The organism is Marinobacter manganoxydans MnI7-9 (assembly GCF_000235625.1).
In the GTDB taxonomy this organism is placed as follows: Bacteria; Pseudomonadota; Gammaproteobacteria; order Pseudomonadales; family Oleiphilaceae; genus Marinobacter; species Marinobacter manganoxydans.
On record NZ_AGTR01000081.1, the window covers coordinates 1 to 57671 of the forward strand.

A 57671-nucleotide genomic window follows, 5' to 3' on the forward strand; every position below is an offset into this window, starting at 1 on the left:
TCCGGGGTCTCTGCACGAGCTTTGGCAACGCCGTCTGCGCCGTTGTCAGCTGTAAGCACCTCGTGCTTATGCTTTTCCAGGATCGTGGAGATTTTCTTAACCTCGGTAGGGGAATCGTCAACAATAAGAATGCGGGCCATGGTTTCCTCGATGGTTCTTGGGGGCAGCAGGTTTACTGTTCCGCCTGTGGAACATACTGGCGGATGGTATTGAGCAGCTCATCCTTACTGAACGGTTTGGTCAGATACTGGTCCGAGCCGACGATGCGGCCCTTGGCCTTGTCGAACAGACCGTCCTTGCTGGAGAGCATGATAACCGGCGTCTTTTTGAAGGAGGAATTGTTCTTGATAAGTGCGCAGGTCTGGTAGCCGTCCAGGCGGGGCATCATGATATCGACAAAAATGATGTCCGGCTGGGAATCGGCAATCTTGGCAAGAGCGTCAAAGCCGTCAGTCGCGGTGATGACCTCACAGCCGACCTTTTTCAGAAGGGTTTCTGCGGTGCGACGTATGGTTTTACTGTCGTCGATCACCATGATCTTCAAGTTCTCGAAGTTGTCATCCATTGTCCAACTGCCTTGCGCTCAGCGACTGTCGTTATTTTAAAACGGGGGTTTTAACACAAACCTTAAGGTTCTTCTATAAACCCCGCTCATTTATAGATTATCAATGGCCGGATAAAAAGTATTAGTTTGTGACCAAATGTACTACTGCCCGCAACGTCACGTAACTGACTGAGGATTTCTCCGGATGCATTTGCAGTTCGGGTACAATACCATCTGATTTCAAAGCATAGCACTTAATGTCTGGTCCGCTCTGCAGACCGGTTCGTGTTTTTAACCCTCAGGAGTGCAGGAACGCCCATGACCGTCAGACTCGGGATCGTGATGGATCCGATTGAAGATATCCACTTCAAGAAAGACAGCTCACTGGCCATGTTGCTGGCTGCCCAGAAACGCGGTTGGGAAATCGAGTACATGGAGCTCCCCGACCTGTACCTGGACGGTGGCCGTGCCATGGCGCACACCCGTGACCTGACGGTCCACATGGACCCCGAGAACTGGTACAGCTTTGGTCCGAGCCAGGACCGGGCGCTGGGCGATCTGGATGTCATCCTTATGCGCAAGGATCCGCCGGTGGACCGGGAGTTCCTGATGGCCACCTATATACTGGAATCGGCCGAGCAGCAGGGCGCGCTGGTGGTCAATCCGGCGTCCACCCTTCGCGACTGTAACGAGAAGCTGTTTGCCACCCAGTTCGAGGACCTGACACCACCGCTACTGGTCAGCCGTTCGGCAAGCCGGTTCCGCGAGTTCTATGCCAAACACGGCGACGTCATCATGAAACCGGTGGACGGCATGGGCGGGCATTCGATCTTCCGCATCCGGGAAAACGATTTCAACCTGGGGGTCATTATCGAAACCCTCACCAACTATGGCACCCATCAGGCCATGGCCCAGAAGTACATCCCGGAAATCAGCGATGGTGACAAGCGTATCCTGCTGATCGACGGTGAGCCGGTACCCTATTCCCTTGCGAGAATACCCTCCCACGGCGAGAATCGGGGCAACCTTGCCGCTGGCGGCCGGGGTGAAGGTCGCGAGCTGACCGCCCGGGATCGGGAAATCTGCGAACGCGTTGCACCGGTGATTAAAGAGAAAGGGCTCATTTTTGTCGGCCTGGATGTGATCGGCGACTATCTTACCGAAATCAATGTCACCAGCCCGACCTGTATCCGGGAACTCGATGCGGCCTTCGGGATCGATATTGGCGGCCTCTTGATGGAGGCGATTGCAAAACGCCTGGATCAGGCATAATCCGGTGTTGGCAACCGGGCAGGTTTAACGACAGGATCCGTATCAGGAATGGCAGTTCAGGTAAGCGACTTCGACCGGTTTTCCTTCACCCTCTTTATGGCGCTGGCGGTGCACGCCATTGTGGTGCTGGGAATTACCTTTGCGCCCGAACCGCCCCGTTCCTCGGCCCAGACCATGGAAATCACCCTGTCCCAGTTTGACGACGAGGACGCCCCGGAGAAAGCGGACTTTCTGGCCCAGACCAGCCAGAAGGGCAGCGGTACCCAGGAAGAGGTTCGGGAAATGACCACGCCTCAACCGGCAGAAGTCAGCCAGCCTGAGGTGGCTCAGGTTCAGCCCGAGCCGCAGGCCCAGACCGAACCCCAGCCGCGTCAGGAAAAACAGGTGGTGCAGACCGAGAGTGCGTCCGCTCAGAAGGTTCAACAGCCTGAGGAGCGTACCAGGCCGGAAGAGGAGCCTCTGCCGGTGCGGGAGAAACAGAGCCTGATGGAGCGCAGCCTCGAGATTGCCAGCCTGGAAGCCCGCTTCGATGCCCAGCAGCAGGCCTATGCCCGCAAACCCAGGGTAATGCGCGTTACCGCCGCGTCCACGCTCAAGTCCACCAACGCCTGGTATGTCCAGAACTGGGTGAGCAAGGTAACCCGGGTGGGCAATATCAATTACCCGACCGAGGCGCGCAATGCCGGAATCTATGGCACACTGAGAATGCTGGTGTCGCTGAAGAAAGACGGCACCATTAAAGAGGTGGCGATCCTGCAGTCTTCCGGCAGCACCGTCCTGGATGATGCTGCCATCCGTATAGTCAGGATGGCCTCGCCTTTTGCACCATTTCCGGACGAAATGCGGAAAGAGGTGGATGAACTTGAAATCATACGTACCTGGTCCTTCCAGCGTCGGGGGCTGACATCCGGATGACAGCATCAAAACACTCTCCCCATAGCTTGCGCCACCAGTTCCTGGTGGCATCGCCCTATCTCGCTGATCCCCGTTTCCATGGCGGCGTGATCTACATTTGCGAGCATTCCGACGACGGTGCCCTGGGGTTAATGATCAATCAGCCGCTGGACATCCACCTTGGTGAAATCCTGGAGCAACTGGACCTGCCAGGCGGCGAGCTGGATCTGCCGGTATTCAGCGGTGGTCCGGTGCAGCCGGAACGCGGCTTTGTGCTGCATCCCCCAGGCACTAGCTGGCAGAACACGGCGAAGGTCACCGACGATGTTCTGCTGACCACATCCCGCGACGTATTGGCAGGCATTGGTCGTGGCGAAGGTCCCGACGAGTACCTGGTGGCATTGGGCTATTCCGGCTGGAGCGAAGGGCAACTGGAAGAGGAGCTGGGCAGCAACGCCTGGCTCACCTGTCCGGCCAACACCGACATCCTGTTCCGTACTCCCTGGGAAGAACGCTACAAGGCGGTGCTGCAGCTGATCGGCATTGATCTCAATCAGCTCAGCGAATCGGTCGGTCATGCCTGAACCGGCCAGCCGTCGCGTCATGGCGTTCGATTTTGGCACCCGCCGTATTGGCGTAGCGGTCGGTCAGGAGTTGCTTGGATCCGGCCAACCGGTGGCTCTGATTCCTGCCCGAGACGGTATCCCCGATTGGCAACAGATTGAGTCCCTGCTCGAGGAGTGGCGTCCGGACCTGGTCGTGGTCGGTTTGCCCCTCAACATGGACGACACCGAAAACGATATGTGTGCCCGGGCGCGCAAATTCGGCAAGCGCCTGCATGGGCGCTACCACGTGCCGGTCGAGATGGTGGACGAGCGGCTCACCAGCTTCGAGGCCAAGGGTGAAGTGATGGCCGCCGGAGGCAGTCGTGATTTTGGTCGCCACGGAGTGGATGACCGGGCCGCGGTGCTGATCCTGGAAACCTTTTTTCAACAGTGAGGACCGAATGACGGCATTGCTTGATATTGATCAGTTGCTTGACCAGATGGAAACCGGGCTGCGTCAGGCGCTCGAGCAACGGGGCGTGCAATCCCCGGTCCTGATCGGTATACGGACCGGAGGCGTCTGGCTGGCCGACGTGCTGAGCAAACGCCTTGGCATCGAAGAGCCGTTCGGCGAACTGGACATCTCCTTCTACCGCGATGATTTCAGCCGCATCGGCCTGAATCCCCGGGTGAAACCCTCGAGTCTGCCCTTCGATACCGAAGGCCGTGACATCATCCTGATTGACGATGTCATCATGAGCGGCCGGACGATCCGCGCCGCCATGAATGAGATCTTCGATTATGGCCGTCCAGCCAGTATCATACTGGCCACCCTGATTGACCTCGGTGCCCGGGAACTGCCCATCCAGCCGGATGTGGCTGGCAAGACAATGGCGTTGGAATCCCATCAACGCGTCAAACTGCGTGGCCCCGACCCGCTCCGTATCGAGCTTCAGGAAGCCGGACAATAAACCTCCGAATCGGATAACAGGCGACCCATGACCGCGAACGACTCTTCCCCGCACCACTTGCAGCTGACCCGGGATGGTCAGTTGCGGCATTTCCTCACTCTCGACGGTCTGGATCGGGCGCTGCTGACCGACATCCTGGACACGGCGGACTCCTTTATCGAGGTCGGTGAGCGAACCATCAAGAAAGTGCCACTGCTTCGCGGGCGAACCGTGGTAAACCTGTTTTTCGAGTCCAGCACCCGAACCCGCAGTACCTTTGAGCTGGCGGCCAAGCGCCTCTCTGCGGATGTGCTCAACCTGGATATCAGCACCTCGGCCACCTCCAAAGGCGAATCCCTGTCTGACACGCTGCTCAACCTGGAAGCCATGGCCAGCGACATGTTCGTGGTCCGGCACTCCCAGAGTGGTGCGCCGCATTTTATTGCCGAGAGCGTGACGCCCGGCGTCGCCATCATCAACGCTGGTGATGGTCGCCACGCTCACCCGACGCAGGCCATGCTGGATATGCTGACGATTCGCCAGCACAAGGGGCGTTTCGAGGGCCTCAAAGTCGCTATCGTTGGCGACGTGCTGCACTCCCGAGTGGCCCGCTCCCAGATCCGGGCTCTCAACGAGCTGGGTGCGGAGGAAGTTCGCGTCATTGCCCCGGGAACCCTGCTTCCCAAAGACGTGGAAAGCCTCGGCTGCACGGTGGAATACGACATGACCCGCGGGATGAAGGATCTGGATGTGGTCATCATGCTGCGACTGCAGAAAGAGCGGATGGAAGGCGCATTGCTGCCCAGCGAGCGCGAGTTCTACCGGCTCTACGGCCTGAACCAGCAAAAACTGGCGTTGGCCCATCCGGAATGCATCGTTATGCACCCGGGGCCGATCAATCGGGGCGTTGAAATCGAATCGGCGGTTGCCGACGGACCACAGTCGGTCATTCTGAACCAGGTGACCAACGGCATCGCCATCCGGATGGCGGTCATGTCCATGGCCATGGGTGGCCAGGTTTCAGAACGGCAGCAGAAATTGAGTGAGAGGGGCCAGGCATGAGCAGTGTCAACACATCCGGAACCAGCCTGAAGATTACCGGAGGCCGACTGTTCGATGGTCAGGGCCCGGAGCAGCAGAATACCGCGCTGCTGATCCGGGATGGCCGTATTGCCGCGATGGGCGAAGCTGCCGCCCGGGCACAGGCCGACGAGACAATCAGTGCAGAGAACGCTGTCATAACGCCGGGGTTTGTCGATCTTTGCTGTAACCTCCGTGAGCCGGGCAATGGTCAGAAAGGCAATATTGCCTCGGAAACTCTCGCAGCGGCTCATGGCGGTTTCACGACGGTCTGCGCTTCGCCGGAAACCTCGCCGGTGAACGATTCCAGTGCCGTCACCCACCTGATCCGGGACGGCGCCGCCAGCCGGTCGCCGATCCGGGTGTTGCCCATTGGTGCCATCACCCGGGGTCTGGAGGGTGATTTGCTCAGCGACATGGCGGGCCTGGCCTCGGCGGGTTGTGTCGCTGTGGGTAATGGCTCCCGGGGCGTGCGCAACGCCCGCATCTTGCGCCGCTGCATGGCCTACGCCCAGACCTTTGGTTTGACGGTAATGTTCAGTCCCGAGAACCAGGCCCTGGCTGCCGACGGCTACGCCCACGATGGCCTGGTAACATCTCGCCTGGGCCTGCTCGGTATTCCGGAAGTGGCGGAAACCGCTGCGGTGATGGAAATGCTGTTGCTGGCGGAGGAGACCGGGGTACGGTTGCATCTGAGCCAGCTCTCCTGTGGTCGCAGTGTTGAAATGCTGGCTGAAGCCCGCCGCCGCGGCATTGCGGTAACCGCCGATGTGGCCATGCACCAGCTTGTGTTCACCGAGGAGGCCCTGGCCGGTTTCGACAGCCGCTTCCATGTTCGGCCTCCTCTGCGCGGCGAGGGTGATCGGAAGGGGTTGATAGCCGGTGTTCGGGACGGCGTGATTGATGCCATTGTCAGTCAGCATCAACCTCACGATACCGCCGCCAAGCAGGCGCCCATGGCAGCCACCGAGCCGGGACTGTCGAGCATTGAGAGTGTGCTGTCGCTGGGGCTGGAACTGGTGGAGATGAATGAGCTGGCACTGCCTGATCTGATTCGCGCGCTGACCAACGGTCCGGCTTCCGCGCTGGGCAGAACAGCCCGCCTTGCCGAGGGTGAAATCGCTGATGTCTGTGTGTTTGATCCTGATGCCTTCTGGACACCGAACTCGAAAACACTGGTTTCAGCCGGTCGCCATGCGCCGGTGACCGATCGCGAACTGCCGGGTGTCGTCCGGCTCACTCTCAGTGAGGGTCGAAAGGCCTGGCCAAAGCCGGCAATCTGAATCCGGCTCAGGCGACAAAGTGCGGCAGGGGTTGCGGAACCTCTGTCGACACCATCACAGAATCCTCCCTTTTTGCTGAAAAACCCTTGATGGCAGGCACCTGTGCCAACGTATTCTTGTAGCCGTCGCCCTATGGTCGACCAAGGAAAGCGTGGCCTGACCGGTTCATTTTCACAGACCGGCGCCCGACAATAATAATCAGGAGTCATCCCGTGAAATCAGCAAACCTCCCCCAGCGGGTAGCTTTGGCAACTGCCCTCTGTGCCAGTCTGGTATTCCCCTCGATGGGGCAGGCACAGGCGCAGGCGCAGAACGAGCCTCTGGAACGCAGCTTTTGCGTTTTTGACCCGGTTGGTGCCAATGGTCCCCTGTTTGCCATCACCAAAACCTTCCAGCCGGTTGCCCTGAAAAACGGCATCAAGCTGGACCTTCGCGCCTACACCGATGAGAAGGTGGCCGCCGAGGACTTCAAGGCGGGCCAGTGCGACGCCGTGCTGCTTACTGGCACCCGGGCCCGGGAATTCAACAAGTTCACGGGCAGCCTTGAAGCCATGGGCGCAGTGCCCGGCGAAGAGGAAATGCGGCTGCTGTACAACACCCTCAGCCAGCCCAAAGCCCGGCCGTTCCTGATTGATGGTCCCTACGAGGTTGCCGGTGTATTCCCCGGGGGCGCCATTTACCTCCACACCCGGGACCGCAACATCGATTCTGTTGAGAAACTGCAGGGCAAACGGATTGCAACCCTCGATTACGATCAGGCATCCGTGCGGATGGTTCGCCATGTGGGGGCATCTGTGGTGGGGTCCAATTCCGCCAACTTTGCCGGCAAGTTCAACAACGGTAGCGTGGACCTGGCCTATGCTCCGGCCGTCGCCTACACACCACTGGAACTTTACAAGGGCGTTCAGCCCAACGGTGCGGTGGTCAAATATGCCCTCGGGTATATGAATTTCCAGGTAATCATCCACCGTGACCGGTTCCCGGATTCCGCCGGCCAGATGGTGCGTGACCAGGCCATCAAACGCATAGACGAGGCCTACGAGATTATTGCCCAGGCAGAGGCTGAAATTCCGGAAGACGTCTGGATGCAGCTGCCCCAGGAAGACACCGCTGAATACGACAAGATGCTGCGCAAGGTGCGTCTCTCGTTGCTGGAGGACGGTGTATACGATGAGCGGGCTATCAAGTTGATGAAAGCGATTCGGTGCCGGGTAGATGCCACTCGCTCTGAGTGTGCTTCCGTCGCCGGAACCTGAACCAGGGGTAAAGCAGGCCCGCAGCTGCGGGCCTGTGCCTGACTAGCGGATTTCGTCTTTGAGCGCCTTGCCGGCCTTGAAGCCTACGGTTTTGCTGGCAGGGATGCGAATGGTCTCGCCGGTTTGCGGGTTTCGTCCATCACGCGCTTCGCGGCTGCGGATGTTGAAAGTGCCAAAGCCGATCAGGGTGACATCCTCGCCACGGGAGGCGGCGGCCGATACCTGGTCGGTAAATGCGGTAATCACTTCGCTGGCCTTTTCCCGGGTCAGCCCGGTGCGGTCGGCAATGGCCGCGGCGAGTTCAGGTTTGCGCATCGGATACTCCTTTTATTGTATTTCTGCGGGTTCGGTCTGTACTGGCCGGAATCACAACGACTCTCGGTTGCTCCAATCTATAGCGGCTCGCGGCCCATTGTGCAAACCAAGGGGTGGCATAGGTGTGTGTAAATTGGCGTCATTTGCGGCATCGGTCGCATAAAAACGGGGCCTCCTGCGCCACAATGCGTGCCTGGTTACAGACTGTAACAAACCGGTTTCTCCGCCAGAGTCCGGGCCGTGCGATTGCAGCAGGGCTGCATCAGAACAAAAAACGCAAAAGGTGAAGAAGGTATGACCCATTTCCGGAATCCCTCCCGCAAGTCGCCGTTTTCCGCGCGTCGAGTGCGTAACCTTGTGGCGGCTTTCACGGCCAGTTTGGTCCTTGGCGGCTGCAGCGCGGTGAATCACGTGATGTACAAGACCACCGGGGATGTGATGCAGGGCTTCTCCAGGGATCACACGGTGCCTTTTCTGATGGAAAGCAACGATCTGGCCATGGGGTGCGCCATGAGCGAGGCGACTGCGCCACTGCTGATGTCCTTCGGCCGCGTTACCAATGAGCCGGACCAGTTGGCGGTGATGCTCTACCTCAGTGCCGGCGGCTGCGCCGAAGAAGAGGCCAGGGAGCACGAGCTGGCCGCACTTGCCGCCCTGAATGCCATGAACGGCAATGAGGCCGAGGATGCCATGATCCAGCAGAAGCGCGCACATAGCGTTGCTGCCCGGCGCTATTACAAGGCCTGGCAGCACCACAATGCCCATTACGGCAATCCTGCCGATGGCGAATGCCCGGATTTTGATGACGACATGGACGAGTTCATCTACATGGCGGGTCTTCTTTCCGGCCTCCAGGCGCTTAATGCCCAGATTCAGTCCACCTCGTCCATTGGCGTACCGGCGAACGTTGGCTCCATTGCCGCCCGGGCCACAAGCTGCCTCGATAATGAAAAATGGTGGGGTGCGCCCATGGCATTGCGGGCAACGGTGTGGGCGATGATTCCGGGTGCCCAGCCCGAGGGTGAGAACGCGTTTGAACGGCTGGCCATCGCCGACGATCAGGGCGAGGTTGCGGGTGTGCGTTTGCCCCACGTGTTCCACGCCATCGCGGCCCTGAACAAGGGAGACGAAGCCATGGTCCGTTCGGTGATCCGGGATCATGCCGAATCGATCGAGACTACGCCGGCCAATGAGCAGTGGCGGTTCGTGGACGCCATGGCCACCGATATGATCGTCGCGGTTTCTGACCGTCTCTGGGTTGAGAACACCGGGCACCGTACACCCATGGGGCAGCTGGGCAGCTTCTGGGATGACCAGGCGGAAGCCGTTGAAACCATGGATCTGGACGATCTGCTGTAACCACTCCCTATCCAGAGTAATCAGTTATGTCGAAGGGCGGTTTTCATCGTAGCGGGCTGGAGTGGTTTTCATCGCTGCCCGCCTGTCTGTTATTGCTTGCAGTGGTCATTTTCTCCACGAGCAGCGACATCCACAACCAGATGCTTCGGGGCGGTGAACAGCTCTGGAGTGGCTATTACAAGTTGCGGATGGATCCGGTTCAGCCCACCTGCGACCCGACTCGGGATATCGACGCGGCGGTTGCTGAAGAAATGGCGGCGGATGCCGAGACGGATGACCCGATGGCCGCGTTGCTGGGGGCCGAGGAAAAAGACCCGGCTGACGTCCGGCTTGCCATCGAACGAGCGGTTGCTGACTGCCGCGAGGCCCACCAGAATTTCGAAAATCTCAGTGAACAGCTGACACCAGGGGTGAAAGCCTATCGGGCCATCGAACTTTTTATTGCTGACCTGATCGCCTTTGGCCTGGAGTCACAGCGTTTCATCCTCGTGATCCTTGTCATGCTGTGCGCGGTCACGGCGACCCTCACTCGTCATCATATCGCCATGCGTGCCATGGAAACCCGGCTGGATTACACGGTCTCCCATACTCTTCAAACCATCGCCAATGCCATGCTGCTGGGGTCGAGCGCAATCTTTCGCCAGTCCAGCCTTGGTTCAGACACGGCGGTCTCGTCCGAAGAGTTGTTGCTGCACAATTTCTGGATTATCGGTTTCGCCTGCCTCACGTTGGCCAGCCTCTACCGGCTGTTCCGGGTGCCTGATGATCTTGAGGAGGGCGGCAGCCTGAACAAGGCCTTCCTGGCCGTTCCGCTCTATACCGTGATGTGTCTGATCTCCGGCACCTATTTTGCGCTGATCGGACACGCGTCGGGGATTGGTATCTATCTCGGAAAGATGATGGAGCTGTCCGACATGTTCCTGAATGTCGGTCTGTATGTGTGGGTGGGCATGATGCTCAAGCAGACCCGCCTGGCCACCCTGGTGTTCAATGTCTTCCGGCCCTGGCGCATGCCACCGGAAATGCTGGCGGTTGTAGCGGTTCTGGTGGCGGCCGTGCCAACGGCCTACACCGGCGCTTCCGGCATTTTCGTGATCGCGGCCGGCGCAGTGATATACAGTGAGCTGCGTGCCGCCGGTGCCCGGCGGCATCTGGCCCTGGCGGCGACCGCTATGTCCGGTTCCCTGGGCGTGGTTTTGCGCCCCTGCCTGCTGGTGGTTGTCATTGCTTACCTGAACCGGGAAGTCACCACTGATGAGCTGTTTGGCTGGGGCATCTGGGTGTTCGTGCTGACCGCCACCATGTTCGCGATCGTGGCCCTCAGTGTGAACCGACAGAGTGAATTCAACCTGGCGCCCTCTGCTGAAGCCTTCCCGGCCATGACGCAGGCGCTCAAACCCCTGATTCCCTACGTTCTGGTCATCGCTGCCGTGGTGCTGTTTTACCGGCTGGCGCTGGACGTGAGCATGGATGAATTCTCGGCGCCAAGGCTGCTGCCGGTGATCATGCTGGCAATCCTTGTGTACGAGCATGTCAGCCTGAAAAACCGGTCAGGAAAAGCCTCGGGAGAGATCAATCATCAGGGCCTGGAGCGAAGTCTCCGCGGCGCCACAAACGATACGACGGCGGAAATTGGCGCGCTGCTGCTGTTGCTGGGGCTGTCGGTCAGCATCGGTGGTGTGATCGAGCGGGCCCACCTGATGGAGGCTTTCCCGCAGTCGTTCGACAGTGCCTGGTCGGCCATGCTGCTGATGGTGGTAATCCTGGTGATCCTGGGCATGATCATGGACGCATTCGGTGCCGTGATCCTGGTGACCGCCACGGTTGCCACGATTGCCTATTCCAGCGGAATTCATCCGATCCATTTCTGGATGGTGACCCTGGTGGCATTTGAACTCGGCTACCTGAGCCCGCCGGTAGCCCTGAACCATCTGCTGACCCGGCAGGTGGTTGGAGAGGCGGAAGTGCTGGCGGCGCAACAGGAAACGGGGACTTTTTATCAGCGCCATGAGCGTATCATTATGCCGCTGATTGCCATGGGGATTTCGCTGGTTCTGGTGGCCTTTGTGCCGCTTATTTTCTACGCCTGATTACAGGATATGGGGCGTCCGCTAGCGGTTGCCCCACATCTTCGACACCGCGTCATCCGAGCCCAACGTCCCGACCACCAAGGACACGCCACCAATACCGAAGAAAACAAGCACGGGAATCAAGGCGCCTGCCTTACCGGTGTAAACGAGCATAGCCGTTGACACCGTCGCCAGAACGAGGAACAGGACGCCCACCACATTCAGCACGGTGCGGTGCGAATCTTTGTAGCTGGGCCCAACCTTTCCAGATTCCAGTGGTTTGAGAATAAACGAAAAAAGCTGGCGTAGACGCTGTTTCATGAAGCCATTTCCTAGAGTGTGTTGGGCTATCATACAAAAAAAGCGCCGTGCTTTCGCAGGGCGCTTTCCTTACTTGCCGTAATCGACTCAGCTCAGCTTCGGACCGGCCTCGACGATCGAATCTGCCACGTCGAACTTCTTGAAGTTCTCGACGAACTGGGCGATCAGTTCCTGGGCCTTGCCATCGTAGTAGTCCGGGCTTACCCATGTGTTGCGCGGGTTCAGCAGCTCGGTGTCCACGCCCGGAACATGCTTGGGCACGTCCAGGTTCAGGGTTGGCAGGTGTTCGGTTTCCACGTCGTCCAGGTCGCCATTCTGGATTGAGGCGATGATGGCACGGGTGGTCGGAATGCTGAATCGCTGGCCTTCACCGTAAGGACCGCCGGTCCAGCCGGTGTTGACCAGGAAGACCTTGCTGCCAAACTCGTCCATCCGCTTCATCAGAAGCTCGGCGTAAACGCCGGCCGGACGGGGGAAGAAGGGCGCACCGAAGCAGGTTGAGAAGGTGGACTTCAGCTTCGAGGAGGAACCCATCTCGGTGGAGCCAACCAGAGCGGTATAGCCACTCAGGAAGTGGTAAGCGGCGCCTTCGCGGCTCAGGATGGACACGGGCGGCAGGACGCCGGTCATGTCGCAGGTCAGGAACACGATGTGAGATGGCTCACCGGCGCGGTTCTCGATCACGCGCTTTTCAACGTGCTCAAGCGGGTAGGCGCAGCGGGAATTTTCGGTGAGGGATACGTCGGTGTAATCCGGCTCACGGGTCTCAGGGTCGATGGTCACGTTCTCGACAATGGCACCGAAACGGATGGCGTCCCAGATGATCGGTTCATTTTTCCGGGTCAGGTCGATGCACTTCGCGTAGCAACCGCCTTCGATGTTGAATACGGTGCCCGGGCCCCAACCGTGCTCGTCGTCACCGATGAGGAAGCGGTGCGGATCGGCGGAGAGGGTAGTCTTGCCAGTGCCGGACAGACCGAAGAACAGGCAGGTTTCGCCGTCTTCACCGACGTTGGCCGAGCAGTGCATGGGCAGAACGTCTTTCTCCGGCAGCAGGAAATTCTGCACGGAGAACATGGCCTTTTTCATCTCGCCGGCGTAGTGCATGCCAGCCAGCAGAACCTTGCGCTTGGCAAAGTTGATCATCACGCAGCCGTTGCTGTTGGTGCCATCGCGCTCGGGATCGCACTCGAAGTTGGCGGCGTTCAGGATCTGCCATTCCTGCTTGTCGGCCGGGTTATAGCTGTCCGGACGGATAAACAGGTTGCGGCCGAACAGATTCTGCCAGGCGGTCTCGGTCGTCATTTTAACTGGCAGGTAGTGTTCCGGGTCGGAACCAACATGAACGTGAGACACGAACTGGTCTTTCTCGGCGATGTAGGCTTCAACACGATCCCAGAGGGCGTCGAATTTTTCAGCGTCGAAAGGACGGTTGATCGGACCCCAGTGGATATCGTCCGAGGTGCTGGGCTCCTCGACAATATAACGGTCCTTGGGAGACCGGCCCGTGCGCTCACCGGTTTTTACGACCAGGGAACCGTTGGATGCCAGCTGGCCTTCTTCACGCGCCAGTGCCACCTCAACCAGTCGTGCTGTACTCAGATCACTATAAGTGTTGCTCACTTCGACCTCGCCCTCGGGATGTCTTAGTGATTGCTCAGGCCGCTTCCTAAAATTGACGGAAATCTGAGCAATCGGGTCAATTCAGGCGCGCTATTATGCCAGAGACGCCGGTAAAAAACGACTGCCCGGGAAGCCTTGCTATCAGCGGGTTCCCGGCTAATCGAACGTGTTTCTAGTGTAGCGTATGACCGGTGAAAAGATGATCAATATCATTTCTATCGAAGCGATAGTGAGCATGACAGAACTGGCAGTCCATTTCGATAGAGCCCTCTTCCTCGAGGATGCTGTAACACTCCTCGCGGCCGATGGCTTCCAGGGCACCGAGGGTACGCTCCCGTGAGCAGCTGCACTGGAAGGCGACCGGTTCGGAGTCAAACAGGCGTACGGTCTCCTCATGGAACAGGCGGTGAAGCAGGGTTTCGCTGTCCAGCTCCAGTAATTCGGAGGCTTCCACGGTTCGGGCCAGATGGTTTACCCGGTCCCAGAGGTCTTCATCCTCCTCTGTGGCGCCCGGCAGGCGCTGTAGCATCAAGCCGGCGGCGCCGTTTTCGTCGGCAAACAGGAACAGGCTGGTGGGAATCTGCTCCGAGCGATCAAAGTATTCCTCAAGGCAGCCGGCGAGTGTCTCCTGATCCCGGGGTACAACGCCCTGATAACGGTTGCCGCGGTTGGGCGTGATGGTAATAGCCATCCGACCCTCGCCGAGCAGATCGTGGAAGCTGTCTTCGCTGACCGCATGCTCATCAAAGCGGGCCAGGCCGCGGATGTGTCTGTCGTGGCTGCACTCGGCCATTAATGTGCGCAGAGGCCCTTCCCCCTGGGCCTGTACCGACAATGTACCCTCAAACTTCAGGGTGCTGCTCATCAGGATGCTCGCCACCAGTGCTTCTCCGAGGAGTTCCCGGACCGTGTCCGGGTAGGGCGCCTGGCTGCCGATTTCCTGATAGCTGTCCGCTAGCTGAACCCAGGCTCCCCGCACCTGGCTGTGTTCAAAGATAAAGCGCTGGAACTGGTCGCGGGCTGCCATGTTGTGTCTCCTGAATGCTGAATGCCGGTCGTTGCACGTTTGACTGAGGGCGGGGATGTAATAAAGGGTTCAGAGGCCGTTCTGTTCGCGAAAGCGCTGAATGTCCCTTCGGTCTTTCTTTGAGGGGCGTCTGGCCGGAGGAAGCTGCGCTGCCTGCATGGTTTTACGCTGCCAGGCCATTTCCTCGCGTTTCTTAACGCTGTCTTCGGTTTCGTGGTAGAGCTTCTGGGCTTCGGGTGCACCACGGCGCCGGTCGCTGATGTCATCAACAATAATGATTTTTTCCTGCCAGCCCAGGCGCAACGTCAGCTTTGCGCCGGCTTCCACCAGCCTGCCGGGTTTGCATCTCTGGCTGTTGTAGTGGACCTTGCCACCCTCGATCGCTTCCTTGGCCAGGGAGCGGGTCTTGTAGAATCGGGCGGCCCAGAGCCATTTATCGAGTCTTACACGTTGGTCGTCAGCGGTTGATGCCGTCATGTCTCCTCACCTGATGGGCTAGTAGGCCAATTATAACCCTGTCATCGGCCGGATGGCAGGGGCGACCGCTGGCGAAGCGCGGGGAGAATTTCATCGAAGTGATGAATACAGGGTATTTCCGGGTGCTGTTCCCGGGCTTCCTGCTGGCTGTCCGGCGCCAATACGGCCAGACATTGGGCAATGCCGGCCGCCAGTGCACTTTCCAGCACCGGAAAACTGTCGTCGACCATCAGGGTGCTTTCGGCCTGGTAAGGCGTTACTCGCTGGAGGTCCTGCCAGAACGAGGGATCTTCCTTGGGCTTGCCCAACTGGTGGCTGGAAACAATGGCATCCACCCGTGTATCAAGGCCGGTTCGTTTTAGCTTCAGGGCCAGGGGGTCGGGGTGACAGTTGGTGACAATCACCGAGTGAAGCCCGGCTTGTCGGAGGGCATCGAGAAAATCCGTGACGTGGGGGCGATAACCGATCCGGTCGCCTACCTCTGCTTTCAGCCCCGTGATGTCGAGGGACAGCCGCTCGCTCCAGTAATCGGTGCAATACCAGTTCAGTGAGCCGCGCTCGGCCATGATCATCGGAATCAGGCGGTCTTTCGCTTCCTGGGGGTGGAGGTCGTAGTGCTCGGCGTACCTTGCCGGCAGATGCTCGAGCCAGAAGTGGTTATCGAAATGCAGATCCAGCAGTGTCCCGTCCATATCCAGGAACACCGTGTTAAGCGAGGACCAGTCAACCATAGAGAAAAACAGCCTGAAGAATTTGCTTCAGGCTGCCGGAGTTCGCTCGTCGGGGCAAGCCGTGATAGTACGGAGGCGTGCCCGATGGAGCCGGATCAGTTGCTGGTCTGGACCGTCTCGGGTTTCTTGCCGGTACGGGTGCAGCCCAGGCAGCGCACGAAGGTCGCCTTGGCCGGGCCCATTACCAGAACTTCCCCTGCTTCATCAGCGTTTCCGCCCAGCAGGGAGAAGGGCAGGGAGACCAGGTAGACAGCGCTGCCCACGATGGTGGTAGCCAGCAAGGCCGGGCGAACAAAAATCGCATCACCGGTCATCGCCAGTGCCGACGGGGTTTCGTCCACGGCCTGAGCGTGCCCGAGGGATGAGAATGCCAACAGGCAGGCCGCCACAGTGGCTACCAGGGTGCGGGAAATCTTGCGGGTCATCTTACTGTCTCCTGAGCTTTAGTGGCCCTGAAAGGGTAGTGCTTTAAAGAAAAGCAAACCCGGATCGTATCAACCGGATACCATCCTATTGTAAACCGTGGGCGTTAATCCTCTGTTAACTATGAATCATATTTGCGCATTTTCAAACGATTTTTCGTTGCAGAATGTGCGATCTGGTAAGCGTTCAGCGCTGGCAACGGGGACAGTAAACCGTTGAGCGATTGTTCATCCGGATTTCCTTCAGTGGTGCCCCGCATTCCTTGCAGGGCTGGCCGCCCCGGCCGTACACCAGCAGGGACTGGGCAAAATAGCCGGGCTTGCCATCACTGTTCACGAAGTCCCGAAGGGTGGTTCCGCCCATCAGAATGGCGGCGCTGAGCGTTTCCCGGATGGCTTCGGCCAGCCTGTGATAGCGGTCGAGGCTGATTCTCCCGGCCTTGCGCCGGGGATGAATGCCCGATTTGAACAGCGCTTCATTGGCATAGATGTTACCGGCACCCACGACCACCTGATTGTCCATGATGAACGATTTCACCGGTGTGTTTTTGCCGCGGGAGAGCCGGAACAGGTGCGCGCCATTGAATTCCGGGGCCAGGGGTTCCGGACCCAGGTGGGTGATCAGCGGGTGCTCTTCGGCGGAATCAGCCCACAGCCAGCAGCCGAACCGGCGTGGGTCGTTGAATCGAAGGATGACGCCAGACTGTAATGCCACGTCGATATGATCATGGGTCAGGGGAGGGGTATTGTCAGTGATGATGCGCAGGCTGCCGGACATGCCAAGGTGAACAATCACCGTGCCCCGGTCCATGTTCAGGAACAAATACTTGGCCCGGCGGTCTACACTTTTAATCACCTGACCTTCCAGTTTCTCGCCCAGATCGGCCGGAACAGGCCAGCGCAGACTGCCGTTGCGGACTGTCACTCGGGTTATTGTCTCGCCTTCGCAGTGGGGTGCTATACCCCGTCGGGTCGTTTCTACTTCGGGCAGTTCAGGCACGGGCGGGAATCTCCGGTGGAAAACGACTAAGTGTAATCAGTAACAATTTTGCATCCAAATGCTGTTGTTGTGGCTTACAGCTGTACGCTAAAGTGTGAAGGTTGGCCTCGCGCCAAAGATATTGATTTTGAGGATTTGCTATGTGGTTTAATGGTCTTCTTGACCTGTCGGTGATGCAGCTCATTCTGGTCACCCTCGGAATGACACACGTCACGATTGTCAGTGTAACGCTCTACCTGCATCGCCATTCGGCGCATAACTCGCTGGACCTGCATCCGGCCCTGAAACACTTCTTCCGGTTCTGGCTCTGGTTAACCACTGCGCAGAACACCAAGGAATGGACCGCCATCCATCGTAAACACCACGCCAAGTGCGAAACCGAGGAAGATCCCCACAGCCCGGTCGTCTTGGGTATTCGCAAGGTACTGTTCCAGGGCGCCGAACTCTATGCGGAATCGGCGACGCCCGAAACGCTCGAGCGCTATGGCCAGCGGACACCGGAAGACTGGGTGGAGCGCAATGTTTACAGCCGCTACAAGATGCTCGGCATCGCGTTGATGGCGGTAATCAACCTGGCCCTGTTTGGCGTTCACGGTATCTGGATCTGGGCGGTGCAGATGATGTGGATTCCAGTCTGGGCTGCCGGAGTGGTCAACGGTATCGGCCACTGGATGGGTTACCGGAACTACGAATGTGCCGATAACGCCCGCAATATCAGCCCACTGGGTTTTCTGATTGGCGGTGAAGAGTTGCACAACAACCACCATACCTATCCCAACTCCTCCAAGCTGTCTCGCCGCTGGTTCGAGGTGGATATCGGCTGGGGCTACATCCGCCTGTTCCAGTTGTTCGGACTGGCCAAGCCCAAGGGTTATCGACCCATTGCCCACCATGTGCCGGGTAAACTGGAGGTGGATGTGGAAACGGTTCAGGCCATAGCCAATAACCGGTTCGATATCATGCGCCAGTACCGTAAACGTGTCATGGAGCCGGTCCTGCGCCAGCAGAAGTCGCTGATGGACGATGAGATCCGTCCCCGTTACCGGAAGCTCAAGCAACTGCTCTCCCGTGAGATCACACTGATTCAGCCGAAGGAGAAGGAAACCCTCGAGTCTGTGCTGGAGCGCAATGCGGTGCTGCGCCAGATCTATGAGAAGAGCCACGAGCTGCAGGCGCTCTGGCGTCAGCGTGGGCTCAAACCCCAGGACAAGCTGAACGCGCTGATGGAGTGGTGCCGTGAGGCGGAAGCCAGCGGTATCCGCTATCTGGAAGAGTTCGCCGAGCACCTCCGGGCCTACTCGCTGCGCCCTTCGGCCTGATGCCGGGTTGAGAATCGACGTAAACCTGCTTCGGCGGGGAATCCGGGGCCAGATGAAAGCGTTCATCTGGCCCTTTTTTATTCTGGCCCGGAAACAACCCGGAACAGGGAGTAGGTGACCTGTCCCGCACTCTTTTGCCTGTGCAGCTGCCAGGAAACGGGCACAGAAGGCGTTGGCAGCTCGCTCTCGTGTTCCATGTAAACCCAGCCGCCGGGTTTGATCCACGCCTGTTGTTCCAGCAACGGAAACAGCTTTTCGAGCCAGCCCTGGCGAAACGGCGGATCCATGAACACGATATCGAATGGCGGCCGGTTTCTCTGGGCCAGATAGCTTTCGACGTCCGAACACACCACTTCGCCGTTGTCGGATTTCAACAACCGGAGGTTGTCCCGCAGTGCTTTGGCCAGAGCTGGCGTGTGGTCCACGAGGGTGGCCTGCCCGGCACCCCGGGAAAGAGCCTCTAGCCCAAGCGCGCCGGAGCCGGCGAACAAATCGAGGCAGTCACTGCCGGCAAGGTGGAAGGCAAGCCAGTTGAACAGGGTTTCCCGGGTGCGCGCGGGGGTGGGTCGAACGCCACCGGCGTCCGGAAAGCGCAGTTTCCGGCTGCGCCAGTCGCCGCCAATGATTCGCAGCTCACCGGTGCCGCTGCCTTTGCCAGCCGGAGCCGCCTCGCGACCGGCTGGGGATCTCGTCTGGTGAGACCTGCTTGCGGATTGTCTGCGCGCCATAGCCGCCGCTCCACGGAAATATTCGGTTCAGGATATGTGCCTGCATCTTACCGGAAACGTTTACGGTCGCGATAATCGGAGCGACCCTCACTTCACCGGGACAGTCTGCTAGAATACCGGCTTTCTTTGTCCCGCCCATTCAGACTGATGGATTGATTTTTATGACGGCAGAGTGGATTTCAATCGGCCTCCTGGCCCTTCTTGTGCTCGTATTTGTCCTGGATATCGTCGGCAACCGTAGCCGGGCACCACGCCCCAAGCCGGTGCCGCAGCGCAAGCCCGAGGTTTCCAAAGGGCCGGCACCAGAGCCGGAAGAGGGCGAGATTGAAGCGCCTGCCGCAGAGCCACAACCAGAGCCGGTGGCTGAGCCGGAACCGACCCCAGAGCCCGAGCCCGCGGAAGAACCGCAGAAAGCACCGGAACCGGAGCCTCAGGTCAGCGTTTTCGAGCGCATCAAAAAGGGGTTGGGCAAAACCCGGGCAAGCCTGACCGGTGGCTTGTCCGACATGTTCTCGCTTGGCAAGAAAATCGATGAGGAACTGCTGGAGGAAATCGAGACTACGCTGCTGATGGCAGACGTCGGCGTAACCGCCACTTCTGAAATCATCGACTCACTCACCGACAAACTTGAGCGCAATCAGCTCAAAGACGGCGAGGCCCTGCGTAAGGCTCTGAGGGATGAACTGCATGGTCTGCTGAAGGATGTCACCAAGCCACTGCAGATCGACTCCGGCAAGACGCCTTACGTGATTCTCATGGTGGGCGTAAATGGGGTGGGCAAGACCACCACCATCGGCAAGCTCACCAAGAAATTCCAGAACGAAGGAAAATCGGTCATGCTGGCCGCCGGCGATACCTTCCGTGCCGCTGCGGTTGAGCAGCTGCAGGTCTGGGGCGAGCGCAACAAGGTTCCGGTGGTGGCGCAACACACCGGCGCTGACAGTGCCTCGGTGATTTTCGATGCCATCCAGTCGGCCAAGTCCCGTGGTGTTGATGTGGTGATTGCCGATACTGCCGGCCGCCTGCAGAACAAGGACAACCTGATGCAGGAGCTGGAAAAGGTGGTCCGGGTTATGAAGAAGCTGGACGAATCCGCACCCCACGAGGTCATGCTGGTGCTGGATGCAGGCACCGGCCAGAACGCCCTGAGCCAGGCGCAGGTGTTCCAGCAGGCCGTCGGCGTCAGTGGCATTACGTTAACGAAACTGGACGGCACGGCCAAAGGCGGTATCGTGTTTGCCATCGCCCGTCAGTTGCAGTTGCCCATCCGGTTTATTGGTGTCGGCGAGCAGGTGGACGACCTGCGCAGTTTTGATGCCGAAACCTTTGTGGACGCCCTGTTTGACGAATAGCCCGGAATCCAGCCGCGCGGAAGCCGCCCATGATTGAGTTTCGCCAGGTCACCAAGCGTTACGACAGTGATCACACCGCTCTGCGACAGGTCAATTTTGGCCTGGAACGCGGCGAGCTGGCGTTCCTGACCGGCCATTCCGGCGCCGGCAAGAGTACCCTTCTGAAGCTGATCATGGTGATGGAGCGCCCCAGTGCCGGTGAAGTGGTGGTTGGGGGGCAGGTTCTGAACCGTTTGCCCCGACGCCAGATTCCCTACATTCGTCGTCACATTGGCGTGGTCTTCCAGAACCACCAACTGTTGTTTGATCGCACGGTGTTCGACAACGTCGCCATGCCACTGGAAGTCATGGGCGCCTCCCCCAGAGATACGGGTCGCCGCGTGCGCGCGGCCCTGGACAAGGTGGGTTTGCTGCAGAAGGAAAAAATGAACCCGATGCAGCTCTCTGGCGGGGAGCAGCAGCGCGTGGGTATTGCCCGGGCGGTGGTGAACAAACCCCCGGTGCTGCTGGCGGATGAGCCCACGGGTAACCTGGACCCGGCTCTGTCTGCGGACATCATGAATCTGTTCGGGCAGTTCAGCCAAGTGGGTGTGACCGTGTTGATCGCAACCCACGACATCGCCCTGATCAACGAGATGGGGCGTCGAACGCTGAAGCTGGATCATGGCCGTCTGGTGGCCGGCGGCACGCCAGTTCTCGGGGGAGGTGTCCATGGCCGCTGATCCCCGCAAGAAAGCACAGCCTACCCGCGGCGCCAACCAGGCTCGCGCGCCCTGGCGTGAGCAGGCAGAAAGTTATTTCATCCATCACCGCAAGGTCGCCAGGGACAGTGCCAACCGCCTTTTGCATACACCGGTGGCGAGTCTGATGACGTGGACGGTCATGGGGGTTGCCCTGGCGCTGCCAGTGGCATTGCTGTTGCTGCTGACCAGTCTTCAGGGAGTCAGCGCAGGCTGGGAGAGCAGCGCCCGGGTGACCGCCTATATCGAGTTGGATGTGCCTCTCGAACGAGCCCGAGTGCTGGGTAACGAGATTTCCGGAGACGGCCGGGTGGCAGGTGTTGAGCTGGTGGATCGCGACCAGGCGCTTGCGGAGTTCCGCGCTTCATCGGGCCTGGAAGATGCTCTGGACTATCTCGAGGATAATCCGCTGCCACATACCCTGCTGATTACCCCGGAAGAGGGCGCCCGGTCCACTGAGGGTGTTGAGGGGTTGGTGCGGTTTATCGAGGGCATGGAAGGCATAGAGCGGGTTCAGGTAGACCTGGGCTGGTTGCAGCGGCTGAACGCCATGACGGATCTTCTTGCCCGTGCTGTCTGGGCGTTGGCGATCCTGCTTGCGGCGGCGGTTGTGCTGGTGATCGGCAATACCGTACGGCTTTCAATCGAGAGCCGTCGGGACGAGATTCTGGTTGCGAAGCTGGTGGGCGGAACAGACAGCTTCGTTCGCAGGCCCTTTCTGTACACCGGCGCCTGGTTCGGGCTCGGTGGTGGGATTGTTGCCCTGATATTACTGCAATTGTCACTTTGGTGGCTCAGCGGGCCCATAGAGCGGCTGGCAGGCCTGTACAGGAGCGACTTTTCCCTGGATGGGCTGCACATTGATGGCGCCCTGGCGTTGATAATTGTTTCGATGCTGCTAGGCTGGCTAGGCGCTTGGGTGGCCGTGAAGCGTCATCTGGATGACATGGAGCCGGGTGATATTGCCGGAGGAGCATGATCCGAATAACGGGAAAACCGTATTGAAGAGACAGCTTCTATTGGCGTAAGTTGTTAGATAGTAAAGCCACGGTGAATTTCCCAGATAGTTGTTTTATAACGTTTTACTGGGAATTTCGGGAACTTTCAGGGTTCTTGGCGGTCTAAAGGGTAATTGATATATTTAGGGCCGTTGGGTTCGGAGGTTAGAGCATGGGTACGAGTTTACAACTGGTTGACAGATTGGTTCCGGGTCAGAATCTCGAGTCTTATATTCAGGCTGCGAGCCGCATCCCGGTGCTCACAGTTGACGAAGAGCGGGAGCTGGCTGAACGGCTCCATTACGAGGGCGATGTGGAAGCCGCCCGTCAGCTGGTTATGTCCCACCTGCGCTTCGTGATTCACATTGCCCGGAGCTATTCCGGCTATGGCCTCGCTCAGGCGGATTTGATCCAGGAAGGCAACGTTGGCCTGATGAAGGCGGTCAAGCGCTTCAATCCTGAGTACGGTGTGCGGCTGGTGTCTTTTGCGGTGCACTGGATCAAGGCAGAGATTCACGAGTTTATCCTGCGTAACTGGCGGATTGTTAAAGTGGCCACCACCAAGGCCCAGCGTAAGCTGTTCTTTAACCTTCGCAGCCAGAAGAAGAAGCTTGCGTGGCTCAGCCATGATGAGCTGAACGCTGTTGCCGAGGATCTGGGTGTCGAGCCCAGGGTTGTCCGCGAAATGGAAGGCCGGCTGGCGTCTCAGGATACCGCCTTTGACGGTCCTCAGGACGACGATGACGACAACGCCTATCAGGCGCCTGCGTACTATCTGGAAGACGCTCGCAGCAACCCGGCGACCCAGCTTGAGAACGCGGATTGGTCGGACGATTCCAATGGCCGGCTGATGCAGGCTCTGGGGCAATTGGATGAGCGCAGCCAGGATATTCTCCGGGAGCGCTGGTTGTCTGAAAGCAAGTCGACCCTGCACGAGCTGGCCGACAGGTACGGCGTCTCGGCCGAGCGTATACGGCAGCTAGAGAAGAATGCGATGAAGAAGATTCGCATGCAGATGTCAGAGGTGGCCTGAGTTATTGGCTAGCCACTGAGTACCTGAGTCGTAAAAAACGCCACCACCGGTTCCGGTTGGTGGCGTTTTTGTTTGTATAATCGGAAACTTTACCTTGGGGGCAGAAGCGATTGGGTGGGCCTTTCCAAAACACGCTGTGAATACGTCCATGTACGCTCGGCTCCGCCATCCATGGCTCCGCACGGTTTTGGAAAGGCCCACCCAATCCCTTCTCGAACCTTTGTGCAAAGGCCTGAAAAATGACTGATAAGCTCCCTAATATCGCATTTCTTGGCATCGGCCTGATGGGCGCGCCCATGACCCGTAACCTCCTGAACGCGGGCTTTCCGATGACCCTTTGGAACAGAACGGCCAGCAAGTGCGAGCCCTTTGCTTCTGAAGCAACCATTGCCAAATCCCCGGCGGAGGCGGTTGCCAATGCCGATGTGGTGATCACCATGCTGGAGAACAGCAATGTGGTGGAGCAGGTGCTGGTCGCCCAAGGCGCGATTGATGCCCTGAAGCCGGGCGCGCTGGTGATTGATATGAGCTCAATTCAACCTTCCGTGGCCCGGCGGCATGGCGAGTTGGTTGCAGAGCAGGGCGCTGGGTATGTGGATGCGCCGGTGTCCGGGGGGACTGTGGGCGCGGCTGAAGCCCGCCTGAGTATCATGGCGGGTGGCTCGGAAGCGGATGTGGATCGCGCCCGGCCGGTGTTCGAGGCGCTCGGCAAGTGCACGCGGATTGGTCCTGTTGGCGCGGGGCAACTGGCGAAGCTGGCCAATCAGGCTATTGTTGGTATCACCATTGGTGCTGTGTCCGAGGCGCTTTTGCTGGCGGCGAAAGGCGGTGCCGATCCTGCCGCTGTGCGGGAAGCGTTGCTGGGCGGGTTTGCCGGTAGCCGGATTCTGGAGCTCCATGGCCAGCGGATGATCGACCGGGAATTTGCACCCGGCGCGCCGGCTCGGATCCAGCTAAAGGACATGCGGATGATTCTGGATGAGGCCCGTGCGGAAGGGTTGACCCTGCCCCTGGCTCAACAGACGCACAATGAATACCTGTCGCTGGTGGCCAATGGCCACAGTGATGTCGACCACAGTGGCCTGTTGCTGGAGCTGGAGCATCTGAACGGTGCCCTGCTTGGCTCCCTTGGCCGCGGACCGAAGGAGTAAACACGCCATGCCCCGTTTTGCTGCCAATCTGTCCATGCTGTTCACGGAAGTGGACTTTCCCGAGCGCTTTGCCATGGCCCGGGCCGCGGGTTTTGAGGGCGTGGAATACCTGTTCCCCTATGCCTACCCCAAAGAGCGACTCGGCCAGATGCTGAGCGATAATCAGCTGACTCAGGTGCTGTTCAATCTGCCGCCCGGTAACTGGGACGCCGGTGAACGGGGCATCGCCTGCCTGCCGGACCGGGTTGAGGAGTTCCAGGCCGGCGTGGATCAGGCGATCGACTATGCCAAAGCCCTTGGCTGCCGGCAGCTGAACTGCCTTGCGGGGCTGAAGCCGGCGAACGTTTCCGATGACATTGCCTGGCAGACGTTGGTGAGTAATGTCGCCTGGGCAGCGGGCAGGCTGGCTGACGAGGGTATCACCCTGTGCCTGGAAGCCATTAACTCGCGCGTGGATATGCCAGGCTTCGTACTGGATACCTCCGGCAAGGTGCTCGCACTGATCGAGGAAATCGACGCGGACAACGTGCGCCTGCAGTACGACCTTTACCATATGCAAATCATGGAAGGGGATCTGGTGCGCTCCATGGAGTGTCTTTTGCCCTGGATCGGCCACATTCAGTTTGCGGACAACCCGGGGCGACATGAACCCGGCACGGGGGAGATTAACTTTTCGAATGTTTTTGCGGCCATCGATGCCATGGGATATGACGGCTGGGTAAGCGCGGAATACCGGCCTACCGGGGCAACCGGTGACAGTCTAGGCTGGTTTCCGGGGAAAGCCTGACCGTCGCCATTGGCGACACCCTCTTACAAGATCGTAACTGGCCGGGTTGCCAACTTCTTCGTACCCTTGTCGTTACTGTAATCCGCTATCGGGAGGAGAGCCGGTGAAAGCGCTGGTAATCGAAGACGATCAGGACGTTGCAAATTATCTTGTCAAAGGGCTGAAGGAATCCGACTTCGTGGTCGACCATGCAGCCGATGGCAAGGAAGGCATGATGATGGCGGCCAGCGAGGATTACGACATCATGATTGTAGATCGCATGCTGCCGGGAATGGACGGTCTGTCCATTATCAAAACCGTGCGTGCGACCGGAAACCAGGTGCCGGTTCTGATTCTCAGCGCCCTGGGTGATGTGGACGACCGCGTGGAAGGTTTGCGTGGCGGCGGCGATGACTACCTCACCAAGCCGTTTTCATTCACCGAATTGTTGGCCCGTATCGAATCCCTGGTGCGCAGAAATCGGCAGTCGGCGGAAACCGAGACCGTACTGCGGGTCGCCGATCTCGAAATGGATCTGCTTGCACGCACGGTAAAGCGGGCCGGCCAGAATATTGATGTCCAGCCGCGGGAGTTCCGTCTGCTGGAGTACCTGATGCGTAATGCCGGCCAGGTGGTCACCCGGACCATGTTGCTGGAGAAAGTCTGGGATTACCATTTCGATCCCCAGACCAACGTCATCGACGTACACATCAGCCGGCTGCGAGCCAAGATCGATAAGGAATTCGATACACCCTTACTGCAGACCATCCGGGGTGCAGGGTACATGTTACGTGAAACTGCTTAGCCAGCTCAGGACCTCGTCCTTCCAGCTAGCCCTGCTGTACATGGTGGTGTTTGCCACCTCGGTATTTCTGTTACTGGCCTTTATCTACTGGCGTACGGCGGGCTTCATGACCGCCCAGACCGACGAAACCATTGAAGCGGAAATCGCCGGTCTGGCGGAGCAGTATCGTGGCCGAGGCGTGAATGGCCTCATCACCATCATCCGTGAGCGTGTTGCCCGCGACCCCAACGCCAAATCTATCTATCTGCTGACCACCGACGACTTCCTGAAGCTGGCCGGCAATATAGAGACCTGGCCGGAAGGCAGCCGGTCAGAGAGCGGCTGGATCAACTTCACCCTGAACGAATCCGTCGGCTGGACCGGGGTTGAACGCCTCGCCCGTGCCCGGATCTTTGAGGTTCAGGGTGGTTTGCGCCTGCTGGTCGGACGGGATGTCGACGAACTCACCAACCTCAAGCGGGTGATTGAAACCGCCATCAACTGGGGCATGGGAATCACCCTTGCCCTTGCACTGCTTGGTGGTTTCCTGATGAGCCGCAGTACGACCCGGCGTATCGAGGTTATCAACAACACATCACGTCGGATCATGAACGGCCACCTTTCCCTGCGGATACCAACCCGTGGCACCGACGATGATTTCGACCAGCTGGCGGAAAACCTCAATCAGATGCTGGACCGGATTGTGTACCTGATGGAAGGCATCCGGCACGTTTCCGACAGTATCGCCCACGATTTGCGCACGCCCCTGACCCGACTCCGCAACCAGCTTGAAAACACGCTGATGTCGGTGGATAACGACGAGGCGAGGGAGCAGGCCGGCCGCGCCGTGGCGGAGGCCGATCAGCTGCTGGCCACCTTCAACGCATTGTTGCGCATCGCCCGCCTGGAAACCCGTGGTAATACCGCCGACATGAAACCTGTGCCGCTGGATGAGTTGGTCACCGATGCCTGTGAGCTCTATGAGGCCTTGGCTGAGGATAAGGACCAGTCGTTCGAGCAGGGCCTGGAAAGCGGAGTGATGATCGAGGGCGACCGCGACCTTCTGTTCCAGATGGTCAGCAACCTGATTGATAACGCTATCAAATATACGCCGGAGCATGGCGTTATAGGCGTATCTGTTCGGCGCGAGGGTGCCGATGCGGTGTTTGAAGTCCGGGACAGTGGAATCGGTATTCCCGATGCCGAGAAAGACCAGGTCTTCCAGCGGTTTTACCGGGTAGGCAAGAGCCGTTCTTTACCGGGTAATGGTCTGGGCCTGAGCCTTGTGAGCGCTGTTGCAGAGATTCACCAGGGCCAGATTGTCCTCAGTGATACCCATCCCGGGGAAGAACCGCCGGGGCTTACCGTGGCGGTGAAGATTCCCGCCTACACCGAAGCCCGCAAACGCATTCGCGCGGCCCAGGCGGAACAGCCGGCAGATTCAGCGGCCGGGGAAACCCGGGCCGCCTCTCAATCAACCGGCGTAAATACTCACTGACTGGCGCGAAACCGGTTGATCCTCGACAGCACCGGGGCAACCAATGCATCTCTGCGCGACTCGATTTCGTGAGTAATCCTTTCAACCTGGGAGCGGCGACGGTTCACGCGTACCTGAATGCTGTCCCATTCACCTTCCAGGTGCTTCTGCTCTACCGCCAGAAAAGCCGCAATGTTGTGGCGGTTGATCTTGCCGGTAATCCCGTACTGGTCCAGCCGGTAGCCTATGGCATCCACGCCATTAAGCGCCAAGTTCAGCAGGGTCTGAGTGTTCATATTGGTATCTCCGTGAATGGAAGCGGTAAAAATCTGTATGACGCTAACGCTATGCTCAGGACCTAGAGTGTGCAACCTAATTCCGACTTCGCGGGTCTTCATATTCCCTGACCAAAAGGTAATTCCTCGGCCACTCCGGTGTAATCCAGGCTGTGCATAATGGAAACTGTAGCTTTGGAAGCCTGCACGATTTGTTGCTTGCTTCTCCCTCCAGCACAGCGCTAGCCTTACCCCGTTTTTACGGGGTTTTTTTATGCCCTTCCCATTTCTGATTCCCATCTGGCAGAGGACGTTGCAAAACCAATGACCCAGGTTCCCGGTAATGGCGGCCCCCGCCCGCGATACATCACGCCGGAAGGCGAGCGGGCCTTGCGTGATGAATTGCAGTATCTCTGGAAGGTAAAGCGCCCGAAAGTCACCCAGGCCGTGCGTGAAGCCGCCGCCCTTGGCGATCGGTCCGAGAATGCCGAGTACATCTACGGCAAGAAGCAGTTACGGGAAATCGACCGGCGGGTGCGTTTCCTCAGCAAACGCCTGGAAGAGCTTACCGTGGTTGACCGTTTGCCGGATGACCGGGACAAGGTGTTTTTTGGCGCCTGGGTGACGGTGGAAGACGAGGACGGTGATGAGCAGACCTATCGGCTGGTCGGCGCGGACGAGTTTGATCTGAACAAAGGCTACCTCAGCATCAACTCACCGCTCGCCCGGGCCCTGATCGGCAAACGCCTTGACGACGAAGTGAGCGTTCGCACGCCGGAAGGTTGGAAGTCGGTCTTTGTCGTAGGAATTCGCTACGAGGCGCCATCCGACGACAAGTGAATGATGTCACAAAATTGGCGAGTGCCCGGGCAGGTTGTGTGATTTGTCGATAAACTGATCAAAATTTGTCACAACTGGTCGCAGACAGGATCGTCTGCCGGGGTAAATGCCATGGGTATGCGTGGAGAAGCGGGGAACGTTCAGAGCAGGGTAATCACGGTGCTTGTCTTGGCTGCGGCATTTTCTGCCGGTGCGGCCTTTGCGCAGAGCGATGCGCAGGACAGTGCTTTCCAGTACGAAGAACGCTCAACCATCCACACCATCCAGCTGAATTCCATGGAGGAAGAGACGCTGGCCAATACCGTTATCGAGGGTGGCCTTGCGGCACCGGCTGCGGGTGTACCGCTCAAACCCCGGGTTGAAGACGACTTCTACCTGGATCCCCTCGGGCTTCGACCCGGAGATAACCGCACGGACCTCGGCCGATCACAGATTCCGGTGGAGTTCCGGTTCAGCAATCCGAAATCCATTCCCGGGCAGACCCACAGCAACAACTACGTGATCCGCCCACCCGAGAACCGCACTTACGATGCGCTTAACATCAATATGAATGAGCGTTGAGACAGGCTATCAGGCTGCGGCGCAGCCGTTGTCTCCGGCGGGCGTTTTACCAAGTACATCTTCATAGAAAAATGCCAGGGCCTGACTGGCCTGATTGAAACGCGCCCGGGATACCCGCATGCGATCGTTCAGGTATTCCAGAAACAGCCGGCGGTCTTCATTGGCCAGCGCATCCGGATCTTTCATGTCGCTAAACAGCACGAACCGTGTGATCCAGTGCAGGTAGGTTTGCTCAGAGCGTTGATTGAGCTTTTGTTCGTGGATGGCGTCCTTGACCCGTGCCACCAAGCCTGGCTGGGACTGTTCCAGCGCTTCCGTGATGTCCATAAATAACTCTTCCTGGTGAATTGGTATTGTTATTTTGCGCGCATCTTATGACAGCTCATTTACGAGCGCAAAGCTTTATTCAGGAAGATTGACTCTGGTCATTTTTCGACCAGAGTCTGGGCTGGAACACCAGTTATTTCAGGGCTTCAAGCTTGTCTATGTACTTCTGCATGGCCTCATCGCTGGACATGCCCTTAGCCTTTTCCCAGGCATCAAACTTGGCGCGGCCGACAAAATCCATCATGCCCGGGCGCTTGCCGGACACATCTCCCTCGGTGGCCTGCTTATAGAGCGCATAGAACTCCAGTTTCATCTCGTTGGACGGTTTGAAGTCGCCCTCGGCAGTCTGGATGTAATTCACGGCTTCGTCGAAGCGGGTTTTCAGGTCACTCATGTTGATCTCCTTATGGTTTCGTGTTGATCCTGCTCGTTGGGCGAGTATAGCCACAGCCAACAATGCCGTCATTGACTGAATTTTCGTATGAGTGATGACAGATTGGAGATCCCGCGTATTCTGGCAAAAGCTTGCCCGGCCGCACATTCGCGAACAAAGTTGGCCAGTTTTTGCTTGAGCCTGGCAAGTGATCTGTGTAGAGTTTTGATCGTTGCGCGCCAGGAGGGTGCGTACAAGGGATTGAACAATTGCAAATGATTTGCACAGGGAGCAAGCGCATGTCTTCAAAAGACGGTTCCGTCGCGCCTAAAGAGCGCATCAATATCAAGTACGTCCCCGCCACCGGAGATCAGCAGGCAGAAACCGAGTTGCCGCTGAAGATGTTCGTGGTTGGTGATTTCAAGGGACACGCCGAAGAAACCCCCATCGAAGATCGCAAGGCCATTTCCGTCGACAAGAACAACTTCCGTTCGGTCATGAAGGAAGCCGGCCTGACCCTTTCCACCACCGTGACCAACAAGCTGGATGAGGAAGCCGACGAACTGCCGGTAAACCTGGAATTCCAGACCCTTGATGACTTCTCTCCCGACAGCGTTGCCCGTCAGGTTCCGGAGCTGAACAAGCTGATTGAACTGCGGGAAGCCCTGGTGGCCCTGAAAGGCCCATTGGGTAACGTACCGTCGTTCCGTTCCAAGCTTCAGGAACTGCTGGACAACGACGACGCCCGGGACAAGCTGCTGGCCGAACTGGAACTGGCCACAGACAGCAACGAGTAAGGGAACACCCGCTCATAATTTCCGACTGAATTCAAAACGTACTAAAAGGATGTGGTATGTCTGATACTGCTGTGCAGCAATCTGCTGCCTCCGAATCCGTCACTGAAGGCTCTCTCCTCGACCAGGTCATGGCCAACAGCCGCATGGCGCCGGCGGATGAGGGTTACGATGTTGCTCGCAAGGGCGTGGCAACGTTTATTGCCAACCTGCTGAAAAGCGACGAAAAAGGCCAGCCGGTCAACAAGGCCCTGGTGGACCAGATGGTGGTGGAGCTGGATCGAAAGATCAGCGCCCAGATGGATGAAATCCTGCACGCGCCCAAGCTGCAGGAGCTGGAATCTTCATGGCGCGGCCTGAAACTCATGGTGGACCGCACCGATTTCCGTGAGAACATCAAGGTGGATATCCTCCACGCCACCAAGACCGAGCTGCTGGAAGACTTCGAGTTCGCGCCGGACGTTACCCAGACCGGGTTCTACAAGCACATCTATTCCACGGAATATGGCCAGTTCGGTGGTGAACCGGTCGGCGCGGTTGTTGGCAACTACGCCTTTACCCCGTCCACACCCGACATGAAGTTGCTGCAGTACGTATCGTCGGTCGGAGCGATGGCCCATGCTCCGTTTCTGTCCTCAGTGGCACCGTCGTTCTTTGGCGTCGACAGCTACCAGGAACTACCCGCCATCAAGGAACTGAAGGCCGTTTTCGAAGGCCCGAAATACGCTAAATGGCGCTCCCTGCGTGAATCCGAAGACGCCCGCTATCTGGGCCTCACTTCACCGCGCTTCCTGCTGCGGGTACCTTACGATCCCACCGAAAACCCGGTGCGCAGCTTCAACTACAAGGAAGACGTATCGGCGGACCACGAGCATTACCTGTGGGGCAACACAGCCTACCTGCTGGCCACCCGCCTTACCGAAAGCTTCGCCAAGTACCGCTGGTGCCCGAACATCATCGGTCCCCAAAGCGGTGGCGCAGTCGAGGACCTGCCGGTGCACCTGTTCGAATCCTTCGGTCAACTGGAAGCCAAGATCCCGACCGAAGTGCTGATTACCGATCGTCGCGAATACGAAATGGCCGACGAAGGCTTCATTGCCCTGACCATGCGCAAGGGCAGCGATAACGCGGCCTTCTTCTCCGCCAACTCGGTGCAGAAACCCAAGCAGTTCCCCAACACCAAGGAAGGCAAGGAAGCGGAAACCAACTACAAGCTGGGTACCCAGCTGCCTTACATGATGATCGTTAACCGCCTGGCCCACTACATCAAGGTCCTGCAGCGGGAACAGATCGGCTCATGGAAAGAGCGCCAGGACCTGGAGCGGGAGCTGAACACCTGGATTCGCCAGTACGTGGCCGACCAGGAAAACCCCCCCGCCGAAGTCCGCAGCCGTCGCCCCCTGCGCGCGGCACAGGTCACCGTTTCTGACGTGGAAGGCGATCCGGGCTGGTACCAGGTGTCCCTGGCGGTTCGGCCCCACTTCAAGTACATGGGTGCCAACTTCGAACTGTCACTGGTTGGCCGGCTGGACAAGGATTAATCCGTGTTCCAGCACCCGGCCAGCGACGGATCGCAGGCCGGCAGCGGCAGCCTGTTCGAGAGACTGGAGCAGGCTGCCGAACCGGCCGGCCAGAGTATGGGAGAAGTCACCCACGTTGTTGAATCCATCAAGCGCCATCTGGTTCGGCTGCTGAACGCCCACCCGGGCAACAGCGCCAGCGTGCCGGATCTGGGCCTGCTGGACTTCAACGACGCCACGCTCGGCACCCACGATCTGAGCGTCCAGATCCGTGGCGCGATCCGGCAGTGCATCGAGAAGTTCGAACCCAGGGTGAAGCGGGTGGATGTGGTTAATCTGCCCCAGGGACCCGATCCGCTGCAGTTGCGGTTTCAGGTGACCGTGTACCTGAATGTCGGCGCAAATGACGACAAAACGACCATAGATTTAGTATTGGATGACAAACGTTACTACCAGGTGGTGTAACGAAACGGATAAGCAAACACCAAGGATAGCGAGAGACGGTGGGGATGCTTTTCTGCAGGGAAAAAATGTCTGAGCGCAGCGAGTTGTTTTTTCCCGGAAGAAAAGTGTACCGACCGTCTCATACTCCCAAGGATGCGGTAGTTGTATGAAGTTAAATCGGTTCTACAGGGACGAGTTGAGTTTTCTCAGGCTTCAGGGCCGGGAATTCGCGGATGCCCATCCGCAGTTGACACGGTTTCTGTCCGAGCAGAGCACCGATCCAGATGTTGAACGGCTGCTGGAAGGTTTTGCTTTCCTGACCGGAAAGCTCCGGGAAAAGGTCGAGGACGAGTTCCCGGAGATTACCCACTCGCTGCTGAACATGTTGTGGCCGAATTATCTGCGGCCGGTACCCAGTTGCACGATCATGCGCTTTGATCCGCAGTTGCATGCAATCAGTGAACGCCAGAGGGTAGAGCGTCATACCGAGATCAAGAGCCGTCCCCTGGGCGATGCGAATCGCCAGACCCAGTGTCGGTTCCGCACATGCCGGGCGGTGGATGTATTTCCTGTGAGCGTTGCCGCGGCCCATGCAGAGCACTCACGGGAAGTGTCCTCAGTGACCGTGGACCTGGCACTGCACACCGATCAGCCCCTGTCGTCACTGGGCATGGACAGCCTGCGCTTTTATCTGGGCGGCGAGAGTCATATCGCCGAAACCCTTTTTCTCTGGTTGAACCACTATCTGGAACGCATCGATCTGGTGGTGGGTGACGCTGTTTACCGACTGCCTGCCTCGCTTTTGCGGCCGGTCGGTTTTGGCAACGAAGAGGCCCTGTTGCCGTATCCCAAGAACGCCTACCCCGGTTACCGCATTCTGCAGGAGTATCTCAGTTTCCCGGAGGCCTTCCGTTTTGTGGATATTCTCGGACTCGGGCGTCGGCTGCCAGCGCTGCAGGCCGACGAAATAAGCCTGCGTTTCCATTTCAGTCGGATATTGCCACCGGATGCAAAAGTGCGGGAGGACAATTTCCAGCTCTATTGTGCCCCGGCGGTGAACCTGTTTACCCACGAAGGTGAGCCGGTGGACCTGAACGGCCGCCAGACCGAATACCGGATTTCGCCTTCCAGCCGCTCGCCGGATCACTACGAGGTGTTCAGCATTGAGCAGGTGGAAGGCTGGCTGGAGGGACGGTCCGGGCGCGGTGAGCCCCGCATCTACATGCCCTTTGAGAGTTTCCAGCATGAGGTGGAACGGGATCGAGGACGGACCGCCCTGTACTATCGAGTCCGGGCCCGGGACAGCGTGCGCGGGGACGGCTTTGATCATTATATGTCGTTTGTCCGGGGCGACGAGTCGGAGTGCCTGAGTCGGCAGGAAGCGGTTTCCCTGACCCTCACCTGCACCAACCGCCACTTGCCCAGCCAGCTGGCGGTAGGCGAAATCTGCATGGCGACCGAGAGCACGCCGGCGTTTGCCACCTTCAGCAACATTACCCGGCCCACCGCGACCCTGCGGCCAACCCTGGATGGCAGCCTGTTGTGGACGCTGATCTCGAATCTGTCACTCAATTACCTGTCCATGCTGGACGTGGATGCCCTGCGCACGGTGCTGCGGGTCTATGATTTCCGGGCCCTGGTGGACCGTCAGGCGGAGCGGGTGTCCCAGAAGCGTCTGGCCGGTATTACCGGTATCGAGACATCCCCGGTTGACCGGATGGTCAAGGGCCTGCCGGTGCGCGGGATCCGCTCGGTACTGAAACTGGACCAGCAGGCCTTTGCATCGGAAGGTGATCTTTACCTGTTCGGCACGGTTCTCAGCCAGTTCTTTGCTCTTTACGCCAGTATCAACGCATTTCACCAACTGGAAGTGGTGAACACCGATAATCAGGAACGGTACACATGGACGTTACAGCAAGGTCAGCAGCCGCTGATGTAGCCGAGCTGCAACCCGTTCTGGGCAATGCGCGGCGATACAGTTTTTTCCAGCTGGTGGACCTGATTCACCGGCATCACGGGGATGATCTGGAGCGAAACAGCGACGACCAACCCCGCCAGGAACGGATCCGGTTTTCTGCTTCCGCAGGGTTGGGGTTTCCCGGCAGCGATGTGGTTTCGGCGCTGTCGCCGGAGCACGAGCATGCCCCGTATCAGATGGAAGTCAGCTTTCTGGGGTTGCACGGCTCCCAGTCGCCATTGCCGGGCTATTACCTTGAAGACCTGGCCTGGGAAGCGGGGCAGAATCTGGGCATCCGGCGGCATTTTCTTGATTTTTTCAATCATCGCCTGGTCACGCTGTTCCACCGGGCATGGCGCAAGTATCGCTACTACGTTCGGTTTCAACCCGGTGCCTCGGACGGCTTTTCAGAGCTGATCTTTGCCCTGATAGGTCTGGGCGACAGCCGGTTGCGGGAGGCGACACCGGTGAACTGGTCCAAGATGCTGGCCTATTCCGGCCTGATGGCCGGTCGTAGCCGGTCGCCTGAGGTGGTGAGCGGCATCGTTGCCCATTGCTTCGATCTGGATGATGTCAGTATTGAACAGTGGGTCCTGCGCAAGGTGGCCATCGCCGATGATCAGCAGACCCGACTAGGCCAGGCTAACGCCTGTCTGGGCAGCGACACACTGGTGGGATCGGCCATTCGGGATCGCAGTGGTAAATTCGTGCTCCGGTTGCGAAATCTCAGCCGACAGCGCTTTGCGGATTTCCTGCCTAATGGCCAGGACCACCAACGCCTGGTCAAGCTCGTTGAGTTCACCACACGGGAGCAGCTGGCGTACGACCTGGAGCTTCAAATGCGTCCGAAAGACATCCGTCCCATGGAGCTGGGAGAAGATGTGCGGCTGGGCTGGAATTCCTTCGTGACCCCGGAAAAGGCCAGGCGCCGACCGGCGGTCCGGATCCAGATTCGCCGGTGAATCCGGCAGGGAAGATATTCATGGATGAACAACAGGCTGTGGGACTCAAACTGACAGTCACCAATCCGACTGTTGCTGGCGGCGGGGCAACCATCGACCACTGCTTCAGTGTTCGTGGCGGCTCTATCGGTACAGCAGCCAGTGATACCTGGCGGTTATCGTCCCACCGAACGGGTGCGGTTCCCGGCCACGCGGAGATCCGTTTTCTGGACGGCGGCTTCTGCCTGATTGATCGCAGTGGCCGGACCTACATCAATAGCGCAAGTCAGCCGGTGGGTCGGGGCCGTCGGGCACGACTGAATCATGGCGATACCATCAGTATTGGTCGCTATCAACTTCGTGCGGAGTTGGCCGAGGTTGTAAGTGAACCGCTGCTTGAGAGAGGTGAGGCAGATCAGGCCCGGCAACTGATTGATGTCGATGAAGGGCCGCTGATGCGGGCCGAGTACTTAACCAGCCAGACTGAGAACCCGGAGCCGCTGCAGAATTTTGGCGCGATAGCCGGGGAGGCAGTCAGTGATGACCCATTGGCACCCTGGAACCTACAGCCGGACCAACAGAAGTCGGATGCTGACGCGCTGATGGTCAGCGAGACCTCCTGGCGCGCCGCCGAAAGGCAGGTTTCGGATGAGTACCGTGAAAACCGCGACGTAGCGATGGGCCTGCCAGTTCGCAAAGGAGAGAAAGACAGGATGTCTGAGATTTCAGAGAGCACTGATCGCAGGGAGGCTTCCGATCAGAGCAGCAAGCACATCAGTGGTGCCCCCCTGTTGCGGGGTATGGAAGTCGGGCTGGACTTTGCCGACAGCGACGAGATGCGTCTGTTCCTGGAGGAAGTAGGGCAAACACTGAAGTCGACCGTGGAAGGCCTGTTGGCCCTGCATCAGGGAGAAGACAGCAGGCATCAGGCGCTGCGAACCCGCCTGCAACCCATCGAGGATAATCCACTGCGGTTGGGTGAGGGTTATGAGGATACGGTGCAGACCCTGTTCGCCAGCCATCGTAGCCCGGTTCACCTGTCGGCGCCGGCGGCGGTGCGGGAGAGTCTGCAGAGCCTGAATCATCACCAGCAGGCAACCCGTGAGGCCATCAGCGAGGCATTGGAGGCCATCCTGCATGCCTTTTCGCCCGAGGCCTTGCTGCGTCGTTTCCATGGTTACCGCCGGGGACTGCGCCAGAACGAGGACGAGGGACGCTGGGCATGGGATATGTACCAGCATTATTACCGAGAGTTGAAATCCAGTCGTCAGCAGGGATTCGAGCGTCTGTTCCAGGAAGTGTTCGAACAGGCTTACGACCAGAACCTGCGCCAACTACAGAGGGAGAACCCGTTGTGAAGACCTGCAAATGGAGTTTGCTGGCCATCGTATTCGTGCTTGCCGGATGCAGCACACCCTATAACGCGGTCACCAAAACCGCAAAAGTGCTTTGGGACCCGGATATCCCGGTGGGATACCCGGAGGATCTGCCCAGCCGGGTCGGTCTGACCATGGTGGCCGAACCGGATGTAAACCCGAATGAATCCCTGGCACCCACGCCCGTTGCGTTTCAGATCATCGAGATGCGCGACAGCTCACTACTGATGGCCGGGGATTTCGACCAGCTACTGAGTGACCTCGAGTCGTCACTGGGCCAGAACTATGTGGACCACAGCGATTACTCCCTGGTGCCGGGCCAGTTCAAGTTCATCGAACCCTTTGAGATTGGCGAGGACACCCGATTTATCGGCGTGATCGCCTTTTACGCCTATCCCAACCTGTCCCAGTGGAAGAAAGTGGTGAAGGTGGATCCAATCGGTGGCCGCTACAACCTGCTGGTGAACCTGCGGGAGCGGGAAGTTCAACTCAAGCATTCGGATGACACCTGATGGCGGTAACCAATCGAGTCGTCTGGAGTGATGGCCTGTTCATCAAGCCCCAACACTTCCAGCAACAGCAGCGATATCTGGAACACCAGATCAATGAACGGGCGCTCGCGATCTCCGATTATCTGTATGGCTTCAGCGACCTGGAACTGAACGCAGAGTACCTGAGTTTCGGCCGGGTTGGCCTGGTTCGGGCATCCGGCCTGTTCCCGGATGGCACCCGCTTCAGTCTGCCCCAGGACGATGTGATGCCGGAGCCGATGGAAATCACCGATGCCTCCGTGGCCAATCAGATCGTGTACCTGGCCCTGCCACTGGGCAGTGACAGCCTCGCCGAAGTGGAATGGCCGGACGCCCCGGTGGCGGGCCGGTTCCGTGCCGACTCCCTGGAAATCCGGGATCTGCATTCGGTCGACGGTGATGCCCACACCATCAATGTGGGCCGGGTTGCACCCCGCCTGATGCTGGAGCGAGACGATCGCAGTGCCTATGCGGCCCTGGCCATCGGCCGGATTCTTGAGAAGCGCCCGGACGGCAGCCTGGTGATGGACCCGAACTTCATCCCGACCATGCTGAGTGTGCGAGCGGCACCGAGGCTGCAGCGATTTGTCGGGGAAATGGCGGGCCTGATGCGGGAGCGGGCACGCACTATCGCCGAGCGTGTCGGTGCGCCCGGGCAGGGGGGCGTTGCGGATGTGGCGGATTTCATGTTGCTGCAGATGCTGAACCGGGCCCATCCCAGGTTCATGCACCTGGCCCGCCTGCGCCAGTTGCATCCTGAACGGCTGTTCGAAGCCCTGCTGGAACTGTGTGGCGAGCTGGTGACCTTCACCGATGAAGGGCGCCTGCCGAGGGAGTACCCGGCCTATGACCACGATCTGCCGGAGGATTGTTTTACCCCGCTCATGCAGGTTCTGCGGCAGTCCCTGAGCACGGTGCTGGAACCAAGAGCCCTGGCTATCCAGCTTCAGCAGCGCCAGTACGGCCTGACCGTGGCCCCGGTTCAGGATGCCCAGTTGGTCCGGGATGCGGAATTCATTCTTGCGGTCAAAGCCGACATGCCGCTGGACGATCTGCGCAAGAAGTTCACCCAGCAGTGCAAGGTGGCCTCGGTGGAGAAAATACGGGATCTCATCAGCCTGCAGCTGCCGGGAATTCCGCTCGCTGCGTTACCGGTTGCACCCCGGCAGTTGCCGTACCACGCCGGCTTCGTGTACTTCCGCCTGGACGACCAGAGCCAGGCCTGGCAAATGCTCGACAACGCCAGCGGCTTCGCATTCCACGTGGCCGGCAGTTTCCCGGGCATGGAAATGCAGTTCTGGGCAATCAGGAGCTAAATCATGGCAGATGCACAGGTAATGGACTTACCCAACGGCAGCAGGAATTCCGGCAGCAGTGCGTTCAGTGATCTGATCTTTGCCGACAGCCGGGGAGCCGCTGAGGGCAACAGGGAAGGCCAGGTCGACGAGCAGTTCCAGCTCAGAGGGTTGGAACATAACCGCCTGATTGACGCCGCCACACCATTGCTTGGCCTGGTGATCAGGATACGCAGGCTGGCGGATTATCGCGCGGTGGAACCCCTCTACCAGCAGGTGGTGGATGAGATTGCTGCCATCGACCGGGAACTGGTGGAGCAGGGTTACGACCGGCCGGTTGTTGTCGCCTATCGGTACGTCCTCTGCGCCTTCATCGATGAGGCCGTGCTGGGGACCGACTGGGGCGCCCATAGCGTCTGGTCTCAGCACTCCCTGCTGTCCCGCTTCCACAACGAGACCTGGGGTGGGGAAAAGGTTTTTGCCATTCTTGCCCGGATGGAGCAGGAACCGGCCCGTTATCGCGACATGCTGTCGTTTATCTACCTGTGCCTCTCCCTGGGTTTCGAAGGGCGGTACAAGGTGATGGAAAACGGCCGGGATGAATACGACCGGATTGTTCGTGGCCTGCACGAGCAACTGAAAGCGTTGCAGGAGGAACAGGACCCGGCGCCTCTTGCGGATGCCCGGGCGAACGTAACGCCAACCCGGAACCGGTTGCGCAGCGGCATGCCCGTCTGGGGCATTGCAGGTCTGTTTGTGGCGGCCATGGCCGGCATCTACTCCCTGTATAACATGGCACTGAACGAGCGCATCACGGACGTATTGCGCGTACTCGACCAACTACCGAAATAAGGACATCAACGTGATTCGGGTAGAACTGCCGGCGCTGATCGGGCGCCTCAACGACATGTCACGCCAGGCGCTGGAAGCCTCCGCCGCCCTGTGCATCAGCCGCCAGGGCGCGGAAATCACTCCGGCCCATTTGCTGTTCAAGCTGCTGGAAACACCGTTTTCCGACGTGCGCCAGATTCTGGAGCACACCGGCATTGATCATCAGCAACTGCAACCGCTGGTGGGCGACAGCCTGAACGGAGAGGTGCAAAGCGCTGAGCCCTATCCATCGTTCTCGCCGCTGTTGGTGGAACTGATGCAGGATGCCTGGCTGCTGGCTTCCACCGAACTGGGGCACACCGAACTGCGCTCGGGCGCGGTTTTCCTGGCCCTGCTGATGAATGCCGACCGATACCTTATGCCCCGGGTGGCACAGGCACTGGCGGACATCAACCGTGAGCAGCTGCGCAAGCAATTTGACCGGTTCACCGAGGGCTCCGCGGAGCGGCTGGAACCGAGCGAGCAGGAACCCGGGCAACCGGTGGCAAGCGCGGATCTGGACCCGCTCAAACGCTACGCTACCGACTTCACCGGACTGGCCCGGGAAGAAAAACTGGATCCGGTGGTGTGCCGTGACGCCGAGATCGACCAGATGATCGACATCCTCTGCCGCCGCCGCAAGAACAACCCTATTGTGGTGGGCGATGCCGGTGTGGGCAAAAGCGCCGTGGTGGAGGGCCTGGCTCTGCGCATCGTCAACGGCGATGTGCCTGACCGCTTGAGAAACGTTGAGCTCTGGACCCTGGACATGGGCGCCCTGCAGGCCGGCGCCTCGGTGAAGGGCGAGTTCGAGAAACGCCTCAAAGGCGTGATTGAAGCGGTCAAAGGCTCCGCTACCCCCATCATCCTGTTCATTGACGAAGCCCATACCCTGATTGGCGCCGGCAACAGCGAAGGCGGCTCCGATGCGGCCAACCTGCTCAAACCGGCCCTGGCCCGGGGCGAGCTGCGCACCATCGCCGCGACCACCTGGCGCGAGTACAAGAAATACTTCGAAAAAGACCCGGCCCTGAGCCGCCGTTTCCAGCCCGTGGCATTGGATGAACCCACACCCGGAGAAGCCGTCCACATCCTCCGTGGCCTGCGCACCGTCTATGAAAAAGCCCATCAGGTCCTGATCGCCGACAGCGCCCTGAAAGCCGCTGCCGAGATGTCTGCCCGTTACCTTGCCGGCCGTCAGCTACCGGACAAAGCCATCGACGTACTGGACACCGCCTGCGCACGGGTCAGCCTGAATCTGAGCATGCCGCCCAGACGCCTGAGCCACGTCCGCAGCGAGCTGCATCAGCTGGCCATGGAACAGAACCTGCTGAGCCGGGAACACACCCTGGGCCAGACCGTGGATGCCGACCGGGAAAGGGAACTTGAACAGCGCATTGCCGGGATCACTGCTGAATCCGCAGCCCTGGAACAACGCTGGAACGACCAGCGCGAGCTGGTGGCACGACTGGTGGAGATTCGTGAACAGTTGCTCACCGGCGAATCCCAGGCCGAAGCGGATACCTCTGAATTGACCGATGGGGATACAGAAGAACGCCCGGACCTGAAAAGCGAAGCCGCCGCCATCGAGCAGGAACTGACTGAACTCCATGCCGACGAGCCGCTGGTACACGCCCGCGTTGATGCCAGGCAGGTGGCCGAAGTCATCGCCGACTGGACCGGCATTCCGGTCAATCGCATGACCACCGACGAACTGGAAAAAATCACCCACTTGCCGGCGTATCTGCAGGAGCACATCAAAGGCCAGGACACCGCCATCGACTGCCTGCACCAACACCTGCTCACCGCCCGCGCCGACCTGCGCCGGCCTGGCCGCCCCATGGGCGCCTTCCTGCTGGTGGGGCCCAGCGGCGTCGGCAAAACCGAAACCGTGGTACAGCTCGCCGAACTGCTCTACGGCGGCCGCCAGTTCCTCACCACCATCAACATGTCCGAATACCAGGAAAAACACACCGTCTCGCGCCTGATCGGTTCACCTCCGGGGTACGTTGGCTTCGGCGAAGGCGGCATCCTCACCGAAGCCATCCGTCAGAAACCTTACTCCGTGGTTTTGCTCGACGAAGTCGAAAAAGCCCATCCGGAAGTCCTCAACCTGTTCTACCAGGCGTTCGACAAAGGCGAACTGGCTGACGGCGAAGGCCGACTCATCGACTGCAAAAATGTCGTCTTCTTCCTCACCTCCAACCTCGGCTACCAGACCATCGTCAACCACGCCGAGTCCCCGGCCAGCCTGGACGAAGCCCTCTACCCGGAACTGGCCAGCTTCTTCAAACCGGCCTTGCTGGCAAGAATGGAAGTGGTGCCCTACCTGCCTCTGGGCGAGGAAACCCTCAACCGCATCGTTGGCGACAAACTCCAGCGCCTGGCGGACCAGATCAAGGCCCGTTATCACACCGAAGTGGAACTTCAGGACGGCCTGATCGATGCCATCCGTAGCCGTGCGACAAGAAGCGAAAACGGCGCAAGGATGCTTGAGTCGATCATAGAGGGTGAGCTTTTGCCGCCGGTTTCATTGGCGTTGCTGGAGAAACTGGCGGCGAGGGAGTCGGTTACGAAGGTCATGTTGGGTGTTGAAGATGCCAGATTTACGGGAATGGTGGTTTAGGGACACTCCAAATCCGCACGGTGTGCGGTTGGCGAACACAAAAGCATAAAAATCTTAGGGAAGAGAACCATGGGACGGATGCAGATGGAACTGCACACCGGAATCGACCTGGCGGTGGCCCTGATCCAGCAAGACAACCTGCCGGATCTGCTGAAAACCGCCACAAGACAGCTGGAAAACGCCTTCGGCCTGACCCGCTGCTGGGCACTCGAACTCGACCTCAGTGGCCGGACCCTGCACTGCAGCGACCTCGCCGAACACGGCGAATTCGACTGCGGTGACTTCAGCCACCCCTTTGCCCACGTGCTGCAAACCGGCAAAGCCCGGGAACTTACCCGTGCCGCCAGCTACCGCCTGGACCACGTCGGCTTCCAGGCCCTGTTTGAGGCCAGCGACCGGCCGCGTTCCCTGTGGCTTGAGCCCCTCACCGGTAATGACGGCCGAACCCTGGGGGTGCTCGTACTGTGTCGGGACGAACCCGACTGGGACGGCATTACCGGCCAGCCTCTGTATTGTGGCCTACGGCAACTGCTGGTTCATCAATGGATTACCCAGCTTCAGAGCCGTGATCAGGTCTGGCAGCGTCGCCTGCTCAAGCGCTCACTGGATCATCTGCACGACGCCGAAACCGTTCGCACCCGGTGCGAACAACTGGCCCGAACCCTGGTCGGCAACTCCCAGGTCATGACCAGCCTCCGGGCCCAGATCGTCCGGGCCGCCGGCAGCCAACTGTCCGTTTTGGTGCAGGGTGAAACCGGCTGTGGCAAGGATGTGGTCGCCCGCGGTATCCATGAACTGTCCGACCGGGCCGACGGCCCGATGGTGGTGGTCAACTGCGCCGCGATTCCCGATACCCTCCTGGAAAGCGAACTTTTCGGGCATACCAGGGGAGCGTTCTCAGGCGCCGACCGGGACAAGCAGGGGCTTCTGGCACAGGCCAACGGCGGCACCCTGTTCCTGGATGAAATCGGCGACATGCCCTTGGCCCTGCAGTCGAAGCTGCTCCGGGTGTTGGAGAGCCGTCAGTTCCGCCCACTGGGCGCCCGTGAGGAACAGCACTCCGATTTTCGCCTGGTAGCGGCCACCCACCAGCCGCTGCAGGCAGGTATCGAAGACGGCAGCTTCCGGCGGGACCTGTTTTATCGCCTGAGCCAGTTTCCGCTGCGGGTGACGCCCTTGCGGGAGCGCCCCGAGGACCTCGAAGCCCTGAGCCGTCACTTTATCCGCCTGTATACCGAGCGTGAGGGTAGCGGGCCCATGGGCATTTCCAGCCACGCTCTGCACCTGCTGGCTGGATACGACTTCCCGGGCAATGTCCGTGAGCTGCGCAACATCATTGAACTGGCCTGCCTGCAGACCCCGGGCGGGGATGATATCCAGCCGGAAGTTCTGAGGATTAATGACCTGTTTGAAGAGCCCGATGGCTGGACCCGCGCACCCTCGGATGCCAGAGACAGAAATCCCGTTGATCTACCTGCTGTGGAAGAGGTCCGGGATCTTAAAGTCGCGGCACAGGCCTTTGAAGCGGCAATTATTCGCGAGCGTCTGCGCCAGTATGGTGGCAACCGGGCCCAGGCGGCAGAAAGCCTCGGCCTGCCAAAGCGGACCCTGGCCCACAAGTGTCTCAAGTACCGGGTGACAGAGTCATGATTCCCCGAAGAGTGCGATTAACCGGTGGTATTGCAGCGGCATTGGCGCTGCTTTCGCTGGTCTCCAATGCCAGCGCTGACCAGCTTGAAGATGCCCGACTCTGTACCAGTGAGCCCCAGCGACTTGAACGGCTGGCCTGCTTTGACGAGGTTTTTGGTACTCCCCTGGCGGCATCCGGCGAGGAACTTGCGGCCCCGGATACCCGGCGATCCGAGCGATGGCGACAGGCCTACGCCAGCCTTGATGCAGAAAATGCCGGTGCCGGTGTGCTTTACCGGAATACCGGGCGAGCAGCTGGCCACCTGGTGACGGTTCCGGCTCTGGGCGTTCAACCTCCCAGACCTCTGCTGGCCCTTCAGTGCTACAACAACATCACGGAACTCACGCTGATGCTGCCCGAGGCAATGGACGAGCAGCGGATTCGGCTGGGGTTTGGCCGGGGACAGACCGTCTGGCGGGTGCGGGACAACGGTTTCGTGCTCAGCGGCGGCCGGGGACTGCCAGCCATTCGTACCGTGAAAGCCATGATCGACGGCACAGAGGCGCGCATTGACTCGCCCAACGGTCGCATTGATGGCCTGCTGTTTGATCTCTCGGGATACCGCCGCGCCATCGAACCGCTACGCGAGACCTGTGGCTGGTAAATGCCGGCTGAACACAGCGATTCAGGACAGCAACATGCAGATCATTGAGCAACATCCCTACGTTGAACAGGTTGTCTCACCATTGCCCGGCGATTCCGGTGTCGGCGAGGCACTCGGAGACGATGCAACGCTCGAGTCTCTGGAAAACGAGATCATGAAGGTGGGCTCTCTGGCCCATACCGACATCGACTGGAGCAAGGTTGAAAGCGATGCCCTGACGATTCTCTCGGACCGCAGCAAGGATCTGAAAGTGCTCGGTTTTCTTCTGGTCGCCCTGCAACGCGGTGGTGATGGTGAACGGTTCGCCCTATCCCTGTACCTGCTGCACCGGGTGCTGGACGAATGGTGGGAGCAGGCCTGGCCCTACCCTGGAGAGACGGGCAAGCGGGCACGCAAGATGATGTTCACCCAGATGCTCCAGCGCGCCGGCAAAGGCGTCGACGCCCTGGCGTTTGATGGCAGTGTTGGCGACGGTCGGGCGTTCTGCCTTGAACTTCTGGCGAGATTGATGGACCAGGCCGCTGGCCGGGAATTGCCCGAGGAGTCGCTGCAGGATCTTAAACGGGCGGTTGAAAAGCTGCCCAGGGTTAACGACGCCGCGGCAGCCCCCGAAACCCGTCCGCAGGCAGGGCAGGTCAGCCAGGATTCGCGAACTGAAACGCCAGAGCAGAAACCTGCACCGTCGAAGCCTTCCCTGGGGGCACTCACCCTGGACCCGGGCGACGAACGAGCAACCCGGCAGAGTCTTCTGAAAGTCGCGGACATGCTCACCGAAACCGGGCCGGACCAGCCGCTGGGGTACCAGGTTCGCCGTTACGCTATCTGGCAGAACATCACCACGGTACCGCCGACACGGGACGGAAAGCGCACCGATCTTGCCGCCGTCAGTGCCGATCGGGTGGCTGACTATCGCGAAGCCCTGGAAAAATCCGCCGACCTGGCGTTGTGGCAGAAAATCGAGCAGAGCCTGTCGGTCAGTCCGTTCTGGCTGGACGGCCATTGGTTAAGTGCCCGGGTAGCGGCGGCCCTGGGCCACCACGCCTGCGCTGAGGCCATCCGTGTGTCCGCAAAGGAGTTTGTTGAGCGCCTTGCCCAGTTGCCGGAGCTCACCTTCAACGATGGCACCCCGTTCCTCTCCCGGGAGGCGGAAGAGTGGCTCTGGTCCGCGCCGGCGACCGGTGGTTCCGCCGGCAGCGCCAACGCCTGGGAGCAGGCTTATGACAAAGCCCGGGAGCTGGCCGGGCAAAAGGGGCTGGCTGCCGGGATGCAACTTCTGGAGGACGGGCTGGCGGAAGCGAGAGAACCAAGAGACCGCTTTTACTGGCGCCTTGCCAGCGCCCGATTAATGAAGGACTCCGGCCTGAAATCACTGGCCACGCAGCAGATTCAGGATCTGCAAATGCAGGTGCGCGGGCTGGCTCTCGAGGACTGGGAGCCAGCCCTGATCAGGCAGCTTGAAAAGCTGGGCTGATACCCGGAACACACCAAGGAATCACAGCAGGAATGGACACCATGTGGAGAAAAGCTTTACTCATCGGTCGCTGGCTTCTGCCATACCTCAAAAACGCAGCCCCGGTCACCCTGGTACTGGGCATTATTGCCTTGGTGGTGGCCACCTGGTGGCTGGGGCCACGCTGGGAGCTCAATGGTGAGTTTCCATTGGCGGCCTGGCAGATGCGGGCCGTGGTAACCCTGGGCGTTGTGCTGGTCGTGGCCATGGTGTGGGGCATGATGCTGGCGCGCCGCCTGCGCAAGGTGAACGTCAGGCAGGCGGAAGCGCAGAAGGAACAGGAAGATCCGATTCTGCCCATGGAGCGCAAGCAACAGCGCCTGCTGGATCGCCAGCTGGCGGCCCTGAAAAGCAACCTCCCCGGCCGCAAAGGCATTTACCGGCTGCCCTGGTATCTGGCGATGGGCCTTGAGGATGCTGGCAAGACCAGCCTGATTCAACGCTCCGGGCAGACCTACACGCTCACCAACGTAACCCGCAACAATCGAATGGATCGCAATGCCTTCGGTTTTGACTGGTGGATCGGCGATAAAGGCGTGCTGATCGATCCGGATGGTGAACTGCTGAGCCAGAGTCAGGGGGAGGGCGCCGGCGCGGAGATCCAGCAGCGTCTTTGGCATCATTTCATCGCCTGGCTGGAGCGAAATCGCTCTCAACGTCCTCTGAATGGTGTGGTGCTGGCCATAGATCTGGCCAGTCTCAGCGTGGCAGACCCCGGCCAGAGGCGGGACCGGGCCATTCTGTTGCGCACGCGCCTGCGAGAACTGATGGAGCAGATCGGCTCCCGCCTGCCCGTTTATGTCACCTTCACCAAGATGGACCTGCTCTACGGTTTTGGCCCGCTGGTGCGAACCCTGAGCAAGCAGGACAAGGAGCGGGCCCTGGGCTTTACCTTCAGCCTCAAAGGCCAACTGGATAACGACGATTGGCTGAATCAGTTCGCCGACCGATATACCGAAATGGTTGAGCGGCTTTCCGATCGCTTGCCGGACGTTCTGGCCAGCACCCGGGATGCCGAGGAACGGGCGGCGGCCTACTCCTTTACCCGGCAGCTTGCAGGCCTTAAGCCCGTTCTGGAGCAATTCCTGACCGACCTGCTGTCTGCGGATGTGTTCTCGACACCGGCGATGGTTCGCGGCACCTACTTCACCTCGGTGTTGCAGGAGGGCGTGCCGGAAGATGCCTTTGTCTCAGCGGCTGCCGCCAACTACCAGATCGCCGGGCCCATTCAGCCTGCCCAACGGGCAGGGCAGTCCGCCACCCTGTTCACCCGGGCACTGTTCCCCGAGATTATCTATCCGGAGGCCGGCCTGGCCGGTGACAACCGACGGGTGATTCAGTCCCGGCAACGGCGGCTGGCCGTGGCCGCCGTGGTGGCTATTTGTGCCGGTGCGGGTATGACCGCCGGTTGGCAGCATTTCTTTATCAAGAATGCAGAGGCCGCGACCGCCGTGGAAACCCGTGTGCAGGGCTTTATCGATAACTGGCAGCCGGTGGGTTTTGAGCCGGACAATACCGGCCGGAACCTGCTCGGCCCGCTGGATGAACTTCGTGAGGCGACCCTGGCCTTTGGCGACCACCGCCGGAACTGGCCGCTGCTCAGCGATATGGGCCTGTACCGTGGCCATGAGGTGGGCCCTGAAGTGGAGAAATCCTACCTGGATATGCTGGCATACCAGTATTTGCCAGCCCTGATGTTCGGTGTGATGGCCGAGATGGGCCAGGCGCCAGACAATAGCACTGAGCGCCTGGAGCATCTGCGGGTGTTGCGCATGCTGTATGACGCCAGTGGTCGTCGGGACGATATTGTGACCCGCTACATGCAGAGCCACTGGCAGGAGGCGTTCCCCGGCCAGAGTGAACTGCAGCAGCGGCTACTGGGTCATCTGGACTATGCCATGGCGCATACCGATCTGGCACAGCTCACTCGCCAGGGCGATGCGGTTGCCGATATGACCCTGGCGCCGTTTCGTAGCAGTGTCGAGTGGGCACAACATGAGCTTGGTCGGATTGCCACGCCAGACCGGGTCTATCGGGATCTGGAAATTGAAGCAGAACAGGAATTCCGGGCACCGTTGGAACTGGCCCGGGCATCCGGGCCGGCATTCAGCACGGTGTTCACCCGGGTGGATGGTTATGGCGAGCCGTCGGACTCGGGGGCAGCGGTGGAAGAAGACCCATTGACCATCCCCGCGTTGCTGACCCGGGAGGGACTGGAAAAATGGTTCCTGCGCAAGTCCGGCTCGGTAACGGAGCTGGCTCTGGTGGACGCCTGGGTGCTGGGCCGCCGGGACAACGTTGACTTCAGCAAGGCGGATGAAGCCAGACTGCTGGCCAGTTTGCAGACCCTCTATGCCGAGCACTATGCCGAGGCCTGGCGTACTGCCTTGAGCCGCATCGATATTCAGCGGTTTGAGGACCTGAACCACGGCGTACGTATTCTGGAGAGCCTGACCAGCGGCCACGAGCCCCTGGCAAGTCTGCTCCGGCAGGTTCGCCATAACACGCGTCTTGTGCCTTCGGCGGAAGGGGAGAGTGCCGCAGCCCGGGAGCTTCTGGAGCAGTCGCCTCATTTCCGCATGCTGCAGGATATTGAACGGCAGTTTGCGGAGCTCAACCAGTTGACCCGTGAAAATGGCGATCAGCCAACCGGGCTTGAACAGATCATGCTGGTGGTCAGGGAACTTCACGAGTACATGCGCAACATCCAGGAAGCGCCAGACAAGGGCAAGGCTGCGCTGGCCGCTGCCCGGGCCCGCATGGGCCTGCAGGGCGCCGACCCGATCTTCACCTTGCAGCGCATGGCCGACAACCAGCCGGAGCCCCTGAACCGGCTGCTGACCCGGTTGGCCACGGAAAGCTGGCGAGTGGTTCTGGACCAGGCGGTGGCGCAGTTGGAGCGTGAGTGGTATCGCGAGGTGTATCAGCCCTTCCAGCAGAATCTGGCCAGCCACTATCCGTTTAATCCGGACTCCGGGCGGGATGTTGCACTGCAGGACTTTGAACGGTTTTTTGCCCCGGGCGGCGTATTGGACGCCTTCTATCAGGACAACCTGAAACTGTTCCTCGAGGATCACCCGAAACAGGTGGGCGATGCCCGACGTGCCGGCCTGGTGCGCGGTGCGGTACTGACGTCATTGGAAAATGCCGATCGAATCCGCAGGGCCTACTTTACCCGGGGTGGTTCGCTGGATGTGGAGTTCGCGCTGGAACCGCTCAATCTCTCAGCCAACAAGCGCCGCAGCGTGGTGAATGTGGATGGCCAACTGGTGGAGTTCAGCCATGGCCCGCGCCAGAGCATTCCGCTGGTCTGGCCTAATACCCTGCGGGACTCTGTTGAGAGCCGTATTACCCTGGTGCCGGTTCAGGTGAACCGTTCACCCCGCAGCCTCTCGGAAAGCGGCCCATGGGCTCTGTTCCGACTGCTCGATAAAGCCGACATTACCGGCGTGAGCAGCAGCGCGGTCGATGTCCGGTTCCGGGTTGACGACGGGGAGATGCGTTATCGCCTCCACGCGGCCAGCAATACCAACCCGTTCACAGAGCAACTACTTGCGGGGTACCGCATACCCCGCAGCTTGTATTAAACTCTTTCAGCATACCAGGGCCGCCCTGATGAGAGCAGGACGCTTTCATCAGGGTTGAGCCTTCGCACAGGATGGTGCGAAAGCCCGGATTTTCTTTTTTCTTCAGGGACCGAAGACATGCCCCAGGCAAGCGGACTGCAATTCACCGCCACCATTGGCGAATACTCCTCTGACCACTTTTCCGTTGTTGGTTTTGCACTGACAGAACGGCTGTCCGAGCTGTTCCAGGGACGCCTTGACCTGGCCAGTACCGATCCGTCTGTTGGCGCCTCGAATGTGCTGGAGCAACCGGTGGATCTGGTGGTCTGGCAGGACGGGATGCCGCTGCGTCGCTTTACCGGCGTGGTCAGCGAATTTGCCCGCGGCGATTCCGGCCATCGGCGTACCCGCTACGAACTGGTTTTCCGGCCACCGCTCTGGCGCCTGGCGCTGATGCACAACAGCCGTATTTTCCAGAACCGGGGCACGGATGAGATTGTGCGTACCCTGCTGGAGGAGCGGGGGATCGTCGATACCGTTTTTGATCTTAAACGCGGCCCCGAGGAGCGGGAATACTGCGTCCAGCACCGGGAAAGTGATCTGGCCTTTGTTGAACGTCTGGCTGCGGAGGAAGGCTGGCACTATCGCTACCAGCATGGCGGCCTTGATGGCCAGGAGCCACCTGCACTGATTTTTGCCGATCATCATCGCGATTCGCCCAGGCTTGAGGCTGCCCCATACAACGGAAAAGCAGGAGGGAGTGCCCGAACGCCCTGTGTGTTCCGGTTTGCGTACCGGGAGCGAGTACGCCCCGCATCGGTCGCCATGAAGGATTACACCTTCAAAAACCCGGCTTACGCCCTGATGCATGAACAAGCTGGCGACCAGATCCTCCACCGGGTGGACTACCAGCACTACGACTACCCTGGCCGATTCAAGCAGGACGCCAGTGGTCGGCCGTTCACTGAAGCCAGGCTTGCGGCACTGCGCAGCGACGCCAGCACAGCCTTTGGCGAGAGCAATCGCCCGGATTTCGCAGCTGGTGCCAGGGTGCCGCTAACCGACCACGACAATGAAGCCATGAACCACGACTGGCTGCTCACGGCGGTCACCCACACCGGCTCACAACCACAGGCCCTGGAAGAAGAGGGTGGCAGCGAACCGACGCGCTATGGCAACCACTTTAACGCCATTCCTGCAGACCGGAGCTGGCGGGCGCTGTGTGAACACAAACCCCTGATGGATGGGCCCCAGATGGCGGTGGTTACCGGCCCGGAAGGCGAAGAAATCCATTGCGACCAATATGGCCGGGTGAAAGTGCGTTTTCCCTGGGATCGTTATGGGGCCAACAATGAACACAGCAGTGCCTTGCTTCGGGTTAGCCAGGAGTGGGCCGGCGGCCAGTATGGATTCACCGCACTGCCGAGGATCGGCCATGAAGTGATCGTTTCCTTCCTGGACGGCGATCCGGACCAGCCGATCATCACCGGCCGGACTTGGCACGCCACCAACACACCGCCGTATTCGCTGCCGGAACACAAAACCCGCACCACCCTGAAAACCAAAACCCACAAGGGCGAGGGCAGTAACGAGCTTCGGTTTGAAGACGAAGCCGGCGAAGAACAGATCTACGTTCACGCCCAGAAAGAACTGGCCCTGATCACGGAGAACAACCGCACTGAAGTCATCAGGAACGATCGCCACCTGACCGTGGGCAACGACCGCAAGGCCCACATCAAAGGCAGTGACCACGCCACGGTGAACGGTGAAAAACGGGAGAAAACCGGCAAAGACCGTAGTTTCAACGTCACTGGTACGTTGCACCTGAAAGCCGGCACGGCTTGGCTAACCGACTGTGGCACCGAACTGCACATCAAGGCCGGCCAGAAAACCGTTATTGAAGCCGGTGCGGAAATCACCCTCAAGGCCGGTGGCAGTTTCGTGAAGATCGACCCCAGCGGTGTGGCTATGGGTGGCGCTGCCATCAAGCTGAATGCCGGAGGTTCGCCGGGTAAGGGGAGTGGGCAGAAGGTTCAGGTGCCGGAGATGCCGGGGTTGGTGGAGAAGAATGGGGGGGCTGTTGCGCCGGTGGCCCTGCCGGAGACACAGCAAAGACCGATGGCCAAGTCCGACCAGATGCGCGCCATCAAGAATGCCGCGAATCAGGGTAAGGGAATTTGCCAGGTCTGCTCACCAGAATCACAAGGTGCGATCTGATGGGGCATCTGGCTGGACTTCCCGGTGAGGGGAAGACGTTCATTCTTATTGATGGCGCCAAAGTAAATAATCTGCCCCAAGTTATTTATCGTGAGATCGAAACACCTCATTGTGATGCGCTCTACAGGCAAACGGAGCTTGCCGACCTATTGGAAGTTTCACCGTGGCTGGTTGAAACGGGAATAGATAGCTCGCTGACACTTAAATGCTTCAATGATTGGAAACATCAGGGTGTTGCCATCGTATTGCGGGCTGACTGCCACTTCGAAGAGGTCATGCAACACTTGCGTGGATTGCTTATGGCGAGGTTGGTCACGGGAGATGAGGTTGTTTTCCGGTTTTATGATCCTGAAATCGCGCGGCACCTGTTGAAGCTGGATTCGTCAGGTGAAAATGTGAGGCGATTGATGGGGCCTTGTAGTCTGTTTGCCATTCAGGATCGCCGCACTGGTGAGTGGGAGTATTTTCATAATGATCAGCCCAGTAGTGAGCGGCAGGCTGAGAGGTTAAGCATTCGTGAGGAACACCAGGTTGCCATGGAAAGAGCGGCGGAACGGACGGCCCTCAGGAAACTCGAACTTCACGTTGCAAACTACTTTCCCCATTTGCTTCACAAAACGGATACAGATGGGAAGGATTGGGGGATGGTCTCTGCTTTAGTCGATGCGGCGAAAGCGCGGGGACTCTGTAGTACCCGAGATATTGCGCTGTTTATCAATACGATTGGCTGGCTTGGACACCAGGCATTCGACGACAGTGAAGTACAGCTTCTGTGGAAAGAGAATTCCGCAGCGCCAGGCAAAGCCATAGCGCGAATTGCAGAATTCGCCGAGAAAAAGTCAACGGAGGGACTGGTTCATGGGTAGCGCTAACAGCTCAGCGTTTATACAGGGTGCTGATGACATAGACTCAGCGGCACAGATGTGCCCGCTCCAGTTCAAAACCGTTGCGTTGTATCCGGTACGTTGGGCGATCAGTCAGGAAGAAGTAGCGCTGCCCCCTCACTTCCGACCGCCCACCGTTGCGCTTGAAACCACGCATTACTGTGTACGAAAACTAACGCCCGGTTGGGTGTATATGTTCTCCGAAGTATTCGGAACGCTGCATGAGTATCGTGTTGACGAACAAGGCGAGTTGACAGAAGTGCAGCCGGGGTTCAACTCGGTTCTTTTTTCCGCTGTGGACGCAGAAAGCGCTTTGCCCGCCTTACATCACCCTGCGGAAGGAAAAGTTTTTCTTAAGTTTGTGCAGCATCGATGGACTTCCCGTTTGCAGGAACTTGTACGCACGGATGCGGAAATTCGCGAAGAGCACATGCAGCCGTTCGACTTGCGAAGCCTACCTGGAAGAGGTGAGGCCGTTAATATCAGTGAAACTGAAGCGATAAGCGAGGTGGTTGAAGATTTTCGATCAGAACCGTTGGATTTTGAATGGAGTCTGACCACCTTAATGCATGGAATCGGTGAATCGGATTTGCAGGGCCAATGCAAAAAAGAAACTGAATTTTCTTACTGCGTTGCTCTTGAAGACGAAATCGGTATCACATCTGATTTGAGTCAATTGCATGCTCTTTATGTGAATCTGATTACGAACTATGCCGAGGAGAACGCATACGCCTATACAACCGCCCAGATGGTAGATGCGCTCATTGCCCGTGAGGCTGGCAAAAAGGAATCGCCTGAGGACCAGCAGGAAACTGCTGAGGAACTTAAAGAACGAGTTCGTTCAGAGGAAAAAGACGCATTCGTCGAAAGCTACCACAAGCAGCTTGAAAAGTATGACCACGCTCGAACATTGGTATTCGATGATTGGAAGCGATGGATTGATTCTGACCAACTGGCCAGGAAGCTGGAGCTCAACGACTGTTACTGCGCCGAAGGGTTCAAGGCGGTTGAGCAGGAACTGGCAGATATATTGGATGGCTACGTCAGTTCGGAGAAAGGTAAGGAAGACTCTGAAAATTGGTTAGCTGCTGATGAGGGCGACGCGGGTACGGTTGGGAACATGTTAAAAACCGTCCTGTTCCTCGCATCTGCTACCAACGGCATGACCGAAAAACTGAAAGGCCTGCCCGGCTTTGACTATGGCAGCCTAAAGATCGTGGATAGTATCTTCGATATGCCTGCCTATGTGCAGGTGAGCACCGCCACCGATACTCTGATGCTGGAATTTGCCGCTCCCGCTGCCAAGATGGGCACCTGGGCGAAAGACCCTCAAACTTGGCCGCAGTGGAGAAAGTGGACCAGGGCCGTCCAGCGACGTTATGGCATTGATGTCCACCGACACGGAATAACATTGAATACCGCGGCCGACTTGCTCCACGAGGTCCACCGTAAATCATTGGAAGGGGCCGGCCATAATCTCTCAGAACTTGCAATGACACCCCTGGCCGCCGGAATGGCGGATGCACGTATCAGGGCCTACCTGAACAGGGCACTGATCGACGTATTCCACCTGACCCCGGACTTCAAGGACAACCCCTTTGGCTGGCTTCATACCCGTCTGGACCCGGTAGTTGAAAGCATCAAGCAGAATAGGGGCAAGTTCATCGGCGCCGTGACTTTCTTCCACGCGATTAATCTGGCAAACCTGTTTTCTGGGTTGGATAAGACTCGGAAGGACGTGATGATTGGCGATAGGACAGCTATTGACCGGTGGGGGGCTGTTTTGTCCGGCCTATGGAGCGTCGGCGAGGGCGTTGTTAATCTCAGTGGAGTATTAGTCAAGGAGGAATATGCCAGAGCCTTGGGGGCAAGTCTCTCTGCGGCTGGTGCCAGGGTTTCGGTGGCTTTTAATGGGCTAAGGTTTGTTAGCAAGGTCGCAGATATTACGGTGAGTCTTGCGAGAATCAGCCTAAAGCCCCTTCCTTACGTCGGTGTCATACTGTCAATAGGTCTGGAAGGCTGGACGAGCCACAAGGCTCTGAACACAGGCCATTACGCAATGGCGTCGCTATCCGGGGTCCAGATTGGGCTGAGTATCGGCATCACTTACCTGGCGTCTTTGGCAGTAGCGGGCGCCGTTACCGGGGCGGGTTTACCCGTTGTGCTTGTGGTGGGTTCAGTACTGGTCGCGATCTCTTTCGTCATCAGTATGGTACAGCTATATATAGCCCGATCTAGGATCGAGGATTTCATTTCACTGTCATTCTGGGGTAACGCGCCTACATTGCGGTACTGGGATGAGCAATCCAGGCCATCAAGCGCAGAGCTTCTGGAAGATAGCCGAACCATTGTTTCTCAGGGTGAGGGTGTCGATGTCAGGCGATATTTCGAAGCGGAACTGGATGGATTCTACTATTTGCTGTTCTCCCCCCTGGTAAAGATAACTGAGTACATGCCCAAGCATTGGGCGGTAACCCAACAGGGTGAGCAGCGAGTTCTATCAGAATTCACCAGTCTCATCGTGTATTTTCCAGGTTACATTGAAGGTAACTGCGCTGTCTCCATCAAGCTTTTCGTGGCTAATAGAAACTGGTTAGTGGAGAACGAGTCGAGGGAAATCACAGATCTGTTTAATAGAACAGCGAGGATAGACTCCACTTCGCAGGGCTTAATGTATCGGTTCACGCACTACAATCACGACAATTGGGAACAGCTCGAAATGCTGATCGAGTATGAGAAAGACGGCAGGAGCGTAACGGGTGAAAACGGGCTTAGAGTCATTCTGGATAACAACGATGTAGAGGAACTGGGTATCGATGAAAGACTTGCCTTTGAAGTGTGATTTTCCGGACACGAACCTGGAACAACAACTGGAAAAGAAGCTGTACCGAACCCACGGAGCGCGGCTTGCTAGTCCGCCGGCACGAAAAGTGAGGGGGGTGTCCGATTCGTCGGAAAAGATGGAGCACAGTTTTGCCTGCATCGGTGAACGTTTCGTGGACATTCGCACTGCCTTAATGTCTCTTCGCTCAGGCTTGCCAGCAATCATCAATATTTTCATGATTATTGTTATGGTATTGGGTTGGGTTATTAGCTTTTTTTATTCAAAAGCACTGTTTGCGATGTTGATTGCTTTTGGGCCAGTCTGGGTGGCCGTCTATGTGTTCGAAATTTTTCTTCCCCTCACGTTGCCCGTCCGGATCGACCGAAAGGAAGGATTTGTTTACGTAGGGCATAGAGGGACGTTCTACCGGATTCCTTGGGACGAATTGGAAGTGACCTTTTCTTACAACTGGCAATATTTAGGCTCCGGGGTTGTATGGGAACGACAGTACTACGCCCACCTTTTTATGCGGGAAAAGCATTACTTTTGTGGAAAGCCCCCAAAGATGCCCCTGCAGCGGAAAAAAATATCTTCCGGTTTTAAAGAAGAACGTATTTACCAGAAATGGAATTTTATTGTCAGGTATTATGATGAAGGAACCACTAGAGAGGACTTCGATAATCTTGCCTGGGTTAATTACGATTTCTATAAAGAGGATCTGAAAAAGAAATCAATTGGGATCAAAATTGTTGAGTGTTTGGGGGTCATTTTATTTGTTCCGAGTATTATTTGGTGGAATTTTACCCCCTTTAAATACAAATGGCCGAAGGAAATTGAAGCCATTTTCGGTAAAGCCAATTACTACTAGCCATTGAAAAGGAATTCGCGGTGTCTGTAAAAATCGCTCTAATGCTCCTCTGCCTTATTCCCCTCTCCACAAACGCCGGCGTCTACAAATGGGTCGATGCCAACGGTCAGACCCATTTCGGGGACCGTCCACCAGCTCAGGCAGCATCAAGTGAAGTTACGGTAAAGGCCGCCCCGGCCAGCGTGGATGCGGGAGCCCGGGAGCGGCATCAGAAGATGACCGAGTTTCTGGAGCAGCAGCAGGAAGAGCGTGAGACGCGGCAGGCTGCCAATGCCAAAGCCGAGGAGAAGGCGGAGAAGCAAGCCGAGCTGTGCAGAAAGCTTCGGGCGCGCCTCAAGTTTCTTGCCAGCGTTTCGACCTTCTACAACATCAACGATCAGGGCGAGCGGATTTATGTCAATGAGGCCGAGAATACCCGTATTCGTGAGGATTTCCGGGAAAAGGTGAGGAGCACCTGCGGAAACGACTAATACGCGGATGCTGACCAGGGGCGGAAAGGAAAGTCTGACCTCTGTAGGAAAAAGCAACTGAGAGCAAAGGAATTGCCATGCCGTTTCGATTGTTCAGCGCCGCGCTGCCGGTGCTGATTTCCCTTCTGTTTTCCCCCGTGGCGGTAGCGAAACAGCCCGAGCTGACACTCGCCAACGTGTATCAAAAGGGCATGCCGCTGGACGGCTACTGGTTCAGTGAAAAGCTCGACGGGGTGCGAGCATACTGGACTGGCGAGCGATTTCTTTCCCGTGGCGGTCATGAGTATCGGGCACCCGGTTGGTTCACCAGAGGGTTTCCGGCACGTCCCCTGGACGGTGAGCTCTGGATGGGGCGGGGCCGTTTTGCGGAATTGTCAGGGGCGGTGCGTCAGGTGGTGCCCGATGACAACGATTGGCGGCGGATTCGGTTCATGGTGTTTGATCTTCCGGATAAGGAGGCAACCTTCGACCAACGTTTGGCCCGGCTGCGTGTATTAATCCAAGAGGTTGAATCACCCTACATGGCGCTTGTCGATCAGCAACGGGCGAGCACCCATGAGAAACTGATGCAGCGTTTGGATAAGATCGTCGACGGCGGCGCAGAGGGTTTGATGTTGAAGCTGGGGTCCAGTCATTACCGAAGTGGGCGCTCCGATGATCTACTGAAAGTAAAACAGTATCAGGATGCCGAAGCGGTGGTTGTTCATCATCTGCCGGGAAAGGGCAAATACGAGGGGCTGATGGGGTCACTGCTGGTGGAGTTGGACGATGGCAGGCGATTCCGGATTGGTAC

Annotated in this window: 54 protein-coding genes and 1 pseudogene (1 of these 55 running past the window's edge); 41 read left to right on the plus strand and 14 right to left on the minus strand. The window is 58.6% G+C overall.

Annotation, left to right across the window (positions count from 1 at the left end):
- Together KYE_RS16470 and pilG are read right to left on the minus strand one after the other, a co-directional pair.
- Positions 1-140, minus strand: a pseudogene (locus tag KYE_RS16470) (response regulator); the annotation flags it as partial.
- A gap of 32 nt (positions 141-172) precedes the next feature.
- Complete coding sequence (gene pilG, locus KYE_RS16475) at positions 173-565, minus strand: twitching motility response regulator PilG (RefSeq protein WP_008175635.1); 393 nt, start codon at positions 563-565, stop codon at positions 173-175.
- A 297-nt stretch (positions 566-862) separates the two neighbouring features.
- On the opposite strand from pilG, the gene gshB reads away from it, so the two are divergent.
- The 8 genes from gshB (at position 863) to KYE_RS16515 (ending at position 7824) form a co-directional block, all read left to right on the plus strand.
- Positions 863-1816: a glutathione synthase gene (gene gshB / locus KYE_RS16480; RefSeq protein WP_008175638.1), complete on the plus strand. Its 954-nt coding sequence runs from the start codon at positions 863-865 to the stop codon at positions 1814-1816.
- A gap of 48 nt (positions 1817-1864) precedes the next feature.
- Positions 1865-2731, plus strand: coding sequence for an energy transducer TonB (locus tag KYE_RS16485; RefSeq protein ID WP_008175639.1), 867 nt, complete (start codon positions 1865-1867; stop codon positions 2729-2731).
- Entirely contained in the window at positions 2728-3294 is a 567-nt protein-coding gene (locus KYE_RS16490) for a YqgE/AlgH family protein (RefSeq protein ID WP_039882120.1), read from the plus strand. The genes KYE_RS16485 and KYE_RS16490 overlap by 4 nt, the downstream gene beginning before the upstream one ends.
- The gene (gene ruvX / locus KYE_RS16495; RefSeq protein ID WP_008175643.1) at positions 3287-3709 is read left to right on the plus strand and encodes a Holliday junction resolvase RuvX; all 423 of its coding nucleotides are present in this window, start codon (positions 3287-3289) and stop codon (positions 3707-3709) included. Before KYE_RS16490 ends, ruvX begins: the two co-directional genes overlap by 8 nt.
- Before the next feature lie 7 nt (positions 3710-3716).
- A complete protein-coding gene (pyrR, locus tag KYE_RS16500; protein WP_008175647.1) occupies positions 3717-4226 on the plus strand; it encodes a bifunctional pyr operon transcriptional regulator/uracil phosphoribosyltransferase PyrR in 510 nt (169 codons plus the stop codon).
- Between the two features lie 27 nt (positions 4227-4253).
- Positions 4254-5267 (plus strand): aspartate carbamoyltransferase catalytic subunit, encoded by a 1014-nt coding sequence (locus KYE_RS16505; protein ID WP_008175649.1) that lies wholly within the window; start codon positions 4254-4256, stop codon positions 5265-5267.
- A complete protein-coding gene (locus KYE_RS16510; protein ID WP_008175650.1) occupies positions 5264-6568 on the plus strand; it encodes a dihydroorotase in 1305 nt (434 codons plus the stop codon). The genes KYE_RS16505 and KYE_RS16510 overlap by 4 nt, the downstream gene beginning before the upstream one ends.
- A gap of 284 nt (positions 6569-6852) precedes the next feature.
- Positions 6853-7824, plus strand: a complete 972-nt coding sequence (locus KYE_RS16515; RefSeq protein ID WP_273068832.1) for a putative solute-binding protein — start codon at positions 6853-6855, stop codon at positions 7822-7824.
- A gap of 42 nt (positions 7825-7866) precedes the next feature.
- On the opposite strand, the gene KYE_RS16520 is transcribed toward KYE_RS16515, so the two are convergent.
- Complete coding sequence (locus tag KYE_RS16520; RefSeq protein WP_008175654.1) at positions 7867-8139, minus strand: HU family DNA-binding protein; 273 nt, start codon at positions 8137-8139, stop codon at positions 7867-7869.
- A gap of 294 nt (positions 8140-8433) precedes the next feature.
- Here KYE_RS16520 and KYE_RS16525 point away from each other — a divergent pair, with 294 nt between their 5' ends.
- Positions 8434-9498, plus strand: coding sequence for a hypothetical protein (locus KYE_RS16525; protein WP_008175657.1), 1065 nt, complete (start codon positions 8434-8436; stop codon positions 9496-9498).
- 26 nt (positions 9499-9524) lie between these two features.
- Entirely contained in the window at positions 9525-11588 is a 2064-nt protein-coding gene (locus KYE_RS16530) for a TRAP transporter large permease subunit (protein WP_008175659.1), read from the plus strand.
- A 21-nt stretch (positions 11589-11609) separates the two neighbouring features.
- Here KYE_RS16530 and KYE_RS16535 read toward each other — a convergent pair whose 3' ends face one another.
- The 7 genes from KYE_RS16535 to mutM form a co-directional block, all read right to left on the minus strand.
- Positions 11610-11888 carry a hypothetical protein gene (locus KYE_RS16535; RefSeq protein ID WP_008175661.1) on the minus strand — a complete coding sequence of 93 codons (279 nt, stop codon included), beginning with the start codon at positions 11886-11888 and terminating at the stop codon, positions 11610-11612.
- Between the two features lie 87 nt (positions 11889-11975).
- Entirely contained in the window at positions 11976-13511 is a 1536-nt protein-coding gene (locus KYE_RS16540) for a phosphoenolpyruvate carboxykinase (RefSeq protein WP_008175663.1), read from the minus strand.
- A 172-nt stretch (positions 13512-13683) separates the two neighbouring features.
- A complete protein-coding gene (gene hslO / locus KYE_RS16545; RefSeq protein ID WP_008175666.1) occupies positions 13684-14538 on the minus strand; it encodes an Hsp33 family molecular chaperone HslO in 855 nt (284 codons plus the stop codon).
- Positions 14539-14607: 69 nt separating this feature from the next.
- Complete coding sequence (gene hslR / locus KYE_RS16550) at positions 14608-15015, minus strand: ribosome-associated heat shock protein Hsp15 (RefSeq protein WP_008175667.1); 408 nt, start codon at positions 15013-15015, stop codon at positions 14608-14610.
- Positions 15016-15056: 41 nt separating this feature from the next.
- Positions 15057-15746: a GMP/IMP nucleotidase gene (yrfG, locus tag KYE_RS16555; RefSeq protein ID WP_008175670.1), complete on the minus strand. Its 690-nt coding sequence runs from the start codon at positions 15744-15746 to the stop codon at positions 15057-15059.
- A 95-nt stretch (positions 15747-15841) separates the two neighbouring features.
- Positions 15842-16171, minus strand: a complete 330-nt coding sequence (locus KYE_RS16560; RefSeq protein ID WP_008175672.1) for a hypothetical protein — start codon at positions 16169-16171, stop codon at positions 15842-15844.
- Between the two features lie 184 nt (positions 16172-16355).
- Positions 16356-17168: a bifunctional DNA-formamidopyrimidine glycosylase/DNA-(apurinic or apyrimidinic site) lyase gene (gene mutM / locus KYE_RS16565; RefSeq protein WP_039882121.1), complete on the minus strand. Its 813-nt coding sequence runs from the start codon at positions 17166-17168 to the stop codon at positions 16356-16358.
- Between the two features lie 140 nt (positions 17169-17308).
- Here mutM and KYE_RS16570 point away from each other — a divergent pair, with 140 nt between their 5' ends.
- A complete protein-coding gene (locus KYE_RS16570) occupies positions 17309-18487 on the plus strand; it encodes a fatty acid desaturase (protein ID WP_008175676.1) in 1179 nt (392 codons plus the stop codon).
- A 77-nt stretch (positions 18488-18564) separates the two neighbouring features.
- On the opposite strand, the gene rsmD is transcribed toward KYE_RS16570, so the two are convergent.
- Complete coding sequence (rsmD, locus tag KYE_RS16575) at positions 18565-19215, minus strand: 16S rRNA (guanine(966)-N(2))-methyltransferase RsmD (protein ID WP_008175679.1); 651 nt, start codon at positions 19213-19215, stop codon at positions 18565-18567.
- Between the two features lie 161 nt (positions 19216-19376).
- On the opposite strand from rsmD, the gene ftsY reads away from it, so the two are divergent.
- The 8 genes from ftsY (at position 19377) to KYE_RS16615 (ending at position 27537) form a co-directional block, all read left to right on the plus strand.
- Positions 19377-20567 carry a signal recognition particle-docking protein FtsY gene (gene ftsY / locus KYE_RS16580; protein WP_008175681.1) on the plus strand — a complete coding sequence of 397 codons (1191 nt, stop codon included), beginning with the start codon at positions 19377-19379 and terminating at the stop codon, positions 20565-20567.
- A 29-nt stretch (positions 20568-20596) separates the two neighbouring features.
- The gene (gene ftsE, locus KYE_RS16585) at positions 20597-21289 is read left to right on the plus strand and encodes a cell division ATP-binding protein FtsE (RefSeq protein ID WP_008175683.1); all 693 of its coding nucleotides are present in this window, start codon (positions 20597-20599) and stop codon (positions 21287-21289) included.
- Positions 21279-22286, plus strand: a complete 1008-nt coding sequence (gene ftsX / locus KYE_RS16590) for a permease-like cell division protein FtsX (protein ID WP_008175686.1) — start codon at positions 21279-21281, stop codon at positions 22284-22286. Before ftsE ends, ftsX begins: the two co-directional genes overlap by 11 nt.
- A gap of 191 nt (positions 22287-22477) precedes the next feature.
- On the plus strand, positions 22478-23338 hold the full coding sequence (gene rpoH / locus KYE_RS16595; RefSeq protein ID WP_008175688.1) for an RNA polymerase sigma factor RpoH: 861 nt from the start codon (positions 22478-22480) through the stop codon (positions 23336-23338).
- A gap of 239 nt (positions 23339-23577) precedes the next feature.
- Positions 23578-24489, plus strand: a complete 912-nt coding sequence (locus tag KYE_RS16600; RefSeq protein WP_008175690.1) for an NAD(P)-dependent oxidoreductase — start codon at positions 23578-23580, stop codon at positions 24487-24489.
- A gap of 7 nt (positions 24490-24496) precedes the next feature.
- Positions 24497-25276 carry a hydroxypyruvate isomerase gene (gene hyi, locus KYE_RS16605; RefSeq protein WP_008175692.1) on the plus strand — a complete coding sequence of 260 codons (780 nt, stop codon included), beginning with the start codon at positions 24497-24499 and terminating at the stop codon, positions 25274-25276.
- A 103-nt stretch (positions 25277-25379) separates the two neighbouring features.
- Positions 25380-26060 carry a response regulator transcription factor gene (locus KYE_RS16610; protein ID WP_008175694.1) on the plus strand — a complete coding sequence of 227 codons (681 nt, stop codon included), beginning with the start codon at positions 25380-25382 and terminating at the stop codon, positions 26058-26060.
- A complete protein-coding gene (locus KYE_RS16615) occupies positions 26047-27537 on the plus strand; it encodes a sensor histidine kinase (protein WP_008175696.1) in 1491 nt (496 codons plus the stop codon). The genes KYE_RS16610 and KYE_RS16615 overlap by 14 nt, the downstream gene beginning before the upstream one ends.
- On the opposite strand, the gene KYE_RS16620 is transcribed toward KYE_RS16615, so the two are convergent.
- Positions 27531-27812 (minus strand): hypothetical protein, encoded by a 282-nt coding sequence (locus KYE_RS16620; RefSeq protein ID WP_008175698.1) that lies wholly within the window; start codon positions 27810-27812, stop codon positions 27531-27533. The two genes, KYE_RS16615 and KYE_RS16620, sit on opposite strands and share 7 nt — an antisense overlap.
- 303 nt (positions 27813-28115) lie before the next feature.
- Between KYE_RS16620 and greB the strand changes: the two genes are divergently transcribed.
- Together greB and KYE_RS16630 are read left to right on the plus strand one after the other, a co-directional pair.
- A complete protein-coding gene (gene greB, locus KYE_RS16625; RefSeq protein WP_008175701.1) occupies positions 28116-28631 on the plus strand; it encodes a transcription elongation factor GreB in 516 nt (171 codons plus the stop codon).
- Positions 28632-28742: 111 nt separating this feature from the next.
- Positions 28743-29192, plus strand: a complete 450-nt coding sequence (locus KYE_RS16630; RefSeq protein WP_008175703.1) for a hypothetical protein — start codon at positions 28743-28745, stop codon at positions 29190-29192.
- A 9-nt stretch (positions 29193-29201) separates the two neighbouring features.
- On the opposite strand, the gene KYE_RS16635 is transcribed toward KYE_RS16630, so the two are convergent.
- Together KYE_RS16635 and KYE_RS16640 are read right to left on the minus strand one after the other, a co-directional pair.
- Positions 29202-29519 (minus strand): site-specific integrase, encoded by a 318-nt coding sequence (locus KYE_RS16635; RefSeq protein WP_008175705.1) that lies wholly within the window; start codon positions 29517-29519, stop codon positions 29202-29204.
- Between the two features lie 133 nt (positions 29520-29652).
- Positions 29653-29913, minus strand: a complete 261-nt coding sequence (locus KYE_RS16640; protein WP_008175707.1) for an acyl-CoA-binding protein — start codon at positions 29911-29913, stop codon at positions 29653-29655.
- Positions 29914-30191: 278 nt separating this feature from the next.
- On the opposite strand from KYE_RS16640, the gene tssB reads away from it, so the two are divergent.
- From tssB to KYE_RS16740, 20 genes are all read left to right on the plus strand, one after another.
- Complete coding sequence (tssB, locus tag KYE_RS16645) at positions 30192-30689, plus strand: type VI secretion system contractile sheath small subunit (RefSeq protein WP_008175709.1); 498 nt, start codon at positions 30192-30194, stop codon at positions 30687-30689.
- Between the two features lie 56 nt (positions 30690-30745).
- Entirely contained in the window at positions 30746-32227 is a 1482-nt protein-coding gene (tssC, locus tag KYE_RS16650; RefSeq protein WP_008175710.1) for a type VI secretion system contractile sheath large subunit, read from the plus strand.
- Positions 32228-32230: 3 nt separating this feature from the next.
- Positions 32231-32671 carry a type VI secretion system baseplate subunit TssE gene (gene tssE / locus KYE_RS16655; protein ID WP_008175712.1) on the plus strand — a complete coding sequence of 147 codons (441 nt, stop codon included), beginning with the start codon at positions 32231-32233 and terminating at the stop codon, positions 32669-32671.
- A 145-nt stretch (positions 32672-32816) separates the two neighbouring features.
- A complete protein-coding gene (gene tssF, locus KYE_RS16660; protein ID WP_008175714.1) occupies positions 32817-34589 on the plus strand; it encodes a type VI secretion system baseplate subunit TssF in 1773 nt (590 codons plus the stop codon).
- Complete coding sequence (gene tssG / locus KYE_RS16665; RefSeq protein ID WP_008175716.1) at positions 34553-35569, plus strand: type VI secretion system baseplate subunit TssG; 1017 nt, start codon at positions 34553-34555, stop codon at positions 35567-35569. Before tssF ends, tssG begins: the two co-directional genes overlap by 37 nt.
- A gap of 20 nt (positions 35570-35589) precedes the next feature.
- Positions 35590-36906 carry a type VI secretion system-associated FHA domain protein TagH gene (gene tagH, locus KYE_RS16670; protein WP_008175718.1) on the plus strand — a complete coding sequence of 439 codons (1317 nt, stop codon included), beginning with the start codon at positions 35590-35592 and terminating at the stop codon, positions 36904-36906.
- Positions 36903-37436 carry a type VI secretion system lipoprotein TssJ gene (tssJ, locus tag KYE_RS16675; RefSeq protein WP_008175720.1) on the plus strand — a complete coding sequence of 178 codons (534 nt, stop codon included), beginning with the start codon at positions 36903-36905 and terminating at the stop codon, positions 37434-37436. Before tagH ends, tssJ begins: the two co-directional genes overlap by 4 nt.
- Positions 37436-38770, plus strand: a complete 1335-nt coding sequence (tssK, locus tag KYE_RS16680; protein ID WP_008175721.1) for a type VI secretion system baseplate subunit TssK — start codon at positions 37436-37438, stop codon at positions 38768-38770. Before tssJ ends, tssK begins: the two co-directional genes overlap by 1 nt.
- Positions 38771-38773: 3 nt before the next feature.
- Positions 38774-39601, plus strand: a complete 828-nt coding sequence (gene icmH, locus KYE_RS16685) for a type IVB secretion system protein IcmH/DotU (protein ID WP_008175723.1) — start codon at positions 38774-38776, stop codon at positions 39599-39601.
- 10 nt (positions 39602-39611) lie between these two features.
- On the plus strand, positions 39612-42245 hold the full coding sequence (tssH, locus tag KYE_RS16690) for a type VI secretion system ATPase TssH (protein WP_008175725.1): 2634 nt from the start codon (positions 39612-39614) through the stop codon (positions 42243-42245).
- A 78-nt stretch (positions 42246-42323) separates the two neighbouring features.
- Positions 42324-43895, plus strand: a complete 1572-nt coding sequence (locus KYE_RS16695) for a sigma-54-dependent Fis family transcriptional regulator (RefSeq protein ID WP_008175727.1) — start codon at positions 42324-42326, stop codon at positions 43893-43895.
- On the plus strand, positions 43892-44539 hold the full coding sequence (gene vasI, locus KYE_RS16700; RefSeq protein WP_008175730.1) for a type VI secretion system-associated protein VasI: 648 nt from the start codon (positions 43892-43894) through the stop codon (positions 44537-44539). The genes KYE_RS16695 and vasI overlap by 4 nt, the downstream gene beginning before the upstream one ends.
- A 34-nt stretch (positions 44540-44573) precedes the next feature.
- Entirely contained in the window at positions 44574-46010 is a 1437-nt protein-coding gene (tssA, locus tag KYE_RS16705; RefSeq protein WP_008175732.1) for a type VI secretion system protein TssA, read from the plus strand.
- A 32-nt stretch (positions 46011-46042) separates the two neighbouring features.
- Positions 46043-49636 carry a type VI secretion system membrane subunit TssM gene (gene tssM, locus KYE_RS16710; protein WP_008175735.1) on the plus strand — a complete coding sequence of 1198 codons (3594 nt, stop codon included), beginning with the start codon at positions 46043-46045 and terminating at the stop codon, positions 49634-49636.
- Between the two features lie 117 nt (positions 49637-49753).
- Positions 49754-51832, plus strand: a complete 2079-nt coding sequence (locus KYE_RS16715) for a type VI secretion system Vgr family protein (protein ID WP_008175737.1) — start codon at positions 49754-49756, stop codon at positions 51830-51832.
- Positions 51832-52698 (plus strand): DUF4123 domain-containing protein, encoded by an 867-nt coding sequence (locus KYE_RS16720; RefSeq protein WP_008175739.1) that lies wholly within the window; start codon positions 51832-51834, stop codon positions 52696-52698. Before KYE_RS16715 ends, KYE_RS16720 begins: the two co-directional genes overlap by 1 nt.
- Complete coding sequence (locus KYE_RS16725) at positions 52691-55558, plus strand: toxin VasX (RefSeq protein ID WP_008175741.1); 2868 nt, start codon at positions 52691-52693, stop codon at positions 55556-55558. Before KYE_RS16720 ends, KYE_RS16725 begins: the two co-directional genes overlap by 8 nt.
- On the plus strand, positions 55533-56408 hold the full coding sequence (locus KYE_RS16730; RefSeq protein WP_008175742.1) for a hypothetical protein: 876 nt from the start codon (positions 55533-55535) through the stop codon (positions 56406-56408). The genes KYE_RS16725 and KYE_RS16730 overlap by 26 nt, the downstream gene beginning before the upstream one ends.
- Before the next feature lie 20 nt (positions 56409-56428).
- Positions 56429-56878, plus strand: coding sequence for a DUF4124 domain-containing protein (locus KYE_RS16735; RefSeq protein WP_227497864.1), 450 nt, complete (start codon positions 56429-56431; stop codon positions 56876-56878).
- 77 nt (positions 56879-56955) lie between these two features.
- Positions 56956-57671: the 5' portion of a DNA ligase gene (locus KYE_RS16740; protein WP_008175746.1), read on the plus strand. Its footprint extends 139 nt past the window's final position; the window shows 716 of its 855 coding nt (coding positions 1-716); its start codon is at positions 56956-56958; its stop codon lies off the right edge, out of view.

Bases quoted from the DNA above. Each gene is read 5' to 3' on its own strand.
- pilG (WP_008175635.1), bottom strand. From the start codon at position 565: ATGGATGACAACTTCGAGAACTTGAAGATCATGGTGATCGACGACAGT.
- gshB (WP_008175638.1), top strand. From the start codon at position 863: ATGACCGTCAGACTCGGGATCGTGATGGATCCGATTGAAGATATCCAC.
- KYE_RS16485 (WP_008175639.1), top strand. From the start codon at position 1,865: ATGGCAGTTCAGGTAAGCGACTTCGACCGGTTTTCCTTCACCCTCTTT.
- KYE_RS16490 (WP_039882120.1), top strand. From the start codon at position 2,728: ATGACAGCATCAAAACACTCTCCCCATAGCTTGCGCCACCAGTTCCTG.
- ruvX (WP_008175643.1), top strand. From the start codon at position 3,287: ATGCCTGAACCGGCCAGCCGTCGCGTCATGGCGTTCGATTTTGGCACC.
- pyrR (WP_008175647.1), top strand. From the start codon at position 3,717: ATGACGGCATTGCTTGATATTGATCAGTTGCTTGACCAGATGGAAACC.
- KYE_RS16505 (WP_008175649.1), top strand. From the start codon at position 4,254: ATGACCGCGAACGACTCTTCCCCGCACCACTTGCAGCTGACCCGGGAT.
- KYE_RS16510 (WP_008175650.1), top strand. From the start codon at position 5,264: ATGAGCAGTGTCAACACATCCGGAACCAGCCTGAAGATTACCGGAGGC.
- KYE_RS16515 (WP_273068832.1), top strand. From the start codon at position 6,853: ATGGGGCAGGCACAGGCGCAGGCGCAGAACGAGCCTCTGGAACGCAGC.
- KYE_RS16520 (WP_008175654.1), bottom strand. From the start codon at position 8,139: ATGCGCAAACCTGAACTCGCCGCGGCCATTGCCGACCGCACCGGGCTG.
- KYE_RS16525 (WP_008175657.1), top strand. From the start codon at position 8,434: ATGACCCATTTCCGGAATCCCTCCCGCAAGTCGCCGTTTTCCGCGCGT.
- KYE_RS16530 (WP_008175659.1), top strand. From the start codon at position 9,525: ATGTCGAAGGGCGGTTTTCATCGTAGCGGGCTGGAGTGGTTTTCATCG.
- KYE_RS16535 (WP_008175661.1), bottom strand. From the start codon at position 11,888: ATGAAACAGCGTCTACGCCAGCTTTTTTCGTTTATTCTCAAACCACTG.
- hslO (WP_008175666.1), bottom strand. From the start codon at position 14,538: ATGGCAGCCCGCGACCAGTTCCAGCGCTTTATCTTTGAACACAGCCAG.
- hslR (WP_008175667.1), bottom strand. From the start codon at position 15,015: ATGACGGCATCAACCGCTGACGACCAACGTGTAAGACTCGATAAATGG.
- yrfG (WP_008175670.1), bottom strand. From the start codon at position 15,746: ATGGTTGACTGGTCCTCGCTTAACACGGTGTTCCTGGATATGGACGGG.
- KYE_RS16560 (WP_008175672.1), bottom strand. From the start codon at position 16,171: ATGACCCGCAAGATTTCCCGCACCCTGGTAGCCACTGTGGCGGCCTGC.
- KYE_RS16570 (WP_008175676.1), top strand. From the start codon at position 17,309: ATGTGGTTTAATGGTCTTCTTGACCTGTCGGTGATGCAGCTCATTCTG.
- rsmD (WP_008175679.1), bottom strand. From the start codon at position 19,215: ATGGCGCGCAGACAATCCGCAAGCAGGTCTCACCAGACGAGATCCCCA.
- ftsY (WP_008175681.1), top strand. From the start codon at position 19,377: ATGACGGCAGAGTGGATTTCAATCGGCCTCCTGGCCCTTCTTGTGCTC.
- ftsE (WP_008175683.1), top strand. From the start codon at position 20,597: ATGATTGAGTTTCGCCAGGTCACCAAGCGTTACGACAGTGATCACACC.
- ftsX (WP_008175686.1), top strand. From the start codon at position 21,279: ATGGCCGCTGATCCCCGCAAGAAAGCACAGCCTACCCGCGGCGCCAAC.
- rpoH (WP_008175688.1), top strand. From the start codon at position 22,478: ATGGGTACGAGTTTACAACTGGTTGACAGATTGGTTCCGGGTCAGAAT.
- KYE_RS16600 (WP_008175690.1), top strand. From the start codon at position 23,578: ATGACTGATAAGCTCCCTAATATCGCATTTCTTGGCATCGGCCTGATG.
- hyi (WP_008175692.1), top strand. From the start codon at position 24,497: ATGCCCCGTTTTGCTGCCAATCTGTCCATGCTGTTCACGGAAGTGGAC.
- KYE_RS16620 (WP_008175698.1), bottom strand. From the start codon at position 27,812: ATGAACACTCAGACCCTGCTGAACTTGGCGCTTAATGGCGTGGATGCC.
- greB (WP_008175701.1), top strand. From the start codon at position 28,116: ATGACCCAGGTTCCCGGTAATGGCGGCCCCCGCCCGCGATACATCACG.
- KYE_RS16630 (WP_008175703.1), top strand. From the start codon at position 28,743: ATGGGTATGCGTGGAGAAGCGGGGAACGTTCAGAGCAGGGTAATCACG.
- KYE_RS16635 (WP_008175705.1), bottom strand. From the start codon at position 29,519: ATGGACATCACGGAAGCGCTGGAACAGTCCCAGCCAGGCTTGGTGGCA.
- KYE_RS16640 (WP_008175707.1), bottom strand. From the start codon at position 29,913: ATGAGTGACCTGAAAACCCGCTTCGACGAAGCCGTGAATTACATCCAG.
- tssB (WP_008175709.1), top strand. From the start codon at position 30,192: ATGTCTTCAAAAGACGGTTCCGTCGCGCCTAAAGAGCGCATCAATATC.
- tssC (WP_008175710.1), top strand. From the start codon at position 30,746: ATGTCTGATACTGCTGTGCAGCAATCTGCTGCCTCCGAATCCGTCACT.
- tssF (WP_008175714.1), top strand. From the start codon at position 32,817: ATGAAGTTAAATCGGTTCTACAGGGACGAGTTGAGTTTTCTCAGGCTT.
- tssG (WP_008175716.1), top strand. From the start codon at position 34,553: ATGGACGTTACAGCAAGGTCAGCAGCCGCTGATGTAGCCGAGCTGCAA.
- tagH (WP_008175718.1), top strand. From the start codon at position 35,590: ATGGATGAACAACAGGCTGTGGGACTCAAACTGACAGTCACCAATCCG.
- tssK (WP_008175721.1), top strand. From the start codon at position 37,436: ATGGCGGTAACCAATCGAGTCGTCTGGAGTGATGGCCTGTTCATCAAG.
- icmH (WP_008175723.1), top strand. From the start codon at position 38,774: ATGGCAGATGCACAGGTAATGGACTTACCCAACGGCAGCAGGAATTCC.
- KYE_RS16695 (WP_008175727.1), top strand. From the start codon at position 42,324: ATGCAGATGGAACTGCACACCGGAATCGACCTGGCGGTGGCCCTGATC.
- vasI (WP_008175730.1), top strand. From the start codon at position 43,892: ATGATTCCCCGAAGAGTGCGATTAACCGGTGGTATTGCAGCGGCATTG.
- tssA (WP_008175732.1), top strand. From the start codon at position 44,574: ATGCAGATCATTGAGCAACATCCCTACGTTGAACAGGTTGTCTCACCA.
- tssM (WP_008175735.1), top strand. From the start codon at position 46,043: ATGGACACCATGTGGAGAAAAGCTTTACTCATCGGTCGCTGGCTTCTG.
- KYE_RS16715 (WP_008175737.1), top strand. From the start codon at position 49,754: ATGCCCCAGGCAAGCGGACTGCAATTCACCGCCACCATTGGCGAATAC.
- KYE_RS16720 (WP_008175739.1), top strand. From the start codon at position 51,832: ATGGGGCATCTGGCTGGACTTCCCGGTGAGGGGAAGACGTTCATTCTT.
- KYE_RS16725 (WP_008175741.1), top strand. From the start codon at position 52,691: ATGGGTAGCGCTAACAGCTCAGCGTTTATACAGGGTGCTGATGACATA.
- KYE_RS16730 (WP_008175742.1), top strand. From the start codon at position 55,533: ATGAAAGACTTGCCTTTGAAGTGTGATTTTCCGGACACGAACCTGGAA.